Here is a 57671-nt window from a genome sequence, read left to right on the forward strand (position 1 = left end):
GCTTGAAGAGGATAAAATGGGTGAGCAATTATCGATCCCTTATCCGGGCAGCCCGTTTACGGGCCGTAAGTAACGAAGTTTGATGCAAATGTCAGATCGTATGCGCCTGTTAGGGCGCGGCTGGTAAGAGAGCCTTACAGGCGCATCTGAAAAACCTCCGGCTATGCCGGAGGATATTTATTTTTAACAAGCGCAGAAGTCGTCAGGATAATGCTACAAAATGTAAAGTTGTGTTTTTCTCGTGACTTACCGCCTGGTGATGCTTGAAAATAGCCATAAGACCCATACGATGTGGGTAATCGCATAGTGCGCTTTGTTAAATTGAGGTTAAAAGAAAATTATGATGCGAATCGCGCTCTTCCTGCTGACGAACCTGGCCGTGATGGTCGTTTTCGGGCTGGTTCTGAGCCTGACAGGGATACAGTCGAGCAGCGTGCAAGGCTTGCTGATCATGGCGCTGCTGTTTGGTTTTGGCGGTTCTTTTATTTCATTGCTGATGTCCAAATGGATGGCGTTAAAATCCGTAGGAGGGGAAGTTATTGAACAGCCTCGCAATGAAAGAGAACGCTGGTTGATGAACACCGTAGCAACGCAAGCGCGCCAGGCCGGTATCGCCATGCCGCAGGTTGCTATCTACCATGCGCCGGACATTAACGCGTTTGCGACGGGCGCACGCCGTGACGCCTCATTGGTCGCTGTGAGCACCGGTTTGTTGCAAAACATGAGCCCTGACGAAGCGGAAGCCGTCATTGCGCATGAAATCAGCCATATTGCCAATGGCGATATGGTGACGATGACGTTGATTCAGGGGGTGGTTAACACCTTCGTTATCTTTATTTCGCGCATTATCGCGCAAATTGCTGCTGGTTTTCTGGGCGGCAACCGCGATGAAGGCGAAGGAAGTAACGGTAATCCGCTAATCTATTTCGCCGTTGCGACGGTGCTGGAACTGGTCTTCGGTATTCTGGCGAGCATCATCACCATGTGGTTCTCCCGTTACCGTGAGTTTCATGCCGATGCGGGATCGGCGAAGCTGGTAGGCCGTGAAAAAATGATTGCCGCGTTGCAGCGCCTGAAAACCAGCTACGAGCCGCAAGAAGCGACCAGCATGATGGCGTTTTGTATTAACGGTAAATCGAAATCGTTAAGCGAGCTGTTTATGACGCACCCACCGCTGGATAAACGCATCGAAGCGCTGCGTAGCGGCGAGTACCTGAAATAATAAGCCCACTGGCAAGTATGAAAAGCGCGTCGAATGACGCGCTTTTTTTACGCCTGAACGCGTGGTTGCGTAATACGTAAACCGCTCACCACCGCCGCGAGAGTCGCCAGGATCGCTGCCGCGAGCAGAGAAAGATGCGTACCGCTATCGCCAAACTGGTTCAACATCAGCGCTACCAGCGCGGCGCCAGTACTTTGGCCTAACAGTCGCGCCGTGCCCAGCATCCCGCTGGCGCCACCGCTGCGCTCACGCGGCGCGGAAGTGATAATGGTGTGATTATTCGGCGACTGGAACAGGCCAAACCCTGCGCCACAAAGGATCATTGGCCAGATAATATTCAGATCGGAGGGGGAGGCTGGCAACATGACCAGCGCAAACAACCCGGCTGCCATTATCACCATTCCCAGCGCCCCCAGCAAACCGGCATGAAGACGTTCTATCAGGTATCCCGCCAGCGGCGCCATCACCATCGTTGCCAGTGGCCAGGGCGTCAATAACAGGCCGGTTTCTACTTCGCTACGGCCCAGCACGGTTTGCAGATAAAAAGGTAGCGAGACCATGGCTAACATTTGCGCGCAGAACGAGCAAATTGACGTGCCGATCGAGAGTGAAAAAAGCGGAATGCGTAACAAGTCGATGGGTAACAAAGGGACGGGCAAAGAAAGCTGGCGGCGCACGAAGAAAAACCCGACCACGACCAGAACGAGCAGCTCTGCGCCAATCAACGTTAGCGACTGTCCCTGGGCAAAGCCGCTCAATGCGGTAATCAGCAGGCCAAATGTGAGCGCATTCATTACCGCGCTCGGTAAGTCAAAGCGCGGCTTAGTGTCATGGGCGATGTTTGCTGGTAAAAAGCGTATGGCCAGAATTAACGCGATGATACCTAACGGGACATTAATCAGAAACAGCCATTTCCATGATGAGATGGACAAAATCGCCGCGGCGATCGTCGGACCCGCGGCGGAAGAGACTGCGACGATAAAAGAGTTAATTCCCATGCCTCGTCCCAGATGACGCTGGGGGTAGATAAGACGAATCAGCGCCGTGTTTACGCTCATTAGCGCCGCGCCGCCAAATCCCTGCGCGATGCGCGCCAGCGTCAGCATCTGCAGCGAGTCTGAAAGCGCGCAAAACAATGATGAAAGCAGAAATACCACTAAACCACATTTGTAGATCCGGCGATAACCAAACATGTCGCCTAAAAAAGACAGGGAAAGCAGTGAGACGACAATGGCAATTTGGTACGCATTGACAATCCAGATAGAGCTGGCAGGGGAGGCATGTAAATCAGTCGCAATGGTTGGCAGCGCGACATTAGCGATTGCGCCATCCAGAACCGCCATCGAAATACCGATAATAATCGTCAGGATAGCGCCGTATCTCTGCGGGAGGGGCAGGCCATCGGCCCGTGTTTTTTCCATAAGTATTTTGTAATAAGGGGAATTATGAGCTGAATAATAATGTTAGCATTAATACTGAGTTGTTATGTCGCAGATTTGTAACGAAGTAAGCAAAGATGGATTGCGGGCGACCTGGCGTGAAATTATAATAAAAACTCGTTCTGAATTTTATAAAACGCTCGTAATGAGGTGATAAATGGCAAACGCAGATCTGGATAAGCAGCCTGATTCTGTATCTTCTGTGCTGAAAGTTTTCGGCATTCTGCAGGCGCTGGGTGAAGAGCGTGAAATAGGGATTACCGAGCTATCGCAGCGCGTCATGATGTCGAAAAGCACCGTTTATCGCTTTTTGCAAACCATGAAAACGCTGGGCTACGTGGCTCAGGAGGGGGAGTCTGAAAAATACTCTCTGACGCTAAAGCTGTTTGAGCTGGGCGCACGAGCTTTGCAAAATGTTGATCTCATCCGCAGTGCGGACATTCAGATGCGCGAACTGTCTCGTCTGACAAAAGAAACTATCCATCTTGGCGCGCTGGATGAAGACAGCATTGTCTATATCCATAAAATTGACTCTATGTACAATCTGCGGATGTACTCACGTATTGGGCGTCGTAATCCGCTGTACAGTACGGCCATCGGTAAAGTGCTTCTGGCCTGGCGCGACCGTGATGAGGTTAAGCAGATTCTCGACGGCGTAGAGTATAAGCAAAGCACTGGACGCACGATTACCAGCACTGAAGCGTTGCTGCCGCTGTTGGATGACGTGCGTGCGCAAGGCTACGGTGAAGATAACGAAGAACAGGAAGAAGGGTTACGTTGTATCGGCGTACCGGTATTTGACCGTTTTGGCGTAGTCATCGCAGGGTTAAGCATTTCGTTTCCGACGCTGCGCTTTTCAGAAGAACGCCTACAGGAATATGTGGCTATGTTACACACCGCCGCGCGTAAAATTTCTGAACAAATGGGTTACAACGATTATCCCTTCTAAGCAACGTTATTAGCATGACGTTAAAAAAAAAGCAGCTGCGAAAAATGTAGCTGCTTTTTTTATAACATCGGGTGGGATGAAATCGTAAAAGAAGATAATATCTGTCGGCTTATTTAACGGTTATTAAAATATTATTTAACAGTACTTATGAACAACAGCCAATATAGGGGAATTATTGGTGATAGTTTCACTGTGAAATTATTTATTGCCGCTTAGCCATTATCCACCACGGTGGCGCTTTTTCTGAAAATGGGACAGTCGGAAAAGCCAATAATGCCGCTGTTGGTATGGAGATATTGCGCCGTGCTGGTGCCGCGTGCGGTCAGGTAATGGCACTGTAAACCCAGCCCCGCAGCGTTCACTTTACTTCCCACCAGGATGCCATAGCCGCTCATCAGCAGGCCTATCCACACCAGGGCAAACAATACAATTGCGCGAATGATCAAACGCATTACTACCTCTTTTCTTTTTTAGTTAGAATAAGAGTAGCGTGTACATTGATTGAAACAAGTGAATCATTCCTAAAAACATATAATGCCGCTACAGTTACTCCTGGTTTAAGTAACTCATGATAATTTAGCGACATAAGATGTAAGATCGGAGAGTGGAGTGAAAAAATTTCGATGGGTCGTTCTCGGCATCGTGGTGGTAGTATGCCTGTTGCTGTGGGCGCAGGTGTTTAATATCATGTGCGATCAGGATGTACAATTTTTCAGCGGTATTTGCGCCATCAATAAATTTATTCCCTGGTAAACGTTTTACACCAGAGATTTCCTTCCCGTGTAGCAGTGGTAGAATGACGTCTCTACATTGAGGTGGTGAAATGAACGACGTTTTAAACTCTGGTGCGTTTTCTCTTGCATCTTTAATAGTATCAATGGTGGTTCTGGTGGTGGGGCTGGCGCTCTGGTTCTTTGTCAACCGGGCAAGTTCCCGTGCCAACGAGCAGATAGAATTGCTCGAAGCGTTATTGGATCAACAGAAGCGGCAAAACGCGTTGTTACGCCGCCTTTGCGAAGCAAACGAACCAGAAAAAGAAGCGGAACCCGCAACAGCGGCAAGCGAACCAAAAGAGGATGAGGACATCATTCGTCTGGTTGCAGAACGATAATGCTTACCGGGGCGCAAATGGCGCCAGTGCCATACGCCCCATTTCCCCGTCGGATCTCTCCGCGTTGCCGTTTGCAACTGATACTACAGCATCAACACCTTACATAATATATGGCTTTATATGCAACATAGTTTTATATGTATAACAAATGGACATATGTCAATTTTGTGATACCGCTCATTCTCTATTAAAAGCGAAACGTTTCTCTCTCTTTATGGATTGTCATTGTTTGTTCATTATTTTAAGGCATTCTGTAAAGACGCAGAACATCACAAAAAGCGGTGTCGAAAATCGCTTTTCTTTTCTATTATTTTGATTAAAAGGTGTTTTTTATCATTGTGACAATTTATGCATAACTCAGCATAAAAAGTGATATGAAAAATACAGCTTTTAAATGTGATTTGATGCACTGGAAGAAGCGAAGTTATTGAGCTATGGTAGAAAAATGGCTTTTCAGCAGTGACGTTGTCAGGAGTCCGTCAGCGCGTGAGGATATATCTTTCGCAATTTTGTTGCATAAACGTGCTGTCAATTTGTGAAGGTTCTCGTAATTTGTGCGACGGATCGAGACACGTTTAAAAATGGCTTGCCATAATTAACGTTGTATGTGATAACAGGCTTTGGGTTAAACGAGGTACAGTTCTGTTTATGTGTGGCATTTTCAGTAAAGAAGTCCTGAGTAAACACGTTGACGTTGAATACCGCTTCTCTGCCGAACCTTATATTAGTGCCTCAAGCAGTAATGTCTCAGTTTTATCTATGTTATGCCTACGGGCAAAGAAAACACTCTAAGGAATTTTGCAAATGGCAAAGATTAAAGGTCAAGTTAAGTGGTTCAACGAATCCAAAGGTTTTGGCTTCATTACTCCGGCTGACGGCAGCAAAGATGTGTTCGTACACTTCTCCGCTATCCAGGGCAATGGTTTCAAAACTCTGGCTGAAGGCCAGAACGTTGAGTTCGAAATTCAGGACGGCCAGAAAGGTCCGGCTGCTGTTAACGTAACAGCTATCTGATCGACACCACTGATTTGATGCGTTTGTCGCGTCAGCCTCAGATATAAAGCCTCGCTAAAAGCGGGGCTTTTTAATTCAATATCCTTCAAAATGTGTCTGGATGCGCTCTCGTTAGCGATTTGTTGCAAAGGCGCGAGGTTATTAGCATTGTTTTTTCTGGTTTTTCCGGCCGTTTCCCGTTAAATCAATCACCTGAAAAATGATTCGGCTGGAGATCAGGTGAAAAAGAAAAGCGACGGCGATACCCGTAATTTTACGCCCATACGTTTTGCACTACTTTGCACTGCCATTCTGCTCAGTATGGCATTGTTGTTAGGGCGGGTGGCATGGCTGCAAATTGTTACGCCGTCGAAACTGGTGAAACAAGAAGATATGCGCTCGCTTCGTGAAGTGACCACAGCCTCTCCACGCGGCATGATCACCGACAGAGAAGGGCGACCCTTAGCGGTGAGCGTTCCGGTTAATGCTGTCTGGGCCGATCCGAAGACTATCATAAGCAAAGGCGGCGTTGGCTACAATGAGCGCTGGCAGGCGCTGGCCAGCGCCTTACATCTGTCGCTCAGTACGCTTGCGGAACGGGTAAACAGTAACCCGGCAGGCCGTTTTATCTACCTTGCGCGCCAGGTTTCACCCCAGCAAGCCGAATGGATAGATAAATTAAATCTACCGGGTATTAACCTGCGGGAAGAGTCGCGCCGTTTTTACCCTGCCGGACACGTAGCGGCCAATTTGATCGGCTTTACCAATATCGACGGGCAGGGAATAGAAGGTATTGAAAAAAGCTTTAACGCGCAACTGACGGGAAAACCGGGCTCCCGACTGGTGCGTAAAGATAAATTTGGTCACGTTATTGAGAACATTACGGAAGTGAATCCGGTTCCTGCTCATGAACTTCAGCTTAGCATTGATGAACGTCTGCAAACGGTTACCGAAGATGCGCTGGATAACGCCGTCATCTGGAACAAAGCGGAATCCGGCGCTGCCGTATTGATTAACATCCCAACGGGTGAAATTCTCTCGATGGCGAGCTATCCGGATTTCAACCCGAACAACCGTGAAGGCGCGCAGTTGGACGATTTTCGTAACCGCGCGATTAGCGACACTTTCGAACCCGGTTCTACTGTGAAGCCATTGGTCATTATGACTGCGTTACAGCAGGGCATCGTGCAGCCGGACAGTGTTATCGATACCCATCCTTTTACTCTCGATGGACACCGTATCCGCGACGTCGGTTACTATCCGGAACTGACATTAACCGGCATTTTGCAAAAATCCAGCGATACCGGCGTTTCTCACCTTTCTCTGGCGATGCCGGTGCAGAAATTAATGGATACTTATAAAAGCTTTGGTTTCGGCGTGCCTACCGGACTGGGTCTCACCGGAGAGAGCAGCGGGTTATTACCGAAACGCCGTTACTGGAGTGATTTAGATCGCGCTACCTTCGCTTTTGGCTATGGATTAATGGTGACGCCGCTGCAACTGGCGCATGTTTATGCCACGATTGGCAGCTTTGGTATCTACCGTCCGTTATCGATCACCAAAGTTGATCCGCCCGTGATCGGCACGCGGGTAATGCCGGAAGAACTGGTGCACGAGGTGGAACATATGATGGAGAGCGTCGCGTTGCCTGGCGGCGGCGGAACAAAAGCCGCAGTAAGAGACTACCGTATTGCGGTCAAAACCGGGACGGCGAAAAAAATTGGCGATGATGGTAAATACGTCGATAAGTATGTGGCATATACCGCAGGCGTCGCGCCGGCAAGTAACCCCAGATTTGCGCTGGTGGTGGTGATTAATAATCCGCAAAACGGGGCTTATTATGGCGGCGCGGTATCTGCGCCCGTATTCAGCCAGATCATGGGCGATGTGCTGCGGCTGGAAAATGTTGAGCCAGACGGTATGCCAGCCGATTCAGATCACCTTTTGGTGATGCATGGCAGCCACGTTGCGGTTCCGGGCTCGTAAAGGATTTTCCCGGGGCGCAATTCGCGTTACACTTGCGCCCTTTAGCGCCCCAGTCCGGAGTTGTCATGTCGTTTACCTGTCCGCTTTGCCATCAGCCGCTTACGCAGATTAATAACAGCGTTATATGTCCACAGCGCCATCAGTTTGATGTGGCGAAAGAGGGCTACATCAATCTGCTGCCGGTACAGCATAAACGTTCGCGCGATCCGGGCGACAGCGCCGAAATGATGCAGGCGAGGAGAGCGTTTCTTGATGCGGGCCATTATCAGCCGCTGCGCGATGCGGTGATTAACCTCTTGCGCGAGCGGCTGGATCAGTCGGCCACGGCGATTCTGGATATCGGCTGCGGCGAGGGGTATTACACTCATGCTTTTGCCGAGGCGTTGCCGGGAGTCACCACGTTTGGACTGGACGTTGCTAAAACGGCGATCAAAGCGGCGGCGAAACGCTATTCGCAGGTGAAGTTTTGTGTGGCGTCAAGCCATCGACTGCCCTTTGCCGATGCGTCAATGGATGCGGTGATCAGAATCTACGCCCCGTGTAAGGCGCAGGAATTGGCGCGTGTGGTGAAATCTGGTGGTTGGGTCGTTACCGCCACGCCGGGGCCGCATCATCTGATGGAACTAAAAGGGCTCATTTATGATGAGGTGCGTTTACATGCGCCGTATACCGAGCAGCTCGACGGATTCACATTGCAGCAGAGTACCCGCCTTGCTTATCACATGCAGCTCACCGCCGAAGCGGCTTTAGCACTGTTGCAAATGACGCCATTTGCCTGGCGCGCCAGGCCAGAAGTGTGGGAACAACTGGCCGCCAGCACCGGACTTAGCTGCCAGACGGATTTCAACCTTCATCTCTGGCAGCGTAACCGTTAACCGTGAAAATGCGTCCAGAGGATCTGGACGCCAATTCCTATCAGTACGACCCCGCCGAGAATTTCAGCACGCTTACCCAGCATTGGGCCGATAAAGCGACCGATCATCATTCCGAGGGTAGACATGATAAGCGTGGCGCAACCGATAGCTAATGCAGTTGCGATGATGTTTACCTGCAAAAACGCCAGACCGACGCCAACCGCCATCGCATCGAGGCTGGTTGCTATAGCCGTCGTGACTAATAGCCAAAAGCTGTGGCGGCGTAACGGTGTTTCATCTTCATCACTACCGTCGCGGATACCTTCGATGATCATGCGTCCGCCCAGAAAGATCAGCAGAACAAAGGCTATCCAGTGGTTCCATTCCAGAACGAATTTACTCGCCAATATCCCCAGCCCCCAGCCGATTAACGGGGTCAGCGTTTCAACCGCGCCAAAGATAAGACCGGTACGCAATGCTTCTGAGAATTTGGGTTTATGTAGGGTGGCGCCTTTGCCAATTGATGCCGCGAAAGCATCCATCGACATGCCGAAAGCGAGAAGAACAGTAGCAGTAAAGTGCATGACAGCGTCCTGACCGGGGTATCCATTAAACACATCACTGCCCCCAGCAAACATGCATGTCGCCATTCTGTGACGAAATACACAGCAGTTGATGCGCCTATGGTCTCGCCTGACCAGCGGCGGCTGGTCCGTACGCGCCACGTTTTGCAACGAGTATGTTGACGCGTACATTTCCGGAGTCTGGAAATCGGCTACTCCCCAATTGACGGCGCAACATTAACATATTTTTAGAATATAAAACAACAGAGATAAAAATTATTTGTCTTCTAATTGAAAACGATTTTCATTTAGATTTATTCATCAATAAAACGTTAAATTAAATAACAATTGGTCAATAGAAAATATAGCCTTAGCTATATTATGATTCGAAATAAAATTCGAAAAACATAGTTGAGGCTATATCTTAGGTTATTGATTTTCAATAAGAAGCTTATATATTTTTTCCAGATCGTCGATATTGCGTACACGGATAAGCAAGCGTCGTTGTTCTAATTGCATCACCAGTACGCCGTCCTCCGATAAATTCATCTCTTTAATACGGTTATATTCTATCCAGACATTGGCGAAGAAAAAGCCACGTTGTTTAAAGATGATCCGTGGCGTGCGGATCCAGAATATATAAAACCCCATTAACGCCAGCGCACTTAATAACCATGTGGTCATCTGCGCTCCGTGGCTGGTTACGTTGTTATAAATAAGGATGGCGACCAGCCCAACGAAGATAACGCTGTCTACGCGACCACGGCGAAGCAGGGCTATAGAAAGCAGAGTGGGGCCATTGCGACGGGGCATGATGAACTGATCGTAGAGAGCGTAAGCCAATAATGCGGCAATAAAGAGAATCAGCACCAGGTCCGTGATAGTCATTTATCCTCCAGAGAAATAAAAAAACGGGGCCGTTTGGCCCCGGTAGTGTACAACAGCCTTACTGGCCCAGCAGTCCTACGGAGTAGCCGGCGATACCAATGACGAAGAAGCCCACGATAATCCACAGCGGGTTAACTTTCTTACGCAGCAGCCACATACAGGCAAAGGTCAACAGTAGCGGAACCAGACCCGGCATCAGCTGGTCGAGAATGGTTTGCACGGTGGTAACGCGTGTCTGACCATCCTGACCGGTGATGGTGGAGACCACCAGCGGGATATTCACATGCGTCCACTTGTTAACCAATGCCCCCATGACAAACAGGCCGAGGATTGACGCCCCCTCAGTCAGTTTTTGCAGGAAGCCGCCGCCCATATCTTTAACGATATCGACGCCTTTGCGGTAGCCATAAGCCACGCCATAATAACGGGTCGCCAGACGCACCAGGTTAAACAGGATGAAAAACAGCAGCGGACCAAGCAGGCTGCCGCTCATTGCAATACCTGCGCCCAGCGCCGCGAATACCGGACGGACGGTACCCCAGAAGATAGGGTCGCCGACGCCTGCCAGCGGTCCCATCAGACCGACTTTGATACCGTTGATAGCACCATCGTCAATCTCTGCGCCGTTCGCACGCTTTTCTTCCATTGCCAGGGTCACGCCCAGTACCGGCGCCGCAACGTAAGGATGGGTGTTAAAGAACTCCAGGTGACGTTTAATCGCCTGTTTACGCGCGTCATTATTCTCCGGATACAGGCGACGAATCGCCGGCACCATAGAGAAGCAGAAGCCCAGCGCTTGCATACGTTCGAAGTTCCACGACCCCTGGAACAGGTTAGAACGAAGAAATACGCCGCGAATATCGCTCGGAGTGAGTTTTTTCTCGGTGGTAGTTTTAGTCATATCAACCATTTCGCTCACCTGTTAGTCCAGTTCGTTATCGAGATCGTTATTGCCAGCCGCCGCTGCAGGCGCGCCCGCTACACGGTTGTATTTCGGGCTCAGCTGGATGTAAAGGATAGCCATCACTGCGCCGATGACACCCAGTGCGACCAGGTTGAAGTTTGTGAAAGCCGCGGTGACGAAACCGAGGTAGAAGAACGGCATCAGGTAGCCTGCGCGCATCATGTTGATAACCATCGCATAACCAACCACGACGATCATGCCGCCGGCGATGTTCAGACCGCCTGTGACGACTTCAGGAATCGCATTCAGCATTCCCTGTACTTCGCTGGTGCCTACGGAGATGGCAACGATAACCGCTGGGATAGCGATACGCATTGCCTGCAGGAACAGAGAAGAAACGTGCAGCCAGGAGAGCGCCGTCAGGTTGCCGTTTTCAGCCGCCTTGTCCGCCGCGTGCTGGAATGCCACGGTGATGGTACGTACGATAATGGTCAGTACCTGGCCTGCCGCCGCCAGCGGAATCGCCAGCGCGATACCGGCGCCAATGCTTTGATGCCCGGCGATGACCAGAACGGTAGAGATGATGGACGCCAGTGCGGCATCAGGCGCAACGGCAGCACCGATGTTCATCCAGCCCAGAGCGATCATTTCCAGAGTACCGCCGATGATAATACCGGTTTTCATGTCCCCCAGAACGGCGCCGATTAAGGTACAGGCGATCAGCGGACGGTGGAACTGAAATTCATCAAGTACCGACTCCATACCCGCGATACATGCGACGATGAACACCAGCACAATCTGAAGAGTGGTAATCTCCATTGTACTTCTCCTATTGCTATCTTAAGTGTGAAAGCTAATTAAATGCCGGCGGTTATTTCGCCACTTTGGCAATTAAATCCATCATTTTCAGTTTCGGATCGGTGGAAACTTTACGCACCTCAAGCTCGATGCCGCGCTCGTTGAGCTTTTTAAAGGCTTCGATATCCTTTTCATCGACGGAAACGGCGTTGTTCACCTGCGTTTTACCTTGACGATAGGCCATACCGCCAATGTTCACGGAAGTGACTTTCACGCCGCCCTCAACGATGCGCTCGACGTCGGTAGGATTGGTAAACAGAAGCATCACGCGTTCGCCGGCGTATTTCGGGTTATTGTAGACGCGAATCATCTTCGCGACGTCAACCACATGCGCCGTAACGCCCGGCGGCGCAACTTGCGTCAGCAGCGTTTTACGAACGGTATCCGCCGCGACTTCATCGCTCACAACAATAATACGGCTGACATTGGTCTCTTTGGTCCAGCGGGTAGCGACCTGACCGTGAATGAGGCGGTCATCAATACGGGCAAGCCCGATAACCATATAATCACTCGGGCCCATCGGTTTTGCCGGCGCGGCCGCTTTTGGCGCGGCGGCGACTGGCGCTGGCGCGGCTTTTTCTACCGGTTTAGCTTTCAGCGCTTTTACGCCTTCACGACCGGTTTCTACCGCCAGTGCGACCAGCTCGTCAAAGCTTGGATCGTCGTCACGAGCCATAAACGTTTCGACCAGCATCGGGATGTTGACGCCGGCAATAACTTCATAGCGCTCTTTATCGACGACAATGCGGCTGGCAGCATTAAACGGACTGCCTCCCCATGTATCAACGAGAAATAGCACACCTTTACTGGTATCGAGTTTAGCCAACTGAGCGTTGTACTTTTCGATCAGCGTTTCGGCATTTTCGCCTGGAACGAAATCGATCCAGCCGACGTTTTCCTGCTCGCCTAACAGCATTTCGGCTGTTTTAAGTAACTGCTCTGCAGCCCAACCATGTGTGCCTATAACAATAGCAATGGTCACTTGCTACCTCCTTTATTATTGTCAACACATCAACTTGACAGATGTATTTTTTGAATTGTCGTCCACAATCGAATCGATTCAGATGAGGGTTACAACGAAAAACGCATGATTTTCGTGAATTATTTTAGATATCGAAAAAAATATTTTGTGTGATGGAGATCCGTAATTTTGTTTTCGATAATGAGAAATTTCGAAGTGTAAAATATCCTGGTTACATCTCTTTGCAAAGGAAGGTAAATCTTTGCCAAAAACCAGTTGTCTCTGTTATGTTTAGCTTCCGTTTAATTAGAATGGGGTATAGGGCAGCAGCCCGTTGTATGGATCGTCACCGACGTCATTTCACTCTTTGGCCGTTTTGCGCCTGTCAATCTGGCATATCTTGCCATAGCCTTACTTTGTTTATTGCGTTACCGCCTGCATCCTTTGAGATGTTGTGGGCGCCGTTTAGTCATTCCTTAAGCAGGAGCTTGTCATGGAATTATTAATGGATCCCTCAATTTGGGTGGGTTTACTCACGCTCGTCGTCCTGGAAATTGTCCTGGGTATCGATAACCTGGTCTTTATCGCGATCCTCGCCGATAAATTGCCGCCAAAGCAGCGTGACAAAGCGCGTCTTATCGGGCTCTCGCTGGCGCTGATTATGCGTCTGGCGCTGCTGTCCATTATTTCGTGGCTGGTGACCTTAACAAAGCCGCTCTTTACCGTCTGGGATTTTACCTTCTCCGGCCGCGATTTAATTATGCTGCTGGGCGGTATATTCCTGCTGTTTAAAGCGACCACCGAGCTGCATGAACGTCTGGAAAACCGCGAGCATGACACCGGACACGGTAAAGGCTATGCGAGCTTCTGGGTGGTAGTCACGCAGATTGTCATCCTGGATGCGGTCTTCTCGCTGGACGCCGTGATTACGGCGGTAGGTATGGTAAACCATCTGCCGGTTATGATGGCGGCGGTGGTGATTGCGATGGCGGTGATGCTACTGGCGTCAAAACCGCTGACCCGTTTTGTCAACCAGCATCCGACGGTGGTGGTGCTCTGTCTGAGTTTCCTGCTGATGATCGGCCTGAGTCTGGTGGCGGAAGGGTTTGGTTTCCATATTCCGAAAGGCTACCTGTACGCGGCAATTGGTTTCTCGATCGTTATCGAGGTGTTTAACCAGATTGCGCGCCGCAACTTTATTCGTCATCAGTCCACGTTGCCGCTGCGCGCGCGTACTGCGGACGCTATCCTGCGTCTGATGGGCGGTAAACGCCAGGCGAGTACACAACATGAGACGGATAGCCCGGCCGCGATATCGGTGTCGGAAGGCGCCTTCGCCGAAGAAGAACGCTACATGATTAACGGCGTACTGACTCTGGCGTCGCGCTCCCTGCGCGGCATTATGACGCCGCGAGGCGAAATTAGTTGGGTGGATGCGAATCTCAGCGTAGCTGAAATCCGTCAGCAGTTACTCTCTTCTCCGCATAGCCTGTTCCCGGTATGTCGGGGCGAGCTGGATGAAATTATCGGTATCGTTCGGGCGAAAGAGTTGCTGGTGGCGCTGGAAGAGGGCGCGGACGTTGCGGCTATCGCCGCGTCTTCCCCGGCGATAGTGGTGCCGGAAACGCTTGATCCTATCAATCTGTTAGGCGTTTTGCGTCGCGCGCGCGGCAGTTTCGTTATCGTCACTAACGAGTTCGGCGTGGTGCAGGGGCTGGTTACGCCGCTGGATGTGCTGGAAGCGATTGCCGGTGAGTTCCCGGATGCCGATGAAACGCCGGAAATCGTTGCCGATGCCGAGGGCTGGATAGTGAAGGGCGGCACCGATCTCCATGCGCTACAGCAGGCGCTGGAAGTTGACCATCTGGTGAACGAAGAGGGCGATATTGCGACGGTAGCGGGGTTAGTGATCGCCGCTAATGGCCATATTCCTCGTGTTGGCGATGTCATTGATGTTCCGCCACTGCGGATCACCATTGTCGAGGCCAACGACTACCGTGTCGATCTGGTTCGGATTGTTAAAGAACAGCCTGCCCACGACGAAGAGGAATAACGTCACACGCAGGAATCAAGTCTATAGATGCGGCATCGCGGACATAATCTGTCCGTTATGCCGGGCGGGCGGCGGCGCGCTGCCCGCCAGCCACTGTGGAAATTCGCTAATGGGCATCGGCTTCGCATAGAGATAGCCCTGTAACATTTGCACGCCATGCTGGCGCAAATGCTGTGCCTGCGTCTGGTTTTCGACCCCTTCCGCCACCAGTTCAATATTCAGTTTTTGCCCCAGCGCGATAATAATATCGGTCACCGTTGAATTGACCGCATCGGTACCGATGGCGGCGGTGAAGGATTTATCGATTTTCAAAATATCCGGCCGCAGTTTTTCCAGCCAGGAGAGCGAGCTGTTTCCTGTGCCAAAATCATCGATGGCTAACTTGACGCCTTTACGATGCAGCTCGCGCATCAGGCGGTAATCAACGTCAAGCAACGCGTCGCGTTCCGTGAGCTCCAGCACCAGTTGCTGAACAGGTTCCGCACTAAACCAGTACTGATTAAGATCCTTGAGAAGCACGCCGTGTCGGAAATGGCTTGCCGCCACATTGATGCCGATATGAAACTGATGGTTGATGGGGAAGTAGTGCCGCTGCCGAATGGTTTCCGCAATCACATAGCGGGTCAGCGGCGCTATCAGGTTATGCTCCTCGGCGATAGGAATAAAAACATCCGGTGAGATCCAGCCCTGGCGCGGGTTATTCCAGCGTAACAGGATCTCAACGCCGGTACACTGCTGCGTGCGGGCATTAAGCAACGGCTGACAAAATAGCTCAAACTCCCGTTCGGCAAGGGCCAGATTAATCTCCCAGGAAAAGCTCATTCTGCTGGCCGTCGCCAGCCAGGCGATATAACCGATCAACAGGCTAAGCAATACGGCCAGGGGTAACTGTGTCGGGAGATGTTTGAACGCCAGTACGCCTGCCGACGGCCCGCTGACGCTGATAGTAAAAGGGAAATGCCGCGATGAAAGCTGGTAACGCTCTTCATCTTTTTTTAATTCTGGAAGAGTATCGACCACGCCCCGACCATATAACAGGTGCCGTTTGCCGACCGTCAGGCTGGCGCTGGTAATTTGCGGCTGCTGTGGCTCAAGTAGCATGGTCGTCAGCAAGCCAATATTCACAATTTCCATCACGCCATCCTGACCATCGGCAGAGGCGGGATACCACTGAATGAGGATCGGACTTCCCTTGAGTAACGAGTGATCCGTGGAAAGTAGCAGCAGATCGCCGGCTGCGGGAAGATCAGGCTGAAGCTGGCGTATGGGAGTATTACGGGCGCCAAAAATGCTTGAGCAGTAGAGAATTCCTTCTTTCACCAGTCCGATAGAACGAATGGTTTGCAGGCGGGCGGCTTGCTTACGCAACGGCAAATGCGCGGTCGCGCACGGAAGCTCAAGCAAGGGTAGCAGTATGTTTCGTCCGACCAGGAGAGGATGCAGCACATTATCCAGCGCATCAACGGCATGATTCGCGAATGCAACCGTGCGATGGTGATTTAAGTTCCGCTCCGAAATAAATCGGATGCTCAGCGTAAGAATGAGCGTGACCAGTGCACAAATCGTGCAAACAATGAAACGATTACGGCGATAATGATTGATGATCCGTTGTGCTGTTTGCATGCGGGCCGCCCAATAAGCGTTGGCGACAAAAGCCAACCGCGACACAGCAAGTGTAGTGGGGAAACGTGGAGTCGACGAGGAAGAGATAAAAATTTCGCCCATCCGTAGCAGATGGGCGAAGGGAGAGGAAACGGCGTTTAATCACACTGGACTTTAATGGCCAGCCCGCCGCGCGACGTTTCGCGGTATTTTGCGTTCATGTCTTTTCCGGTCTCGTACATCGTTTCAATGACTTTATCCAACGAGACGCGCGGCGCGCTGGTTCGGCGCATGGCCATACGCGCAGCGTTGATCGCTTTAACCGAAGCAATGGCGTTACGCTCGATACACGGCACCTGCACCTGACCGGCAACCGGGTCGCAGGTCAGCCCCAGGTTATGCTCCATGCCGATTTCAGCGGCAACGCAAACCTGTTCCGGGCTGGCGCCCAACAGTTCAGCAAGGCCTGCCGCCGCCATCGAACAGGCGACCCCGACTTCACCCTGACAGCCGACTTCCGCGCCGGAAATAGACGCGTTCATCTTATACAGCGCGCCAATAGCGCCTGCTGCCAGGAAGTAGCGGGTGTAAATATCCGGGCTGACAGACTCAATAAAATGGTCGTAGTAAGCCAGTACCGCAGGAACGATGCCGCACGCGCCGTTGGTTGGCGCCGTCACGACGCGACCGCCTGCGGCGTTCTCTTCGTTCACCGCCAGAGCAAACATGTTCACCCAGTCAATGACGTTCATCGGATCGCTGGAAAGCTTATCGCTGGAAACCAGCATACGACGCAGCGCAGAGGCGCGACGCGGTACGCGCAGCGGCCCCGGCAGCACGCCTTCGGTATTCATACCGCGATCAATACAGGCCTGCATGGTCTGCCAGACGTGACCGAAATACTCTTCAATCTCTTTCTTGCTATGCAGCGCCAGTTCGTTTTGCATCACCATGCCGGAGAGTGAAAGGCCGGTACTGTTGCAATACTCCAGCATTTCTTTCGCCGATTTAAACGGATAAGGTACAGTAACCTCATTCGTCGCTTCCTGGCCGAAATGCGCTTCATCAACGATAAAGCCGCCGCCGATGGAATAGTACGTCTTGCTATAAATGACCGTGTCGTCATGCCAGGCGTGGATCTGCATCCCGTTTTCATGCAGCGGCAAATTGCCGTTGTGAAAACGCATTCCGTCATCTTTCGGGAAGTCGACTTCGTGACGTCCTTGGGCCAGTAACAGACGCTCGCGCGTTTCGACGTCGCGAATAAAACCGGGGATACTATCAATATCCACGGTAGCGGGTTCATTACCCGCCAGACCCATAATAATGGCGATATCGGTATGGTGACCTTTCCCCGTCAGCGACAGCGAGCCGTAGACATCGACAGCGACGCGGGTAACGTTATCCAGTAATCCTTTTTCGACCAGGTCATCGACGAACTGTTTACCGGCCTTCATCGGGCCAACAGTGTGGGAAGAGGAGGGACCAATCCCTACCTTAAACATGTCGAATAGGCTAATCACGATAATACTCCTGACAGGGCAACCGGGGCTTCCGGTTACGATGTTATAACTGCGCATAGTGTAAGAGGGAACGCTGGCATCAGCTTAACTATTCACATGAATTAAACTAATGAATAACCGCGTTTTTACTAATATTGCGACAGTAATCTCAAGTCGTGTCTTGCGCGCGTAAAGTTAAGTATATACACGTTGCCCTTCAGGCTGCCTCTTTGGGGGAGGCGATTGTTACCGCCTTGAGGCAACGTGAATGGCGTTGTGTACAGTCAGGGCTTTACGCCGATTTGCAGCGCCAGCTCACGAAGAATGTTTGCGGTCATGCCCCAGACGAAATAATGCTCATACCAGGAGAGCCATACGCGGTGCGAATTGCCGCGACGGTAAATATCAAGCGGATGATATCGACCCAGTTGCAACGCTTGCGCCAGCGGCATTTCAAACACCGCAGACACTTCGTCTTCACTGGCGCGCCAGGGGAGATTTGGCGGAATAATGCCGACCACCGGGGTGACCTGAAAACCGGTCACGCTGTCTACCGGCGGTAAAACGCCAATCACTTCCACAGCTTGTGGCGGGATGGCGACTTCCTCCTGCGCTTCGCGAAGCGCTGCGGCGATAAGCGAAGCATCGGTACTGTCCACGGCCCCGCCGGGAAAGGCGACCTGTCCGGCGTGTTTGCGCAAATGAATAGCCCGCTGGGTCAACAGCAGCCCCGGCTGGGGGCGGCGAACCACAGGGATCAGTACGGAGGCCTGACGTTGGTTCAACGTTTCATGAGTCATCTGCGGGCGCAAAAGCTGAAAGCGCGATAAGAAATGATCGAGCGTCAGACGGCTGGTATCCACGTATTAGTTCTCCAGTGGGGGCAGGATACGATTAACTTTATCAAAAGTTTCCTGATATTCCGCTTCTTCGTTGCTATCGGCCACGATACCGCCGCCGGCTGAGCAATAGAGTTGGCCCTGCGTTGCCGTGACGGTGCGGATAGTAATACTGGTATCCATCTTGCCGCAGAAACTCAGATAACCGATGCTACCGCACCAGGCGTTGCGTCGCTGCGGCTCCAGTTCGTCGATAATTTCCATTGCCCGCACTTTAGGCGCGCCGGTAATGGAGCCGCCGGGGAAAGCCGCGCGCAGCAGGTCGGTGGCATGAAGCGAGTCCGGTAAACGGGCAGTAATGGTGCTAACCAGATGGTGAACGGCAGGAAATGGTTCGACGACGAACAGTTCCGGCACTTTCACCGAACCTGGTACGGCGACCCGGCCAATATCGTTACGCATCAAATCGACGATCATCAAATTTTCAGCGCGATCTTTCATTGAGTTGGCCAGTTTCTGCGCCTGCTGACGATCCGCCTGCGGATCGTTAAGCCGTGGAAGCGTACCTTTGATCGGGCGCGTCTGAATATGACCGTTCTCCAGTTGGATAAAACGCTCGGGAGAAAGGCTCAATATGGCGCCGTCATGTAAACGAAGAAAGGCGCTGAACGGGGCGCGATTTGCGCGGTTAAGGCGTTCGAAAGCCTGCCACTCATCACCCTCGTAGCTCGCCTGAAAACGCTGGGAAAGATTGACCTGATAGCAGTCCCCGCTGTGCAGCCAGGCCTGCACCTGACGAAACTTCTCGCCATACTCGCAACGCGTCATATTGGATTGCCAGGCCGAGGTAAGCCTGAAGGGCGTGCGGGTCGGCGCGCGCTGGCTGGTGAGCCAGCGATATCGGGCGTCTGCATCGTGATAGCTTATCAGCGACACCACCTGTTTTTGGTGATCGACAATCAGCGCCCAGTCGTAAAGGCCAATCGCCATATCGGGTAAAGCGATATCGCGCGCGGCAGTATCGGGCAGAATTTCGAAACGCCGCCCTAAATCGTAACCAAACAGACCCAGCGCGCCGCCCTGAAAGGGTAAGTCAGGGTCAGGCTGAGGATGAAAAGGCAGCGCCTCCAGTTGAGTCTGCAAAACGTGTAACGGATCGTCGAGAGTGACGGTAGTTGTGCGCGCAGTACATACCGTGGTTTCCTGCGCGCGCGTGGTCAGCGTGGTGACAGGATCGGCGACCAGAATATCAAAACGGTTATAGGGATGAATAGCATCACCTGAATGCAGCAGCATCGCCCAGGGCAAATGGTTTACGGGCGCAAAATAGTGTTCAGCGGCGTCCGGACGCCAGGGTAAGGTGATAACAGTGGGAGATAACGTCTTCATCATTCCTGACTCGTTACAACACTACTGGCTTACCGCCGGGTAGCGTGAAATAATTAGCGCTAACAATTTAGCAGGAGTTAATCATGTTTGCAGGTTTACCTTCACTCAGTCATGAACAACAGCAAAAAGCCGTAGAACGTATCCAGGAATTGATGTCGCAAGGTATGAGCAGCGGAGAAGCGATTGCCCAGGTGGCGGGCGAACTTCGCGCCAACCATACCGGCGAACGGATAGTGGCGCGTTTTGAGGATGAAGACGAATAACCGGCTTATACCGCCGCGACAATCTTAATCTCAACTTTATATTTCGGGTTCATCAACCCGGCCTGTACGGTACAGCGTACCGGCGCATGGCCTGCGACGACCCACGCATCCCACGCCTTATTCATGGCGGCAAAATCCGCTTTATCGCTCAGGAAAATAGTGGCATCCAGAATACGTGACTTACTGGAGCCCTGTTTTTCCAGCACCGCATCAATTTGCGCCAGAGTATTCGCCGTTTGCTCAAAAGCGTCGGCGTCGAGGTTTTCCGGCACGCCGGTATACCACAGCGTATTATTGTAGATCACCACGTCTGACCAACGATCTTCGGCATCAATACGCACGATAGACATCAATTATTCCTCATTTGCTTTCCATTTGAATGGCTCAAGACTGCCACAATGTGGCGCCGCCGTCACCTCTGTAACTGGCGTAAGCCTTTCTACCCTGACATAATCCCTGTGTAAATTAACAGGGGGCAGTGTGACGGACGATTTTGCAGCAGATGGCCAACTGGCCAAAGCGATAACCGGCTTTAAACCGCGCGAACCACAGCGACAAATGGCGGTTGCCGTAACACAAGCGATTGAAAATGCGCAGCCTCTGGTTGTTGAAGCCGGCACCGGAACCGGGAAGACCTATGCTTACCTCGCTCCGGCATTGCGCGCCGGGAAAAAAGTCATTATTTCGACCGGGTCGAAAGCGTTGCAGGATCAACTCTACAGCCGCGATCTGCCGACGGTAGCAAAAGCGTTGGCGTTTACCGGTAAGACGGCCCTGCTGAAAGGACGTTCGAACTACCTCTGCCTGGAGCGGCTGGAACAACAAGCGCTGGCGGGCGGCGATTTACCGGTACAAACGTTAAGCGACGTGATATTGCTGCGCTCCTGGTCAAATCAGACGCAGGATGGCGATATCAGCACCTGCGTCAGCGTGGCGGAGGATTCCCAGGCCTGGCCGCTGGTCACCAGTACCAACGACAACTGCCTTGGCAGCGATTGCCCGCTCTACAAAGAGTGCTTTGTGGTGAAAGCGCGTAAAAAGGCGATGGACGCGGATGTGGTGATTGTAAACCACCACCTTTTTCTTGCGGATATGGTGGTTAAAGAGAGTGGGTTTGGCGAACTTATCCCTCAGGCTGAAGTAATGATCTTCGATGAAGCCCACCAACTGCCTGACATCGCCAGCCAGTATTTCGGACAATCGCTCTCCAGCCGTCAGTTGCTGGATTTAGCAAAAGACATCACCATCGCCTACCGGACGGAACTGAAAGACACTCAACAGTTGCAAAAATGCGCCGATCGCCTTGCCCAGAGCGCCCAGGATTTTCGTCTGCAACTGGGGGAGCCCGGCTACCGGGGAAATTTGCGTGAACTGTTAGCCGACTCACGTATCCAACGGGCATTTTTACTGCTGGATGATACGCTGGAGCTTTGTTACGACGTGGCGAAACTGTCGTTGGGCCGTTCGGCGCTGCTGGATGCGGCTTTTGAACGCGCCACGCTATACCGTTCACGGCTGAAACGCTTAAAAGAGATCAATCAGCCGGGATACAGCTACTGGTATGAGTGCACCTCGCGCCATTTCACCCTGGCGCTGACGCCGCTCACCGTGGCGGACAAATTCAAAGAGGTGATGGAACAGAAACCCGGTAGCTGGATTTTTACCTCGGCCACGTTATCGGTAAATGATGATCTTCACCACTTTACCGCCCGTCTGGGAATTGAACAGGCAGAATCCATGCTACTACCCAGCCCATTCGACTATACGCGCCAGGCGTTACTCTGCGTACCGCGTAACCTACCGCAAACCAACCAGCCCGGCGCGGCGCGACAGTTGGCGGCTATGCTCAGGCCGATTATTGAAGCCAATAACGGGCGATGTTTTATGCTGTGCACCTCACACGCCATGATGCGCGATCTGGCGGAGCAGTTTCGCGCCACCATGACGCTGCCGGTATTGTTGCAAGGGGAAACCAGTAAAGGCCAACTGTTACAGCAATTTGTTAGCGCCGGCAACGCGCTGCTCGTCGCTACCAGCAGCTTCTGGGAAGGGGTGGACGTGCGCGGCGATACGTTATCGTTGGTGATTATCGACAAATTGCCGTTTACCTCCCCGGACGACCCGCTGTTAAAAGCGCGAATGGAAGACTGTCGTTTGCGCGGCGGCGATCCGTTTGATGAGGTTCAACTGCCCGACGCGGTGATTACGCTGAAGCAGGGGGTGGGGCGGCTGATTCGCGATGCGGACGATCGCGGGGTGTTAGTGATTTGTGATAACCGGCTGGTGATGCGGCCCTATGGCGCCACGTTTCTCGCCAGCCTGCCTCCTGCGCCGCGCACGCGTGATATCGCCCGTGCCGTTCGCTTTCTTGCGATTCCATCCGCCGAGTAATTTGTTACGGAGTATGGTAAGATGCGCGCTATTTTATTGATCTAAGCACGAAACCTCATGCGAATTCTGGCTATCGATACCGCCACAGAGGCCTGTTCTGTCGCCCTGTGGAACAACGGTACTATCAATGCTCACTTTGAGCTTTGTCCACGAGAACACACTCAACGTATCCTGCCCATGGTGCAGGAGATTCTGGCCGCCAGCGGCGTCTCGCTCAATGAGATAGATGCGCTGGCGTTTGGGCGCGGTCCGGGCAGCTTTACCGGCGTGCGTATCGGCATTGGTATTGCGCAAGGGCTGGCGTTAGGGGCAAATCTGCCGATGATCGGTGTTTCGACGCTTGCCACGATGGCGCAGGGCGCGTGGCGTAAAACCGGCGCGACCCGCGTACTCGCTGCGATTGACGCGCGGATGGGCGAAGTGTACTGGGCGGAATACCAGCGTGATGCGCAGGGCGTCTGGCAGGGCGAGGAGACGGAAGCGGTGTTGAAACCGGAACGGGTCGGCGAGCGGTTGAAACAGCTTTCCGGCGAGTGGGCGACGGTAGGAACGGGTTGGTCCGCGTGGCCCGATCTGGCGAAGGAGTGCGGCCTGACGCTTCATGATGGGGAGGTGTCGCTCCCGGCAGCGGAAGATATGTTGCCCATCGCCAGTCAAAAGCTGGCGGCAGGAGAGACCGTTGCCGTGGAACATGCCGAGCCGGTTTATTTGCGTAACGAAGTGGCGTGGAAGAAACTTCCCGGCAAAGAATGACTCTCACTACTATTACCCCCCCATACTTTATGCTGTGGGGTGGAATAGAGGTCGAGAAAAAGGAGTCGCATCATGGCGGTTCAAAAACGGTTAATAAAAGGGGCGCTGGCGTGCGCTTTTGCGCTTATGCTGAGCGGTTGCGTGACTATCCCGGATGCCATTAAAGGTTCGAGTCCGACGCCGCAGCAGGATTTGGTGCGGGTGATGAATGCGCCGCAGCTCTATATCGGGCAAGAGGCGCGTTTTGGCGGCAAAGTTGTGGCGGTACAAAATCAGCAGGGAAAAACCCGGCTTGAAATCGCGACCGTACCGCTCGATAGCGGCGCGCGTCCTGTTCTGGGCGAAGCCTCGCGCGGCAGAATTTTTGCCGATGTGAACGGTTTTCTGGACCCGGTGGACTTCCGTGGCCAGTTAGTTACCGTTGTCGGCCCGATAACCGGCACGGTTGACGGTAAAATCGGCAATACGCCGTATAAATTTATGCTGATGCAGGCTACCGGCTATAAACGCTGGCATCTTGTTCAGCAGGTCGTCATGCCTCCACAGCCGATCGATCCGTGGTTTTACGGCGGACGCGCCTGGCCTTATGGCTATGGCGGTTGGGGATGGTATAACCCTGGACCCGCAGAGGTTCAGACGATAGTAACAGAGTAACCCTTTGTTTTATCAATAAAAGAAACAGCGGCTGGTCCGCTGTTTCTGCATTCATAGAGACATAATAAAAATAAATAGTGACGCGCTTCGCAACCTTTCAGTTGTGTAATTAATAAACTGGTACGCTGAGTTAATATAATGTTAATGACTTGTTTATTAACTGGGGTTGTGATGACGACGAACACTCATTTTAGAGGTGATGCATTGAAGAAGGTTTGGCTTAACCGTTATCCTGCTGATGTTCCGGCGGAGATCAACCCTGACCGTTATCAATCCCTGGTTGAACTGTTTGAACATGCGGCGACGCGCTATGCCGATCAGCCTGCGTTCGTCAATATGGGGGAGGTAATGACCTTCCGCAAATTAGAAGAACGTAGTCGGGCATTTGCGGCTTATTTACAACAAGGGCTGGGACTCAAAAAAGGCGACCGTGTGGCGCTGATGATGCCAAACCTGTTGCAGTATCCTGTCGCGCTATTTGGTATTTTACGCGCCGGCATGATTGTGGTGAACGTTAACCCGCTTTACACGCCGCGCGAACTTGAGCATCAGCTTAACGATAGCGGCGCGGCGGCAATCATTATTGTTTCTAACTTTGCCCATACGCTGGAAAAAGTGGTCGAGAAAACGTCGGTACAGCACGTTATTCTGACGCGGATGGGCGACCAGCTTTCTACCGCCAAAGGTACGGTTGTTAACTTTGTCGTGAAATACATCAAGCGTCTGGTGCCAAAATACCACTTGCCAGATGCGATCTCGTTTCGCAGCGCGCTACAGCATGGCTACCGTATGCAGTATGTCAAACCCGAGGTTGTCGCTGGAGATCTGGCTTTCCTGCAATATACCGGCGGTACGACGGGCGTGGCGAAAGGCGCGATGTTGACCCACCGCAATATGCTGGCGAATCTGGAGCAGGTGAAAGCGACCTATGGGCCGCTGCTGCACCCGGGGAAAGAGCTGGTAGTGACCGCGCTGCCGCTGTATCACATTTTTGCCTTAACCATGAACTGTCTGCTTTTTATCGAGCTGGGTGGGCAAAACCTGCTGATTACCAATCCGCGTGATATCCCCGGTCTGGTCAAGGAGCTGGCGAAATATCCATTTACGGCGATGACTGGCGTTAATACGCTATTCAACGCCTTGCTCAATAATAAAGAGTTTCAACAGCTGGATTTTTCTTCGCTGCATCTGTCAGCCGGCGGCGGGATGCCGGTGCAAAACGTCGTTGCGGAACGTTGGGTAAAGCTGACCGGGCAATACCTGCTGGAAGGCTACGGGCTGACCGAGTGCGCCCCGCTGGTGAGCGTCAACCCGCATGATATTGATTATCACAGCGGCAGTATCGGCCTGCCAGTACCGTCAACAGAAGCCAAACTGGTGGATGACGATGACAACGAAGTCGCGCCAGGTGAGGCCGGAGAGCTTTGCGTGAAAGGTCCGCAGGTTATGCTGGGATACTGGCAGCGTCCTGACGCGACGGATGAAATCATTAAAGATGGCTGGCTGCATACGGGCGATATTGCGGTTATGGATGAAGAGGGCTTTCTGCGGATTGTCGATCGTAAGAAAGATATGATTCTGGTTTCTGGTTTTAACGTTTATCCAAACGAAATTGAAGATGTGGTGATGCAGCATTCTGGCGTGCAGGAAGTCGCGGCGGTTGGCGTGCCTTCCGGTAGTAGCGGCGAAGCGGTGAAGCTTTTTGTGGTTAAGAAAGATCCGGCATTGACTGACGATGCGTTGATCACCTTCTGCCGTCGCCATCTGACCGGATATAAGGTGCCCAAACAGGTCGAGTTTCGCGAGGAATTACCAAAATCTAACGTTGGGAAAATTTTACGACGAGAACTGCGTGACGAAGCCCGTGGCAAAGTAGACAATAAAGCCTGAGCGTTAAGTCAGCTAACGAGAGACGCCGGTTAAGCCGGCGTTTTTTTTGGCGCGAACCAAAGAGAACACGATTTGAATTACCAAATGATTGAAACGGACGATGCGCTGGCGAGCCTGTGTGAGGCTGTCCGCGCATGTCCGGCTATTGCTTTAGATACGGAATTTGTCCGTACCCGCACCTATTACCCGCAGTTAGGATTGATCCAGTTATTTGACGGGGCAAATGTCGCCCTGATCGATCCGCTCGGCATCAGCGACTGGTCGCCGTTAAAAGCGGTGTTGCGCGATACGGGAATCACCAAATTTCTGCACGCGGGTAGCGAAGATCTGGAAGTATTTCTGAATGCGTTTGGCGAACTGCCGGAACCCCTGATTGATACGCAAATCCTGGCGGCGTTTTGCGGGCGCCCGCTGTCGTGGGGGTTTGCGTCGATGGTAGAAGAGTATACGGGCGTGGCGCTGGATAAAAGCGAATCTCGTACCGACTGGTTAGCCCGGCCTTTAAGCGAGCGTCAGTGTGAATACGCGGCGGCGGATGTCTGGTATCTGTTACCGATCGCCAAAAAGCTGATGGTTGAAACTGAAGCCGCAGGATGGCTGCCTGCCGCGCTTGATGAATGCCGATTGATGCAGCAGCGTCGTCAGGAGATTCAGGCGCCGGAAGAGGCATGGCGGGATATCACTAATGCCTGGCAACTGCGTACTCGCCAGTTAGCCTGTCTGCAACTTTTAGCTGACTGGCGGCTGCGTAAGGCGCGTGAGCGCGATATGGCGGTGAACTTTGTTGTGCGTGAAGAAAACCTGTGGGCGGTCGCGCGTTATATGCCGGGCAGTCTCGGTGAGCTGGATAGCCTGGGGCTTTCCGGCAGCGAGATTCGTTTTCACGGCAAGACGTTGATATCGCTGGTGGCGAAAGCACAGGCGTTACCGGAAGAGGCATTGCCGGAGCCCCTGTTGAATCTGATGGACATGCCGGGCTATCGCAAAGCGTTTAAGGCCATCAAAGCGCTGGTGGCGGAGGTGAGCGCGTCGCATCACGTCAGCGGCGAGCTACTGGCATCGCGTCGGCAGATTAATCAGTTGCTTAACTGGCACTGGAAATTAAAACCGCAAAATGGGCAACCGGAATTGATTTCCGGCTGGCGCGCCGAACTGATGGCGGAGAAGTTAACTCTTCTGTTGCAGGAGTACCCGCGTTAACGGCGGTAATTGCCGGGAAAACGGCCAGTGAAATAAATGTCCGTATTCGGAATAATGTAAAAAAATAAAAAAGGCAGATTCTTCTGCCTTTTTTAATCCAGGAATTTTCCCATAAAAGAGCTTATTTTGACTCTTCGGCTTCCGGCAGCGTTACGTTAAGTTCAAGGATGGAGATATCACCATCTTTTTGCTCAAGCTGGACGGTAACCATTTCCGGATCGATTTGTACGTATTTACAAATGACCTCAAGAATATCTTTACGTAACTGCGGTAAATAATGCGGTTCGGCATCGCTACGGCGACGTTCCGCGACAATGATTTGCAGCCGCTCTTTTGCAATATTAGCGGTACTCTTTTTCCGCGAGAGAAAAAAATCCAGTAATGCCATAATTTATCCTCCGAACAGGCGTTTGAGGAAACCTTTCTTCTCTTCTTCAATGAAGCGGAAAGGACGTTCTTCTCCCAACAGACGATCTACGGTATCTGCATAGGCTTTACCCGCATCCGCAGTGGCGTCAAGAATCACCGGTTCGCCCTGGTTCGATGCGCGCAGTACGGATTGATCTTCCGGGATCACCCCGACGAGTTTAATACGCAGAATCTCCAGTACATCTTCCATGCTGAGCATGTCGCCTTTATTGACGCGGCCTGGATTGTAGCGCGTCAACAGAAGATGTTCTTTAATCGGTTCTTCGCCATTTTCTGCGCGACGAGATTTCGATGCCAGAATACCCAGAATACGGTCCGAGTCACGGACAGAAGAGACTTCCGGGTTAGTCGTGATGATCGCTTCATCGGCAAAATAGAGCGCCATCAGCGCCCCGGTTTCGATACCCGCCGGCGAGTCGCAAACGATGAACTCAAAGTCCATCGCTTTCAGTGAGTCCAGTACCTTAGCGACGCCTTCGCGCGTTAGCGCGTCTTTATCCCGGGTCTGCGACGCCGGAAGAATGAAGAGATTTTCAGTACGCTTATCTTTGATCAGCGCCTGATTCAGTGTCGCATCGCCCTGAATGACGTTTACAAAATCGTAAACGACACGACGTTCGCACCCCATAATCAGATCGAGGTTACGCAGTCCGATATCAAAATCAATGACGACAGTTTTCTTTCCCTTCTGGGCCAAACCTGTAGCGATGGCCGCGCTGGAGGTGGTCTTGCCAACGCCCCCTTTACCCGAAGTAACAACAATAATGCGTGCCATAAAAATTCCTTGTTAAAAAGGGATCAATTCAACGGTTGAACTGTCAAAGCGTTGTCTGCTAAACGCAGGCGCGCCGCTTTGCCATAAAATTCTGCCGGGATTTTATCACTCAGCCAGTAAACACCTGCGATAGAGACCAGTTCTGCCGTCAGATGGGTACAAAAAATTTGCGCTTCCCGATCGCCGCTCGCTCCTGCCAGCGCGCGACCTCTCATCATGCCATAGACATGGATATTGCCGTCAGCGATAAGCTCTGCGCCAGCGCTGACGTGACTTGTAACAATCAGATCACATTGTGGAGCATAAATGCGCTGACCGGAACGAACCGGAACATCAATTAATCGCGTTTTTGTGATGGGATTAGCGTTTTGCGGCGGTTCGCTGGGCGTTGCCGGCTCAACGGGCGCAGCCCGAACCGCTTTCTCTTTACCTTCAGTCAGTAAAGGAAGACCCAGCCGATCGATTTCTACTTTCAGGCTGGCGTCTTTACAGCCGCTCACGCCGATAATGCGTAAGCCGGTTGAGGTCACGATCTTATGCAGTTCCGGCCAGTTTACCGGGCTTTCAAGACCGCTAACGTTAATAACGACAGGGGCGTGTTTTAAAAACGCAGGAGCCTGCGCTATTTTGTCTTCTAACGCCTGACGAATAACCTCTGGTTCCGCTTCATGCAAATGAACCACTGATAAGGTGAAGCTACTGCCTTTAAGCTCGATTGGCGTGTTTGACATCCTGGCCTTACTCAATTTGCTATTTATCATCTCCGATACGGAGTGATATTCCGAAGTCCAGAAGGCATGTTATAGTCAGTATTATATTGAGGCAAGTCACCATCCCGTTAATTCAGAGTAAAAGTATGTTTTGTGTGATCTATAGAAGTAGCAAGCGCGATCAAACCTATTTGTATGTCGAAAAAAAAGACGATTTTTCGCGGGTGCCTGAAGCATTGATGAAAGGATTCGGTCAGCCGCAGTTAGCGATGATGCTGCCGCTTGATGGACGTAAAAAATTAGTCAATGCTGAGCTCGAAAAAGTAAAACAGGCGTTAAGCGAGCAGGGCTATTATTTACAATTGCCGCCGCCGCCGGAAGATTTGCTGAAAAAACATCTTTCTTCGGTGGGACAAAATACGTCGCCCGCTGACCGTTAAACGGTATTCGGCGCCGCGCCTGAATTCCATCATGATCTTAGGGGAAAATATGTATCAACATCGTAACTGGCAAGGTGCCTTGCTTGATTACCCGGTAAGTAAAGTGGTCTGCGTGGGCAGTAATTACGCAAATCACATCAAGGAGATGGGCAGCGCGACGCCGGAAGAACCCGTGCTTTTTATCAAGCCGGAAACCGCATTGTGTGATATTCGCCAGCCGCTGGCGATTCCGGCGGATATGGGCACTGTTCATCATGAAGTTGAGCTTGCCGTGTTGATTGGCGCAACGCTCCGCCAGGCGACCGAAGATCATGTACGTAAAGCGATAGCCGGTTATGGCGTGGCGCTTGATTTAACCCTGCGCGATATTCAAGGGAAAATGAAAAAGGCCGGACAGCCCTGGGAAAAAGCCAAAGGTTTTGATAACGCATGTCCGATTTCAGGCTTCATCCCTGTCGCGGCCTTCTGCGGCGATCCGCAAAATACGCTTATCGGACTTAACGTTAATGGCGAGGTTCGCCAGCAAGGGTCGACCGCGGATATGATTCATCCTATTGTGCCTCTTATCGTCTATATGAGCCGCTATTTTACGCTCAAAGCCGGGGACGTGGTGCTAACCGGCACGCCGGCAGGCGTGGGGCCATTATTAAGCGGCGATGAGCTGGACATTCGTTTTAATGGCGAAACGTTGTCTACCCGCGTTCTGTAAAATCTGCTTGCCGCCTTCAGCGGCGGTAAAACTTGCATCTGCAGGCCAGACTGGTTATAAGGTGCAGCTTTAGTGCAATGGCGGATACTTTAATGAGCGATACACCTTTCTGGCAACGTAAAACCCTGGATGAAATGACCGATGCCGAGTGGGAGTCGCTGTGCGATGGCTGCGGTCAATGCTGCCTGCATAAGCTGATGGATGAAGATACAGATGAAATCTACTTCACCAACGTGGCGTGCAGGCAATTAAATATCAAAACGTGCCAGTGCCGTCATTATGAACGCCGTTTTGAATTTGAACCCGACTGTATCAAACTCACTCGCGAAAACTTGCCTGACTTTGAATGGTTGCCGATGACCTGCGCCTACCGTTTGTTGGCGGAAGGTAAGCCCTTGCCGACGTGGCATCCGCTGCTGACTGGATCGAAAGCCGCTATGCATGGCGAGCGAATTTCTGTCCGTCATATCGCGGTTAAAGAATCTGAAGTACGGGACTGGCAGGATCATATTTTAAATAAACCGTCGTGGGCAGAATAAGTCTTCGGCAAAACGGCTGATTGTTTACAATTCTTTAATTTACGCCGGGCGACCCCTGAAACCAGGAATTGCGTGCAAATTCCGTCACCTGGCGTTATCACTGCCTTCTATTCCTCCCTGACGCGCCTTGTCGCTGCGCTCGCGCACGTATGGCGGCGACTCTATACTTTCAAAGCAGTATATCGCTGCCTATCCTGAGGAGTTACCCCATGAATAACCAACCGTTGCGCGTTTCAAAGGATCAGTCCAGGAAGCCTGATAAGACACCCGAAGACGAAGGAAAAAATCCAAAGAAAAACCAAAAGTAGTGCTGTAGGGTATCTTTAATAACTATGGTTCGTTGGAGGCTTTATGTCTGAACGTCCTGATTTAGTCGATCCATTACCAGAGGATGAGCCGCTTCCTGGTGAAAATATTCCGGATACACCAGAGGGAGACGATCCTCTCGACCCGGATACCCAGAATGAGGTTGAAGATCCTCGTAGATAGCGTCTTGTGCTATTAACCAACCGCCTGATGCACCGCCTGTGCCAGGCGGTTTTTTACATCTTCTAAAGCGAAACATCCTGATAATCCTCAGAAAGATAGCCTATAATTTTTTGTACGTTAAAATAGTAGCGCGTCCATGACGACACTGTCTTATTGCGCTTAGCCGTTTGCGAGTTCAAAGGAGGAAATCAATGAACAGCGAAGAGTTGACACATAAAGCAGAAGAGGAAATCGCGGCACTCATTAGCAAAAAGGTCGCCGAACTACGGAAGAAAACCGGGCAAGAGGTTTCCGAAATAGAGTTCGTGCCGCGAGAAACGATGAAAGGGCTTGAGGGATACCACGTTAAAATTAAACTACTCTAGCGTTTAATTAGCGCCGTCAATCACCTGGCTACTGGGCGGGACGCCGCCCAGTGGTGACTGGTTTACCGATGTCAGGCTTTTTTCTGTTGATACATTTCCTCGCCCTGATGGTCTTCCTCTACCCAAAAATGAATGTTGAACCGCGCATCATCGCTCAGCTCTACCCGATGCCAGTATTGCGGCGGACTGGTGGCGAATTGCCCGGCATTAATCACCACTTTCACTTCTGGTTCTGTCGCGGTTTCATTCGCAAAACCATAGTAGGTCACGGTGCCTTCCATCACGCAGAGTTGTCCGAAAACGCCTGCCGCTGTGTTGTGATGAGAGAGCAGTGCCGCCGGAACATTTTCTTTGGTGAAAAAGGGGGTAGAGCGTTTAACTTTCCAGTTTGCCGGGATGCGTAAGTGGGACATAAGACATCTCCCTGATGTGGTGATTAAAAGATGCATTTAATATACACTTTTTAATCGCTGGCAAACAACGCTTCGGGCAAAAAAAACGCTCCAGAAGGAGCGTGTGTATCAACGACCGAACAGGTCGCGTTTTTTAGGCTTAAATGCCTGGGCTATGACGACGGCTATCGCCACCACAAGGTAAGCGGCAAAGATCCCCAACAGCCATTGTGGCATCTCCAGCGTTAAAAACGACCACTGGCGTTCGGCGCAATCACCGGATGCCACAAACACCTGCGGCAGCCATTTACCCAACGGCAACCAGTCTGGAAAGCGCGCCATAAAGTCACAGGTCATGAACGGCGAGGGATGCAACTGAATCATCGTATGTTCATACGCCAGTTGTAGACCCCGCCAGGCGCTGTAAATCCAGATAACCATCGCCACGTATCGCAGCGGCGTTTTCGGCGCTATTGCGCCGACCAGACCCGCGCCCATCACGCCAAACAGGGCGCAACGTTCGTAAATACATAGCACGCAAGGTTTAAGTAACATGACGTGCTGGAACCACAGCGCCACCATTTCCAGCGCCAGGGCGGTAAACGCCATCAGTAACCATGCGCCCCGACCCCGTGAGCACTGGTTTAAAAATCGCAACATAATAATTTCCCTGCAACATGCGTAGAGACCGCAGTGTAAACCAATTCAATTCGTGCGCCACTAGCGGGAAATGAAATAATGTGTAATTGGATAATTATCAGGCAAAAATCGGAGCCGGGCGGTGTATTGCCCGGCCAAACGTTACGAAAGCGTTGCTAACCATCCTGCCTGAGTCATCCATTCGGTGGCCGGCGCAAGAGTGAATTCGACGCACAGTAGCCCTATCAGGGTCAGTACGATAGTGTACGGTAACGCCATCCAGACCATACGGCCATAGGAGAGACGGATTAACGGCGCCAGCGCGGAGGTCAGCAGGAATAAGAATGCCGCCTGACCATTTGGCGTCGCTACCGATGGCAGGTTAGTACCGGTATTGATGGCCACAGCTAACAGCTCAAACTGTTTTAAGCTGATTGCGCCGTTTTCCATTGCCGCCTTCGCTTCGTTGATATAAATGGTGCCGACAAAGACGTTATCTGAGATGGAAGACAACAGGCCGTTAAAGAGATAGAACAGCGTTAGCTGCGCGTGTTCAGAGGCTTGCAAGACGAACTGAATAATCGGCGCGAAAAGATGTTGATCGATAATAACCGCCACAATGGAGAAGAAAACGGTTAACAGCGCAGTAAACGGCAGCGACTCGGTAAACGCTTTGCCGATGGCGTGTTCATCGGTTACACCCGTTAACGCGGTGGCCAGAATAATGACCGACAGACCAATCAGTCCCACCTCCGCGAGATGGAGGGCGAGGGCGGTAACCAGCCAGACGCCAATAACCGCCTGGACTATTAGTTTAATTTTATCCTGGCGGGTGCGCTTCTTACGGCTTTGATCGTCGAATTGCTGCAAGACGTCGCGGACTTTTTCGGGCAACGTTTCGCCATAGCCAAACCAGCGCATTTTCTCGACCAGCATACAGGTTAACAGTCCACATATCAGTACCGGGACGGTGACAGGCGACATCCGTAAAAAGAAGTCGCCGAAATGCCAGCCAGCCGCTTTAGCGATGATCAGGTTTTGCGGCTCCCCGACCATGGTCATGACGCCGCCCAGCGCCGTCCCCACGCCCGCATGCATCATCAGGCTACGCAAGAATCCGCGGAATTGCTCCAGCACCGTTTTGTAATGCGGATCGATATGGCTGTCGTCCAGCATATCGTTCTCTTCGCCGCGCGATGAGGCCACACGATGGTAAATCCCGTAAAAACCGACGGCGACGCTGATCACCACTGCGACGACGGTAAGCGCGTCAAGGAAAGCCGACAAGAACGCGGCGGCGACGCAAAAGGCCAGCGACAGAACCATCTTCGAGCGAATACTGAGTAACAGACGGGTAAAAATAAACAGCAATAACTGCTTCATAAAGTAGATGCCTGCCACCATAAACATCAGCAGCAGCAAGACTTCCAGGTTGGCGGCAACCTCTTCACGTACATGGGCGGCGCTGGTCATGCCGATGATGACGGCTTCAATGGCCAGTAACCCGCCGGGCAGCAGGGGGTAACACTTTAACGCCATCGCCAGGGTGAAGATAAACTCTGCCACCAGTAGCCAACCGGCAACAAAGGGATTAGCTAAGAAAATAAATGGGTTAACAATTAAAAAGACAAGTAGTGCCAGTTTGTACCAGTCGGGCGACTGTCCTAAAAAGTTGCGCCACATGGCGCGACCCCATGAGATCTCCATGAAATTTTTCCTTACCTAGAAAAATGAAATAGCGTTTTTATGTTTAAACACAGAGAGTAGCGAGCGCGACGAATGCAAGCAAGTCCTTAACGATATTGGCAGGCGATATCAGAAATGGTGCCTTGATCCCCTTTTTCTTCATTGCGTCCGCTATCAGGTGTTACGCCCGTCTGGTATGATGAGTACAACTATGTTTTGCTGTGTAATGGAAATCTCACTATGGTCATTAAGGCGCAGAGCCCGGCGGGTTTCGCGGAAGAGTATATTATTGAAAGTATCTGGAATAACCGCTTTCCTCCTGGCACGATCTTACCGGCAGAACGAGAACTCTCCGAACTGATCGGCGTGACGCGCACGACATTACGCGAGGTGTTACAGCGGCTGGCGCGAGATGGCTGGCTGACCATTCAGCATGGCAAACCGACAAAGGTTAATAATTTTTGGGAAACGTCAGGGCTGAATATCCTTGAAACGCTGGCCCGCCTTGATCATGAAAGCGTTCCGCAACTGATCGACAATTTGTTGTCGGTGCGTACCAATATTTCTACTATCTTTATTCGTACCGCGTTGCGTCAACACCCGGATAAGGCGCAGGAAGTGCTGGCCACAGCCCACGAAGTGGCCGACCATGCCGATGCATTCGCCGATCTGGACTATAACATCTTTCGTGGTCTGGCATTCGCCTCCGGCAATCCTATTTACGGCTTGATCCTGAACGGCATGAAAGGGTTATACACCCGCATTGGTCGCCACTATTTCGCCAATCCGGAAGCGCGCAGTCTGGCACTGGGTTTCTATCATAAATTATCGTCGTTATGCGAGCAGGGCGCGCACGACCAGGTGTATGAAACGGTGCGACGTTACGGGCATGACAGCGGCGAGATTTGGCATCGGATGCAGAAAAATCTGCCCGGCGATTTAGCGATTCAGGGACGATAATCCCGCGATGCCCGGTAAGCGCAAACACTACCGGGCAGCATCTCGATTACAGCGTGTTCATGCGCGGCGGACAACGCTCCAGCAGTTCTACGCTGCCATCCTCATTTTGTTGCTCCAGCATCACATCAAAGCCCCATAACCGATGCACATGTTTCAGCACCTCTTTGCGGCCTTTATCCAGCGGCGCGCGGTTATGCGGGATATAACGCAGCGTCAGCGATCTGTCGCCACGTAAATCCACATTCCAGACCTGAATATTCGGCTCCAGGTTGCTCAGGTTATACTGTGACGACAGTTTTGATCGAATCTCCCGATAACCTTCTTCGTTATGAATGGCGGAGATCTCCAGATAATTATGCCTGTCATCATCAAGTACCGTGAAGAAACGGAAATCACGCATCACTTTTGGCGACAGGAACTGGCTGATAAAGCTTTCATCTTTAAAATCGCGCATGGCGAAGTGCAGCGTTTCCAGCCAGTCGGAACCGGCAATATCCGGAAACCAGTATTTATCTTCATCCGTGGGCGACTGACAAATACGTTTGATATCCTGGAACATGGCAAAGCCGAGCGCATAGGGGTTAATTCCGCTATACCAGGGGCTATTATAGGGCGGCTGAAATACGACATTGGTATGGCTGTGTAAAAACTCCAGCATAAAGCGTTCCGTCACTTTGCCTTCATCATACAGATGGTTCAGGATGGTGTAGTGCCAGAAGGTCGCCCAGCCCTCGTTCATGACCTGCGTCTGTTTCTGCGGATAAAAATACTGGCTGACTTTACGCACGATGCGCAGAATTTCGCGCTGCCACGGCTCGAGCAACGGGGCGTTTTTCTCCATAAAATAGAGCAGGTTTTCCTGCGGTTCAGCGGGAAAGCGGCGTGCTTCGGCGACAGTTTTTTCTTCCTCGCGTTTTGGCAGCGTGCGCCACAGCATATTCACCTGGCTTTGTAGATACTCTTCCCGGCTTTTTTGTCGCGCTTTCTCTTCCTGCAACGAGATTTTCTGCGGGCGCTTATAGCGATCGACGCCGTAATTCATCAGCGCGTGGCAGGAGTCGAGCAGTTTTTCTACTTCATCCACTCCGTAGCGTTCTTCACAGCGGGTAATGTAATTTCGGGCGAAAATCAGGTAATCGACGATAGAGCTGGCATCCGTCCAGCTCCGGAAGAGATAATTATTTTTAAAAAAGGAGTTGTGTCCGTAACAGGCGTGCGCCATGACCAGCGCCTGCATGGTGATGGTGTTTTCTTCCATCAGGTAGGCAATGCAGGGATTAGAGTTGATCACAATTTCATAAGCCAGTCCTTGTTGACCATGCTTATACAGACGTTCCGTCTCAATGAACTTTTTGCCAAACGACCAATGCGGATAGTTGATCGGCATCCCGACGCTGGAGTAGGCGTCCATCATCTGTTCGGAAGTGATGACTTCAATTTGGTGCGGGTAAGTATCCAGTTGGTAGAGTTTCGCCACGCGGTCTATCTCTGCCAGATAGACATCCAGCAGATCAAATGTCCAGTCGGGTCCATCGCTCAAACGTGTGGTGTCCTTGTTCATGGAATCAATCGTTGCCATTCGCGCACCCTCATTGTTGGCGACGCTCTCTGTATGGAGCGCCTCCTTTCAAGCATAGAACACCATGTTAAAAAACGACTTGATCGTGAAAACTTTTCTTTGCGATTTCCTCCACATTGAACGGCAAAAAATCGGGTATTGGCATCATTTTATGCTGTATAGCCATGCCGCGTAGCAGGAGATCCCAAACCAGTGGGATCGCTTGTCTTTAGGGTATATGTGAAGCACGTCACCATAAAAAAGTCATATGTTGAATAATATTTTCATCTGGGTTATCAAGATGTAATCAGAAGATTGTTCTTTTACTATTAACGGAGTGGCTATGCGAGTTGTCATCCTGGGGAGTGGCGTAGTTGGCGTGACCAGCGCCTGGTATTTGAGTCAGGCGGGGCATGATGTCACCGTCATCGATCGCGAATCCGGCCCGGCGCAAGAAACCAGCGCGGCGAATGCCGGACAAATTTCACCGGGATATGCGGCGCCCTGGGCGGCCCCTGGCGTACCGCTGAAGGCGATAAAATGGATGTTCCAGCGCCATGCGCCGCTGGCGGTGCGTCTGGATGGCACCCCGTTTCAACTGAAGTGGATGTGGCAAATGCTGCGTAACTGCGATACCCGGCATTATATGGAAAATAAAGGCCGCATGGTGCGTCTGGCGGAATATAGTCGCGACTGTCTGAAAACGCTACGCGCCGCGACCGGTATCGAATATGAAGGCCGCCAGGGGGGAACGCTGCAACTCTTCCGCACCGCGCAACAGTATGAGAACGCCACCCGTGATATCACCGTGCTGGAAGATGCCGGGGTGCCGTATCAGCTCCTGGAAGCCAGCCGACTGGCGGAAGTTGAACCCGCTCTGGCTGAGGTTGCGCATAAATTAACCGGCGGACTGCGCTTACCGAATGATGAAACTGGGGACTGTCAGCTCTTTACCCAGCGTCTGGCGCGCATGGCGGAGCAGGCGGGCGTAACCTTTCGCTTTAATACTCCCGTGGAAAAATTACTGTACGAAAATGATCAGATTTACGGCGTGAAATGCGCCGATGAGATCATTAAAGCCGATGCGTATGTCATGGCGTTTGGATCGTATTCGACGGCGATGCTTAAAGGCATTGTTGATATCCCGGTGTATCCGCTGAAAGGCTATTCATTAACCATCCCAATCGTCGAGCCAGACGGCGCGCCGGTATCGACGATTCTTGATGAAACCTACAAAATCGCTATTACGCGTTTTGATAAGCGTATTCGCGTGGGGGGAATGGCGGAAATCGTGGGCTTTAATACCGACTTACTGCAACCGCGCCGCGAGACGCTGGAGATGGTTGTGCGCGATCTCTTTCCGCGCGGCGGTCATATTGAGCAGGCCACATTCTGGACCGGCCTGCGCCCCATGACGCCGGACGGCACGCCGGTAGTAGGACGCACCCGTTATAAAAATCTGTGGCTTAATACTGGACACGGCACGTTAGGCTGGACGATGGCCTGCGGTTCAGGCCAGTTGTTAAGCGATATCTTGTCGGGTCGTACGCCAGCGATACCCTACGACGATCTGAGCGTGGCGCGATACCGTTCCGATTTTACGCCCACCCGCCCGCAACGTTTGCATAGCGCGCATAACTGATAAAGGAAGTGAAATGACCCGCCCTATACAGGCCAGCCTTGATTTACAGGTAATGAAACAAAATTTGGCTATTGTGCGCCGGGCGGCCCCAGAGGCGCGCGTCTGGTCGGTAGTGAAAGCCAACGCCTACGGCCACGGTATTGAACGCGTCTGGAGCGCGCTGGGCGCCACAGATGGTTTCGCTATGCTCAACCTTGAAGAGGCGATTACCCTGCGTGAGCGCGGGTGGAAAGGGCCGATATTGATGCTGGAGGGGTTTTTCCATGCGCAAGACCTGGAGGCGTATGACACTTATCGGCTGACCACCTGCATCCACAGTAACTGGCAGTTGAAAGCGCTGCAAAATGCGCGGCTTAACGCGCCGCTGGATATCTATGTCAAAGTCAACAGCGGCATGAACCGACTCGGTTTTCAGCCTGAGCGGGCGCAGACCGTCTGGCAGCAATTGCGGGCAATGCGCAATGTCGGTGAAATGACCCTGATGTCACATTTTGCTCAGGCCGATCATCCGGAAGGTATCGGGGAGGCGATGAGACGTATTGCGCTGGCAACAGAAGGCCTGCAGTGTGCATACTCGTTATCAAATTCGGCAGCGACGCTGTGGCATCCCCAGGCGCATTATGACTGGGTCAGGCCAGGCATTATTTTGTACGGCGCGTCGCCGTCAGGACAGTGGCGGGATATTGCCGATACCGGACTAAAACCCGTGATGACGCTGAGTAGCGAAATTATTGGCGTGCAGACGCTGAGCGCGGGTGAAAGGGTGGGCTATGGCGGAGGGTATTCTGTGACTCAGGAACAACGCATTGGCATCGTCGCGGCGGGTTATGCCGATGGTTATCCACGCCATGCGCCGACCGGGACGCCCGTGCTGGTGGACGGTATCCGTACCAGAACAGTAGGCACCGTTTCAATGGATATGCTGGCGGTGGATTTGACGCCGTGTCCGCAGGCGGGAATCGGCACGCCGGTTGAATTATGGGGCAAAGAGATTAAGGTCGATGATGTCGCCTCTGCGGCAGGCACGCTGGGCTATGAGCTACTGTGCGCCGTAGCGCCGCGCGTGCCGTTTGTGACAACGTAACCTAACTCAGGCTAAGGCGTCGACCGGTCCACCTGGGGGCGGGTCGACGTTGTCCGGCGACCTTATTCTGCTTCGTCTTCGGCGACGCGTACCCCAATCTTGCGTACCACGTTATCTTCTTTTTCAGCTACCGTCCAAATCATGCCGCCAAACTCCACCTGATCGCCGACGACCGGCGCAGCGCCCAGCAGTTGCTGTATGATTTCACCCAGGGTTTGTTGTTTATCCCGGTATTCCGTTCCTTCTTCCAGCCCGTAGATAAGCGCCACGTCGGCGAATTTCGCATTCGCTTCGAGGATAAAATCGCCAAAGAAACGCTGATCTAACGAAACCGGCGGCGACTGGCTAAACAATTTGCCCAGCGCTGGCAGATCGCGCTCCCGGCCAATCAGGCAGAGTACGTCGCCTTCCTGCAGGCGAGTGCTACCCGTGGGGTGAAACAGTTCATTATTGCGAAATAGCGCGGCAATGCGGGTTTCGTTCGGCATATGCAGGTCGCGCAACGCCGCGCCGACGCACCATTTGTCGGCGCTCAACTGATAGATGAATTGTTCCCACGGATTATCAGGATGGATGTCAAGCCCCACGCGCGATACTGGCCAGCCAACCGGAGGCACGACCACTTTGGCTCTTTTCGCCGCCCATGACAGCGATGTTCCCTGCAGGAGCAGCGACACCAGTACCACAAAGAAAGCGACATTAAAGAACAGGCGAGCGTTTTCAAGCCCGGCCATCATCGGGAAAACGGCGAGAATAATCGGCACCGCGCCGCGCAGTCCGACCCAACTGATGAAAATGCGCTCCCGAAGATTGAAGCCGCGAAATGGCAGCAGGCCGGTGAACACCGACAGTGGGCGGGCGAAGAAAATCATCCAGATGGAGAGAATAAGCGCAGGGACGGCAATCGGCCACAGATCGGAAGGCGTCACCAGCAGCCCCAGGACCAGGAACATCGCGATCTGCGCCAGCCAGGCCAGTCCGTCAAAGTTTTGCAGGATGCCGTAACGGTTGCGAATCGGGCGGTTTCCTAACAGGAATCCGCACAGATAGACCGCGAGAATGCCGCTGCCTTCAAGCGCGGTCGTCAAGGCAAAAATCAGAATACCGCCGCTGAGCGCCAGCATCGGATACAGGCCGCTGGGCAGAGAAATACGGTTGATCATCTGCTGTAGCAGGTAACCGCCGCCCAGGCCAAAAACAATACCGAGACCGAACTGCTGGATAATATGGACGGCAAACATCCAGTCCAGGCCGGTTTCATGTTTCTGGATCATCTCAATTAATGTAATGGTCAGAAAAACGGCCATCGGGTCGTTACTTCCCGATTCGATCTCCAGCGTAGAGCCTACACGTTCGTTTAGCCCTTTACCGCCAAGCAAAGAAAAGACCGCTGCGGCGTCAGTGGAACCGACTATCGCGCCGATAAGCAGACCTTCGATAAGATCCAGATGAAACAGCCAGGCGGCCATCATACCTGTTAACCCCGACGTGATCAGCACGCCGAGCGTCGCCAGCGACAGCGCGGGGCCCAGCGCTACCCGGAAAGAGCTGGCCTGGGTGCGCATGCCGCCATCGAGTAAAATAATCGCCAGCGCCAGGTTACTGACCATATAAGCGAAAGGATAATTATCGAAAGGAATACCGCCAATGCCATCCACACCCGCTAACATCCCAATGGCGAGGAAAATGACCAGAATCGGGATACCCAGTCGCGATGAGAATGAACTTAACAGGATACTGCTGGTTACAAGGATGGAACCTAAAATAAATAGACTAATAATTGTTGCAGCATCCAACGTTTTATATCTCCTGACTCACACGACTTCGTATTATTTAACATTAACATAATAACGGCCAGGGCAGCGTTTTACTTAGCCTGTCGGGGACTTTTTTTACAATTGCAGCGTAGGATGACCAGATAAAGTGAGTTGAGTCCCCTGGCGCGTATTTTTAAGCGTCGCGTTTGCCCCGATAGGGAGCGTCACCGTACGCTGTTCATGCCCGAAGTCGAGACCGGTAATCAGCGGAACGGACAGACGAGAACGTAAAAACGCGTAGACGCTCTCCAGAGAATAGCCGGCGTCATACTCGTTGGGCGCCGCGCCGCTAAAGCTGCCGAGAACGATGGCGCTCTGGCGGTTTAAAATTCCGGCGTACTCCAGTTGCAAAAGCATACGCTCCACCCGGAAAGGATGCTCATTGACATCTTCCAGCACTAAAATTCCTTTATCGATAGTCGGCATCCAGGGCGTACCGATAAGGGAAATCAACATCGCCAGATTTCCGCCCCATAAGGTGCCTTGTACGTCGCACTGAGGGCCGTCACCTTGCCACTCTACGGTAAATTGCGCCTTGCGTAGCGCCAGCCAGAAATGTTGCTCGGTGAACGTATTCAGCGTTTCGGCACCAAAATTTGCCGCCAGCATAGGACCGCTAAAGGTGATGACATTGGCCTGCGCCAGGAGCCCAGCCTGAATCGCCGTAAAATCGCTATGACCGCAAATCAGTAAGGGATTGCGCTGTTGCCTGGAGGCGAGCGACTGCCAGTCGATACGATCCAGCAAGCGGCTGGCGCCATAGCCGCCGCGAACCGGCATGACAATCGTATCCGGCGAAGTTAGCGAGGCCAGCGAATTAACATCGGCCAGCCGTTCCGCGTCCGTACCGGCAAAACGCTGATAGCGGCGACGAATCACCTCGTCATTCTCCACCTGATGGCCCGCGTCAGTCAGGCGCTGAACGCCGCGTAACGCGGCCTGTTGGTTAATACAGTAGCCCGAGGGGGCGATTAAATGAAACAGAGACATGGTAATTCCTTGCTGACAATAGAATGCAAATGTATATCATGCCGCATATATTAGGCGATGTCCCTCGTTGTGCGACGTTTCTGGATGCGCACCAGGGAGGCAACCTAAGTACCTGGCCGGGGCGGTATGACCTCTTCGGCAGATAAGTTACGGCTATAAGGATAGATGACGTGAAATTAAGATGGTTTGCTTTTTTGGTAGTAATACTCGCTGGCTGTAGCTCAAAACAGGATTACAGGAATCCGCCGTGGAATGCCGAAGTGCCTGTAAAGCGTGCGATGCAGTGGATGCCCATCAGTGAAAAAGCCGGGGCGGCATGGGGGGTTGATCCGCATTTAATCACCGCGATTATCGCCATTGAATCCGGCGGCAACCCTAACGCGGTCAGTAAATCCAATGCGATTGGCCTGATGCAGTTAAAGGCGTCGACCTCCGGGCGCGACGTTTACCGTCGCATGGGCTGGCGTGGCGAACCGACCACCAGCGAGCTGAAAAACCCTGAGCGTAACATCTCAATGGGCGCGGCGTATCTGAGCATTCTGGAAAATGGGCCGCTGGCCGGCATCAAAGATCCGCAGGTGATGCAATATGCGCTGGTCGTCTCTTATGCTAACGGCGCAGGCGCGTTATTGCGTACTTTTTCATCCGACAGGAAGAAGGCGATAGAAAAAATTAACGATCTGGATGCGGACGAGTTTTTTGAGCATGTTGTTGATAATCATCCCGCGCCGCAGGCGCCGCGCTATATCTGGAAGCTTCAGCAGGCGCTGGACGCCATGTAGTTTAGTGTGAAGATTATTCTCGCACTTTATTCGCTCTTTCTCGGGCCTCGCGCTCAAGCGAAAAAATAATCCGCTGCAACTCCCGCTCCACCGCCGGGCTAACGTTAAGGAAACGAAAGCTCAGGCGGGGAGTGGTGATCGTTTCATTTTTCCCATCAATCACCTTACGCTCGCTGATGGCGATAAGCTGGGCGTCAACGTGAAAAATCCCCCATTGCCCCATGTTCAGTTCAACCTGCGAAAAGCGCGCGCCTTCTGTTAGCCCGTCGGGGATGGCGGATTCCAGTAGCGCGCCCATGCCGCCCAGGGAAAGATCAAACAGGCGAAAACGTAACGTACGGGTGTCCGGTAGCGTGGTGACGCCGTAATAAGGCGGATACAGCGGCGCGCCAATGCGAAAATACTCCCGGCGCTGGACAAACCACAGTGACGACGGCAGGGGCGTGATAAAGGCCGGCAGCCGCTGATATTCACCTGTAACGAGTTGCGGCAACGTGAACTCGACTTTTGCGCCCTGCGTTTCTGCGATAATGGCTACCTGCCCGGCACGTAATACGGCGCTATTTTCATATTCCTGGCTGCCGTAATCTACGATGAGTTTTTCCGGGTCTACCGCCAAAATTTTACTGATGAATTGACCATGCGCCCATGAAATACGCAGTGGAACCTGATTTTTATTTAAATCCCGTAGCACGCCTAATATCGCTAATGGATTTTTTTTCAGGAACTGCTCATTGTAACCACTCACACGAAATAACCCCTGATACGCAGACTATCGTTGGGTTATCGGCATCGGTAGAAAGAACTTAATAGCGATAAATAAATTTTTATGTCCGCGAGATAAATCAGTGTTCAGAAATGCGACGCTCGACTTTGCCTATACTTAAAACGTTTTTACTGGAAAGAGGGTTTGCAAATGGGAATTATCGCCTGGATTGTTTTTGGTTTGATTGCCGGCGTTATCGCCAAATTGCTTATGCCGGGGCGCGATGGCGGGGGATTTATCCTGACCTGTATTCTCGGTATCGTCGGGGCGGTCGTTGGCGGATGGCTGGCGACGATGTTTGGTATTGGCGGCAGTATCAGCGGCTTTAATCTGCACAGTTTCCTGGTCGCCGTGGTGGGTGCGATCGTGGTGCTGGTGATTTTCCGCCTTCTGCGACGCGGCTAACCGCTGCAAAACGTGTAAGCGTTGACCCGGTCAGCGCCGGGTCAACCTACTATAAACACGCGTTACTGTGTCGCTGCAGACGGCGTTTTTGTCGGCGTTGCGCTTAACGATGCTGGACGAGTAGACGGTACGCTATCGCACGGTTTTTCCTGCGGACAAATCAGATCGAGCATTTTCAGCGTCACGCCGTTGGTCCAGCCAAAGCCGTCCTGAAGGGGATATTCGCCGCCGCCACCGCCGGTTCCGGTACTGCTGACATCATATTTTTCGACCAGTTTTTTCTCGCGATCGTAGGTGTGCTGCACATTGGTTAAAAAGCGCCAGGTGACTTCCATTGCCACGTCATCCTGCCCATAATTTTGCAATCCTTCGGCAGCGACCCATTGTAACGGCGCCCAGCCGTTTGGCGCATCCCACTGCTGTCCGCTTTTAACCGAGGTGGTAGCCAGCCCGCCAGGCTGTAGCAGATGCGCCTGGGCCGCCGCCGCCACTTTCGCGGCGCGATCTTTCGCGGCGGCGTTTACATAGAGCGGGAACAGCGCGGCAGCGGTGAGTTGGTTGCGGATTTTATTGTTCTGCAGATCGTAGTCGGCATACCAACCCTCTTTGTTATTCCACAGATGCATTTCAATGGCTTTTTGCCGTGCGTTGGCCAGCGTGTCATATTGCGAGGCTTTGGCCCGATCGCCCGCCGCAGCGCTGGCGCGGGCGAGGGTTTTCTCCAGCTGATACAGCAGAGCGTTAAGATCGACAGGGACAATCGTGGTGGTACGAATGGTACTGAGCTGCTGCGGATTATCCATCCAGCGGGAGCTGAAATCCCAGCCGGAGGCGGCGGCAGATCGGAGGTCCCGATAGATCTCCGTTGCCGGGCGGTTGGGGTTGCTTTTGGCGGTAGCGATATCTTCAACCCAGGATTCAGGGCGGGGCGTATCCCGATCGTCCCAGTAGCGGTTGAGAACGCTGCCGTCCTCCAGTTTGACGACGCGTTGGTTTTGTTGCCCTGGCTGCAATGTCTCAACGCCCTCCATCCAATAGGCGTACTCTTTTTGCAGTTGCGGCAGGTATTCTTTCAGCGCATCGTCACCTTCATGTTGCGCCAGTAACTCAACCATAAACGCAAAGAAAGGCGGCTGCGAACGACTCAGGTAGTAGGTACGGTTGCCGTTAGGAATATGCCCCCAGGCGTCAATTTCGTAACCAAAGTTCGCCACCATATCCGCCACCTTATCCCAGTGCCCGCTTTCCGCCAGCCCCAGCATCGTAAAGTAGCTGTCCCAGTAGTAAATCTCTCTGAATCGCCCACCCGGGACGACATAGGATTCAGGCAACGGCAAGAGCGAGTCCCACTTTTCGACGTTTTTAGTTGAACGGGTCAGCACCGGCCACAGGCCATCAATATGTTCACGCAATGATTGTCCGGCAGGCGGGACATATTTTTCACCCGCTTTCGGCAGGGTGAAGTTAACATCAACAAAATGACGCAAATCGAAGCCGGACTGGTTCCGCTGCATACGATAATCCGCAAGAATCATGAGCGGATCGCTATTAGGTATGGCGTCAGCAAAGGTTTTCTGATCGGGGAAGAGTTTTGCATTCTGGACATCATTAAAGAGCGGGCCAAGCAAAATATCCGGCGGCTGCGGAGTTTCAGTGTCGGAAGACGGGTCTGCGGCAGTCGCCGAAAACGATGCAAACGTCAGCAGCGTCCCTGCCAGCGCCAGTTTTATGGCTTTCTGCAGTAGAACAGAACGGCGAATCTCTGGGGGTATCATCAAGTTATCTCCTTAGCGGTGAGCCAAAGCCAACGGCATTTACCATGACAAAACCTTAGTCTACGATGACCAGATACGCGTGATTGAACCGCTATTTTGCGAACAAACAGACATTTTATTGAGACAGAATTTATCGGCGCGCGCGTGGAAAACGGGGGATACAGACAAAAAATCCACGCCGGGACGTGGATTTTAGCGTAATGATTTGTCGCCTTAACCCGGATAGATACCGCGATCTTTACGGGCCAGCAGAATGCGCTCACAGGCGACAATATAGGCTGCGGTGCGCAGAGAACAGGATTTCTCAGCCGCTTTCTCCCAGACATGGACGATAGCGTCGGTCATGATTTTGTCCATGCGCGCGTTGATCTCTTCTTCGCTCCAGAAGAAGCTGGCCATATCTTGGACCCATTCGAAGTAGCTGACGGTTACGCCGCCTGCGTTACAGACCACGTCAGGCACCACAAGGATACCACGGCTGGCCAGAACATCATCAGCATCCGGATAGGTCGGGCCGTTAGCCCCTTCCAGCACCAGCTTACACGTCAGGGCTTCCGCGCGCTGACGAGTTATCTGGCCTTCAAGCGCCGCCGGGATCAGAATATCCATCTCCAGACGCCAGAACGCATCGCTGGCGATAGTTTCCGCGCCCGGGAAACCGGCTATCTGTTTGTGTTCTGTCTGCCATGCCGTGAGCGCTTTCATGTCAATACCGGTGGCGTTAAACAGCGTTGCGGTATGATCCTGAATCGCCACGACACGGGCGCCAGCGCCTGCAAACAGACGCGCGGCTTCGCTGCCGACGTTACCAAAACCCTGAACCGCAACGCGAGCGCCTTCAACGGCGATATTCGCCCGACGCGCGGCCTCCAGCCCGCTGACGAAAACGCCGCGCCCCGTCGCTTTTTCACGACCCAGCGAACCGCCAAGATGGATAGGCTTACCGGTGACGACGCCAGTGACCGTCGTGCCATGATTCATGGAATACGTATCCATCATCCAGGCCATCACTTTACCGTTGGTGCCGACATCCGGCGCAGGAATATCTTTCTGCGGCCCGATGATAATGCCGATCTCGCTGGTATAGCGGCGGGTCAAACGCTCCAGTTCACCTTCCGACAGCGAGAACGGATCGACGCGGATGCCGCCTTTGGCGCCGCCGTACGGCAGATTCAGCGCGGCACATTTGATGGTCATCCATGCTGACAGGGCCATCACTTCATTGAGATCAACGTCAGGATGGTAGCGAACACCGCCTTTACCCGGACCTCGGGAGAGGTTGTGCTGCACGCGATATCCTTCGAAATGACGAATAGTGCCATCATCCATTTGTACCGGAATATCGACGATCAGAGCGCGTTTTGGGTGGCGCAGAGTATCCACCCAGGGGGATAACTCGCCCAGATAAGGGGCCACACGCTCGATTTGTTGCAGGTAGGTATTCCAGGCAGATGTGCTGCTATCTGAAGCGTAAGATAACTTATCCATGATAAACCTTAGTGATAAAAGTAATATGTTCTTTAATTGACCGTGGTACATAGTAGATCACACCATGTAGCGATAAATTTAACACTTTTTTAAACAATTAACTCAGATCAAAAACGGCAGGCAGTTGGATTTTCGTTATGATTTTGGATGGGAAGTGGTTAACTATCCGCTGTAAGAGGTGATATATCGCTAATTATGCAATTATTTGCTTAAATATGCGTAATATGTGCAAGGCGGCTATTTGTCATAATTATGACGCACCTCTAAAAGTAAACATTATGATAACGACATGTATCAATGTTATGTCGTCCTGTCGGCGGGGAAACGTCTCCGCCAGGCGCGTAAAAAGATAAAAATAACCGGAGTCAGACGGCGCTGGCCCCGGTTTACCTCTTTATTGTTGACGCGACTCAAGCCATACCAGCGCCAGCGTCGACAGTGAGCACATCAGCAGAATGCCGACAAACCACAGTAAATACCACATCGCTCCCGCTCCCTAATAAAGTTCATGATCGTTGCGGCGGAGGGTCTCCAGGTTGATACGCCCCAACATTTTGTAATAGCTCCATAGCGTATAGAGCAGTACGATCGGCAGAAAAATCAGCACAATCACCAGCATGATTTCGAGCGTCATCTGGCTGGAGGTGCTGTCCCACACCGTCAGGCTGGAGAGAGGACTAACACTCGACGGCATCACAAAAGGAAATAGCGTTATGCCGGCGGTAAAGATGACGCAGGCCTGGGTCAGGGAAGCGAACAGAAATCCACGAATAGTCTGACCGCGAAGGCAGGCATAGAAAGCCAGAATCGGCAGGATCATACCGAGCAACGGGATGATGAGCAGTAGCGGCGAGCCTATAAAGTGGTTCATCCATGCGCCAGGGAGTATCGCCACGCCTTTTAAGAGCGGGTTGGAAGGGCCGTTGGCATCTTGCGTGAGTAAGACAAAGCCATCAACGCCGGCCCACAGCCAGTAACCGGCCAGCAGGAAGCAGATCACGATCAGCAGCGCGCTGTGGCGGGTGGCCGACAGAGCCCGTTGACGAATAACGCCCTCCGTTTTCAACTGTAACCAGACGCCTCCTTGCATAATCACCAACGACAGGCTCAATAATCCACACAGTAGGGCAAAGGGCGAGAGTAACTGCCAGAAGGTACCAAAATAGTCAACATGAAGCTGCGGCGTGAAGGCAAACGGCACGCCTAAAAACAGGTTGCCGAACGCGATGCCGAATACAACTGGGGGAACCAGGCTGCCGATAACCAGACCGGTATCCCACAGCGCGCGCCAGCGGGCATTGGCGATTTTACCCCGATAATCAAAGGCCAGCGGGCGAAAGAAGAGGGCACACAGCACCAGGATCATCGCCACATAAAAACCGGAAAACGCGGCGGCATAGACCCGTGGCCAGGCGGCGAATAATGCCCCGCCCGCGAGAATCAACCATACCTGGTTTCCTTCCCAGTGGGCGCCCACGCTATTGATCAATACCCGGCGTTCGTCATCGTTGCGCGCTATCAGCGGGAGCAGGCAACCGACACCCATATCAAATCCGTCAGTTACCATAAATGCCACCAGGATGACGCCGATCAGCAGCCACCAAATGAACCGCAACGTTTCATAATCCAACATGATTGTCTCCTTTATCCCTGTTGTTGCGCTTGTTGTTGATGTTGCATGGCGCTCGGCCCAAGACGCGCGTACTTCTGCATCAGATAGACTTCCGCGATTAAAAACAGGGTGTAAAGTCCGAGGATAAGCCCCATTGAGAAGGCCAACTGGCCCGGCGTCAGCGCGGAGTGAGCGTACCAGGTCGGCAGAATGTCCTGAATCGCCCAGGGCTGACGGCCAAACTCCGTCATAAACCAACCGGCTTCAATGGCAATCCACGGTAACGGCAGGCTCCACAGCGTCATACGCAATACCCAGCGATGCTGGTCGATACGCATTCGCAGCGTCTGTATCAACGCAATCAACATCACCACTAACAGCAGCGAACCGCAGCCGACCATAATACGGAAACTCCAGAACACCGGCGCCACCTGAGGAATAGCGCCACGCTGGGCCGCACGATACTGCTCCGGCGTCACATGGTTCATATCCGGGGCATATTTCGCCAGCAGAATGCCGTACCCCAGATCGCCCTCAACGGCGTGAAACGCATTCAGTACCTGCGGCGAGCGATTGCCTTGCGCTATCTCCTGCATGAGTAGCCAGGCCTCCCGGCCACGCTTCAGGCGCGGCAGAGCGTCGTCCATCAGGTTTTTTAACCCCGGAACTGGCGTATCCAGCGAATGGGTGGCCAGAATACCCAGCAGAGCAGGGATCTTCACGGCAAACGCATTACGCTCCTGTTCCTGCTGCGGCCAGGCAATCAGATGAAACGGCGCGGGCGCGGGTTCGGTTTGCCATTCGCCTTCCATCGCCGCCAGTTTCACCGGCTGAATTTGGGCGACCTCGTAGGCCGAACTGTCGCCCAGTTGCAGGGTTCCCAGAATGGCCAGGGTGCCGAATACTGAGCCGATAGCAAACGAGCGCAAGGCCACCTCACGCTCGCGGCCACGTAGCAGATACCAGGCGCTGATGGACATAATAAACATGGCGCCGGTGACATAACCGGACATGACGGTATGGACGAATTTCACCTGGCTCACCGGGTTAAAGACCAGATCGCTGAAGCTGCTCATTTCCATCCGTAACGTATCGATGTTGAAATGAGCGCCGGTAGGATACTGCATCCAGCCATTGGCATTCAGAATCCATAATGCTGAAATATTGGAGCCGAAGGCCACCAGCCAGGTGACCAGCAGGTGTTGGTATTTATTCAGCCGCTGCCAGCCGAAAAAGAACAGACCGACAAAAGTGGATTCGAGAAAGAAGGCCAGTAACGCTTCCATCGCCAGCGGCGCGCCGAAAATATCGCCCACATAGTTGGAATAGAGCGACCAGTTAGTCCCGAACTGAAACTCCATGGTCAGGCCGGTAGCCACACCGAGAGCAAAATTGATCCCGAAGAGCTTGCCCCAGAAACGCGTCATATCGCGGTAGACGGTTTTCCCCGTCACCACATAGATCGTCTCCATGACGGCCAGCAAAAAAATCAGCCCAAGCGTAAGAGGAACAAATAAAAAGTGATACAGCGCGGTCAGCGCAAACTGCCAGCGCGATAAGTCAATGACATCCCACATGCTAACTCCTGTAGGCAGAAAGAGAGTAAAAAGCTAATCAGTACCGGACACCGGTGACGTTCCTGTTGAGAGCCCTAGCGCGTCTCCAGCCATCGGCAGACTTCATCCAGGCGCTGGCGCGAATCGGCCAGATCTTCCGGGGCCGCCAGTACCAGCTCCGGCAAAGGACAAATCTCATAGCTATCGAGCAACGGCCCTTTAAGGGCGTCCAGACAGCGCACATGCCAGAGATGGCGCAATGCTGTGGCGTTGATTTGGCTTTCGCCATACCCGGAGATGCGAATCTGGATGTTCCCGTGTCCGCATAAACGCGCCAGAAAAAGACGATCGGCCTCGCTGAGCGGCAGTTGGGTCAAATTGATGCTGTGAGGTTGCAACGCCGGATCGCGTACGTGCGCCAATAACTCATGGGCCAGCGGCAGTCCATTCATCAGGCCAGCGACAGGCGGAGGCAGCAGAGAGTCGTCAGGCAGCGTATCGGCGGTAGCCGCTTGCCATAATGTCAGGGGCGCGCTACCCGCTTCCAGACGATCCGTCAGCAGACGTCGGTTATGCAGATGGCGTACCCGCCACAGGCCGCAGAAGATGGTCTCCTGGATCTCGCTTTCACTCCCGTCCGGATGCTGAATGCGTACCGAGACTTCGCCTTCGCCCAATAACGTATTGAGGAATGAGAGATCATCGGCATTCAGGGGAGATAACTCCCATCCCAGCACGTCGCCGACTTCCGGAATGCGCCGGGCAAGCTGACCTCGCAGATCGGTCAACAATGCCATCACCGCCGGGCTGTGAGCGCAGTGCTCCAGCGCCACCATACTTGGGTCGCCATTGACCTGACAGGTGAGCGGTAGGGGATTCATCGAGAAACTGGCGTCATCAGGCTGCGTACCTGGCCCCAGCAGATGAAAAAAGGCGTTGCTCATTGTGCTGTCTCCTGCGCTGCGGGAGTGTCAACCATCGAACGCATCAGCGTGAGCAGTTCAGCCCAGGGATGAATGCCGCTGAGAGCGCCGCGTAGCTCGCCGTCTGTAAAAACTAACGTCGCCGGAAACCGACGAACATTAAAGCGATCGCCGATAGCTTCGCTTTGTTCAAGGTCGGCCACCGCCACCTGCCAGTCAAACTGCGGGAACTCACGCAGGAGTTCGGCGATCATCACCGGGTTATCGCTGACTTCCGGCGTACGCCGCGGATCGCTACTTAACAGGATGACGCCATCTCCAACCAGTTTGATCCAGTCGTCTACCGTGGAAGCCTCTACCGGTTGCCATCCACGGGTTAACAGGCGTTGCCATAGCGCAGAGAACGGGGTGTCATTCGCCACTTCTTTTGCCCTCCAGACGTGTCTGATACTGACGTATGCGCACTCCCTCATAATTTTCCATCGACAGGCATTTATAGTTCAGGCAGCGTGCGACCTCGTTTGCCTGCGGTACGATCCCCCAGGTGGCCAGTTGCGCCAGGGCGGCCTGTTCCGCCGCCGGTAGCTGGCCGCGAGCTATTTCGCTCAGGCTACCGCCATAGTCGTCCAGTTGCGCCGGTTGCAGACCGACCAGCGCTATGTGACAGGGCAGATGCCCGCGGATGTCGGCCAGCGCCAGAACTTCGGAAAAACTGTTTTGATGCAGACTCATTTTTTTGGCGCTGAGATACGCGGGGATTTTCTCGCCGGCATAGGTTCGCAGGCTGCCCGGCGCCAGGCCGTAATCGATCGCGTCAAGGAGCAGGAGATGGCTGGCTTGCTCTACATAACCTAACAGGTTTAGCCCTTGCGTACCGCCGTCCACAATTTCTACCTCTTCAGGCCAGTGATATCGGGCATACAAACGCTCCGCGACCCGGATACCGAATCCTTCATCGGCCCACAGCAGGTTTCCTAACCCCATCACCACTACGCGTTGCGCATTCATGAGGTCTCCTTGTCGTGTGGTTTGGGGAATTTGTGGCTGCGATAGCCATTGATCATGGTGGAGATCACCGTATCGTCGGACATAATGTCTTCCCGGATAGCGAGGTAAACGTGCCCGACGATGAAGGCGGCGATTAGCCACATGCCCAGTCGGTGCCAACTGTGAATATCGATGGAGTTGCCGCCGGTCCAGTAGAAAAATTCAACTACATAGCGGAACGGCGCAAAGATGGCGTACTGGCTATGCTCGCCAAACAGAGCGAAACCGGTGAGGATCATAAATACCGACAACAGGAAATAGCCGAACATCGCGGCCTGCGCGACAGGGTTATGTCCGATGTCGCTCCCCGGTTTTTTCTCCAGAAACAGATACCAGCGGACCACGGAGAAAGCGCCTTGCCACCAACTGCGACGCCAGACCGGGACGATAAACAGCTCTCGCGAATAGCGGTTGCCGACACAGGCCCAATAAATCCGCCCCAGCAGTAACACGGTAAAGATCATCGCGGCGGCAAAGTGGATCAGCCGGATATAGCCCATGTAAAACAGATAGGTCGCCTCGCCACTCACCGACGGCAGCGGTCGGCCAATGAAGTAGCCTGTTACCATCAGTACCAACATGCAGGCCACCGTTAGCCAGTGCCACAGGCGTACCGGCGCTTCAAACACATAGTGGCTGACGGCAGTATCACGCGCCTCCCCGACGCGTGGAGATAGCTTTCCAGTCATCGTTCTTTTCCTTAACGCTTAGCGTACCTGGACGGCAATCAGTTCGCTGCCGTCGTCGCCGAGCACGTGGGTTGAACAGGCGAGGCAGGGGTCGAAGCTGTGCAGCGTCCTCAGGATTTCTAACGGTTGGTCGGGAATCGCCATTTGCGTTCCCATCAATGCCGCTTCATAGGCGCCGATCTGTTTTTTAGGATCGCGCGGGCTGGCGTTCCAGGTGGTGGGAACCACGCACTGATAGAGTTCAATCTTCTGATCGCGTATTGACGCCCAGTGTCCCAACGCTCCGCGAGGCGCTTCGGTAAAACCGATGCCGCGGCAGTGCTGCGGCCAACTGGCCGGTTCCCATTTCTCGGTATTGGCGGTGGCCAGGTCGCCGTTTTTCAGGTTGGTCATAAGCCTGTCGAAAAAATACTGCAGCTTACCGACGGCCCATTGCGCTTCGTGCGCGCGGCATAAAATACGGCCAAGCGTAGACTGGATACCGGAGAGCGGCAGTTTAAGGGCGGACATCATGCGATCTACCGACTCTATGGTGGCGGCGTCCCCTTTGTGGTACGCGATAAGTGTTCGGGCAAGCGGGCCGACTTCCATGGCATGACCCCGCCAGCGCGGCGCTTTAATCCAGGAGTAACGTTCCTGCTCGTTGAGCTGCTGGATATGCGTATCGCTGCCTTTGACATCACCCGGGTTGTACCAGGGATCGGTAATGCCGTCAAAAGGATGACGCCCCAGCCGATCGTCCGGATAGCGGTACCATGCGTGATCCACAAACTCCTGTATCTGCTGCGGATCGGCCAAATCTACCGGCATGACATTTTTAAAATCGCCATTGACCACCGCGCCGCCCGGCATTAACAGGCTTTGCTGGCTGAAGTCGTTGGCAATGTCCGGAAATGCGCCGTAACTCAGCACGCATTTATCCGACAGACCGGTGCCAATTTGACTCCATGCTTTATTGAACTGGCCGATAGCCAGCGCGTCCGGAACCATCACGTTGTTAATGAAGTCGGCGGTGCGGGTGATGATCGACTGCACCAGGTTGAGGCGCTCCATATTGATAGCCCCGACCGCGCCGCTTTGATCGAGATTGATCGCGCACGGCATCCCGCCGACGATCCAGTTAGGATGGGGGTTCTTACCGCCAAATATGGTATGGATTTTGACGATCTCGCGCTGGAAGTCGAGGGCTTCAAGATAGTGGGCAAAACCCATCAGATTAGCCTCTGGCGACAGTTTGTACTGTGGATGTCCCCAATAGCCGTTACGGAATATCCCAAGCTGGCCGCCATCGACAAATTTCTTCAATCGATTTTGTACGTCAAAGAAGTAGCCCGGCGATGACATCGGCCAGGAGGAAAGGCTTTGTGCCAACTGCGAGGTGGCGCGCGGATCGGCTTTCAGCGCATTCAGGACATCAATCCAGTCCATGCCGGCTAACTGATAAAAATGGACCAGATGATCGTGGCACCACAACGTAGCCAGCATGATGTTACGTATAATATTGGCGTTATCCGGTACCTGGATACCAATCGCATCTTCGATAGCGTACACCGATGCCAGAGCATGTACCCCGGTACAGACACCACAAATACGTTCAACAAACGCCCAGGCGTCACGCGGGTCACGGCCTTGCAGAATGATCTCCAGCCCGCGGAACATCGTGCCGCAGGAAACGGCATTGGTAATGACGTTTTGCTCATCAATGTTCACTTCGCAGCGCATATGCCCTTCGATGCGGGTAATCGGGTCCACGATCAGACGACGGCCGGCGTCGTTAACGGTATAACCCTGGGTTTGATACTGGTTACTCATGCCTGTTTATCCTCATTGTCCGGCTGTTGTTCGGCTTGCGCTAACTGTTGTTTGTGGCGTTTACGTTGGTTGAGCGCGCTGGCGACAGCGTGACCGCCAACGCCCGCCGCGACCACGCCCAGCGCGGTCAGCCCCACCGTATCGGCGGTTGAATGGGTACCCATCTGGGGAATATCCACCACGCGGCTATAAAACGAGCCGCGATCCCAGAAACCATTTTCTGAACATCCCAGACATCCGTGACCGGACTGGATAGGAAAGGAGACGCCGTCATTCCAGCGTGTGGAGGAGCAGGCGTTATAGGTGGTTGGTCCTTTACAGCCCATCTTGTACAGGCAGTATCCCTTGCGGGCGGCGTCATCATCCCAGCTCTCGACAAATTCACCGGCGTCAAAATGGGCGCGGCGGTAGCATTTATCGTGGATACGTTGACCGTAGAACATTAGTGGACGGCCCATGCGATCGAGCTCCGGCAGACGATCAAACGTCACCATATAGGTGATAATGGCGCTCATGACATCCGGGATTGGCGGACATCCAGGGACCTTCACGATCGGCTTGTCGGTGATCACTTTATCGATAGGCGTTGCCTGGGTCGGATTGGGGCGGGCGGCCTGGACGCAACCCCAGGAGGCGCAGTTTCCCCAGGCAATAATAGCGCTGGCACCCGCGGCGGCTTTCTTCAGTTTTTCAATAAACGGGCGGCCGCCGCTGATACAGAACATTCCTTGCTCTCCTAACGGCGGATTGCCTTCCACCGCCAGAATGTATTTCCCGGCGTAGCGAGTGGTGATATCGTCAAAGACTTCTTCGGCCTGTGCGCCGGCGGCGGCCATCAGGGTGTCGTCATAATCGAGGGAAATCAGCGAGAGGATCACATCTTTGGCTAGCGGGTGCGAGGAACGGATAAAGGATTCGGTACAGCAGGTGCATTCCAGTCCATGAATCCAGACCACCGGAATCCGCGGTTTATTCTCCAGCGCCCAGGCGATCTTTGGCGTCATTCCGGCGCCCAGTCCCAGCGATGTGGCGGCAAGGCTACAGAATTTGAGAAAGCTGCGTCGGGTCACTCCCTTACGACGCATGGCTTGATAAAAGGTCTCCTCGTTATTCATAACGCGTATTTTTTCTCCTTTTTGCACCACGCTCCGCCAGGGGCATAAGGCGCTTTTGCGGGTCCGTTGACGTTCCGCCAGCAAGGCAAATCATTGTGTTACGCGCGAGCGCGGAAACGAGCCAGATTCACTTTGCACCGGCGTATATCGCCAGAAATAATGTGAAAAAAGCGTATCGGATTAACGATAAGAAACAATGTGAAGTGTGTGGGTATAGCTTATAGCGGTATATTTATACCCATTATCGGTTTTTCGGCGAAAGGGCCGTGGCGGGGAAGGACGGTTGAGCTTGTTCCAGGATGAGGTTTCAGCGAGTGACCTCGGGTAGATTTAGCCTGGTCTCGCCATTTCAGGATACGTAAGTTGACGCAAAAGGAGGGAGGATTTGATGTCATCGTTAAAAGAAGCATACTTCGTGAAGATTTTTATATAAAATAGTGATGCTGGTTTTAAAGGAATGCAAAAAAGAGACCGTTTGAAAGAGGGCGTCCCATGAAAAATAACATCAGATTTGACTTGTCCGATTATTTGATTCATTTTTTTCGGGACGTTGATTTAGAGACCGGTAGCCATATTTATTTGCCTGAACACTGTGGTTTTAATAATCAGCACCACGCCTGTTTCATTGATGCTAAATATTTACTTCGATTATCTTTACGCAGTCATAAAATTTTCTCGTCCTGGTCATACCGAAATGGGCAACGAACCGTATATGGTGACTCCCCGGTGGTATGCTTTACAGATATGCCGATTGCGGCTTATTTAGAAACTGGTGTTCGCCGATTAGAACGAAATGAAAAAATCGGTTTATATGCAATCGTTTTACCTAAAGAGCAAATGTTTAATTATGGGGCAAGGCCAGTCATATATGGGTTGGATGAGCATAACAATGCTCGATGCTCGCAAGGCAGAAACGGGGAACGTATTCTTGATGAAACGGCTCTTCCTTTGATTGAACAATATAGATATGTTACTTATGTTCCAGGTAAGGTTGACTGGACGCATGAACGCGAATGGCGATGGCCATATCGTGGCGATATTAAAAATTTCCTTAATCATATTAAAGAGTATGGTATTCCAGAAAACATTGAAAGTACCCCAGGGTTTGATTTTAAATCAAGCGAAATAAGTGGTGCGGGAATAATCGTCCCGTTTGCAGAAGATATCCCTACCGTAGCTCACGATATTTTAACTTTAATTGACCGGGGTGTAA

The 57671-nt window shown here is 52.7% G+C and carries 59 protein-coding genes, 3 pseudogenes and 1 riboswitch (1 of these 63 running past the window's edge); of the genes and pseudogenes, 29 read left to right on the plus strand and 33 right to left on the minus strand.

Annotated elements, in window-relative coordinates:
* A pseudogene (locus tag NAZ64_RS00005) lies at positions 1–73 on the plus strand (IS200/IS605 family transposase); the annotation flags it as partial.
* 267 nt (positions 74–340) lie between these two features.
* Entirely contained in the window at positions 341–1222 is an 882-nt protein-coding gene (gene htpX, locus NAZ64_RS00010; protein ID WP_000984498.1) for a protease HtpX, read from the plus strand.
* Positions 1223–1269: 47 nt separating this feature from the next.
* On the opposite strand, the gene NAZ64_RS00015 is transcribed toward htpX, so the two are convergent.
* Positions 1270–2643 carry an MFS transporter gene (locus NAZ64_RS00015; RefSeq protein ID WP_000416139.1) on the minus strand — a complete coding sequence of 458 codons (1374 nt, stop codon included), beginning with the start codon at positions 2641–2643 and terminating at the stop codon, positions 1270–1272.
* A gap of 175 nt (positions 2644–2818) precedes the next feature.
* Here NAZ64_RS00015 and kdgR point away from each other — a divergent pair, with 175 nt between their 5' ends.
* Complete coding sequence (gene kdgR, locus NAZ64_RS00020) at positions 2819–3610, plus strand: DNA-binding transcriptional regulator KdgR (protein ID WP_134944741.1); 792 nt, start codon at positions 2819–2821, stop codon at positions 3608–3610.
* Between the two features lie 212 nt (positions 3611–3822).
* Here the strand turns inward: kdgR and yobH are convergent, their stop codons facing one another.
* The gene (gene yobH, locus NAZ64_RS00025) at positions 3823–4062 is read right to left on the minus strand and encodes an invasion protein YobH (protein WP_001236778.1); all 240 of its coding nucleotides are present in this window, start codon (positions 4060–4062) and stop codon (positions 3823–3825) included.
* A gap of 157 nt (positions 4063–4219) precedes the next feature.
* Between yobH and mgrB the strand changes: the two genes are divergently transcribed.
* The 6 genes from mgrB to rlmA all read left to right on the plus strand — a co-directional run bounded on the left by mgrB (position 4220) and on the right by rlmA (position 8575).
* Positions 4220–4363 carry a PhoP/PhoQ regulatory lipoprotein MgrB gene (gene mgrB, locus NAZ64_RS00030; protein WP_000714547.1) on the plus strand — a complete coding sequence of 48 codons (144 nt, stop codon included), beginning with the start codon at positions 4220–4222 and terminating at the stop codon, positions 4361–4363.
* A gap of 70 nt (positions 4364–4433) precedes the next feature.
* Entirely contained in the window at positions 4434–4721 is a 288-nt protein-coding gene (locus NAZ64_RS00035; RefSeq protein ID WP_001000660.1) for a YebO family protein, read from the plus strand.
* Between the two features lie 648 nt (positions 4722–5369).
* A complete protein-coding gene (locus NAZ64_RS00040; RefSeq protein ID WP_001537930.1) occupies positions 5370–5513 on the plus strand; it encodes a DUF2627 domain-containing protein in 144 nt (47 codons plus the stop codon).
* A gap of 12 nt (positions 5514–5525) precedes the next feature.
* A complete protein-coding gene (cspE, locus tag NAZ64_RS00045; RefSeq protein WP_001062678.1) occupies positions 5526–5735 on the plus strand; it encodes a transcription antiterminator/RNA stability regulator CspE in 210 nt (69 codons plus the stop codon).
* A 219-nt stretch (positions 5736–5954) separates the two neighbouring features.
* Positions 5955–7700: a peptidoglycan glycosyltransferase FtsI gene (gene ftsI / locus NAZ64_RS00050; RefSeq protein ID WP_000730322.1), complete on the plus strand. Its 1746-nt coding sequence runs from the start codon at positions 5955–5957 to the stop codon at positions 7698–7700.
* Positions 7701–7765: 65 nt separating this feature from the next.
* Complete coding sequence (gene rlmA, locus NAZ64_RS00055) at positions 7766–8575, plus strand: 23S rRNA (guanine(745)-N(1))-methyltransferase (RefSeq protein ID WP_220569839.1); 810 nt, start codon at positions 7766–7768, stop codon at positions 8573–8575.
* Here the strand turns inward: rlmA and mntP are convergent.
* From mntP to manX, 5 genes are all read right to left on the minus strand, one after another.
* Entirely contained in the window at positions 8572–9138 is a 567-nt protein-coding gene (mntP, locus tag NAZ64_RS00060; protein WP_220569841.1) for a manganese efflux pump MntP, read from the minus strand. The two genes, rlmA and mntP, sit on opposite strands and share 4 nt — an antisense overlap.
* A gap of 111 nt (positions 9139–9249) precedes the next feature.
* Positions 9250–9351: riboswitch (yybP-ykoY riboswitch) on the minus strand.
* A gap of 195 nt (positions 9352–9546) precedes the next feature.
* Complete coding sequence (locus tag NAZ64_RS00065; protein ID WP_000156280.1) at positions 9547–10005, minus strand: DUF986 family protein; 459 nt, start codon at positions 10003–10005, stop codon at positions 9547–9549.
* A 58-nt stretch (positions 10006–10063) separates the two neighbouring features.
* Complete coding sequence (locus NAZ64_RS00070; protein WP_001518647.1) at positions 10064–10915, minus strand: PTS mannose transporter subunit IID; 852 nt, start codon at positions 10913–10915, stop codon at positions 10064–10066.
* Between the two features lie 12 nt (positions 10916–10927).
* Positions 10928–11728: a PTS mannose transporter subunit IIC gene (gene manY / locus NAZ64_RS00075; protein ID WP_000406918.1), complete on the minus strand. Its 801-nt coding sequence runs from the start codon at positions 11726–11728 to the stop codon at positions 10928–10930.
* A gap of 52 nt (positions 11729–11780) precedes the next feature.
* On the minus strand, positions 11781–12749 hold the full coding sequence (gene manX, locus NAZ64_RS00080) for a PTS mannose transporter subunit IIAB (protein WP_076935325.1): 969 nt from the start codon (positions 12747–12749) through the stop codon (positions 11781–11783).
* A 317-nt stretch (positions 12750–13066) separates the two neighbouring features.
* On the opposite strand from manX, the gene NAZ64_RS00085 reads away from it, so the two are divergent.
* Together NAZ64_RS00085 and yoaE are read left to right on the plus strand one after the other, a co-directional pair.
* Positions 13067–13234, plus strand: coding sequence for a protein YoaL (locus NAZ64_RS00085; RefSeq protein WP_370739650.1), 168 nt, complete (start codon positions 13067–13069; stop codon positions 13232–13234).
* The gene (gene yoaE / locus NAZ64_RS00090; RefSeq protein ID WP_000421815.1) at positions 13222–14781 is read left to right on the plus strand and encodes a CNNM family cation transport protein YoaE; all 1560 of its coding nucleotides are present in this window, start codon (positions 13222–13224) and stop codon (positions 14779–14781) included. Before NAZ64_RS00085 ends, yoaE begins: the two co-directional genes overlap by 13 nt.
* Before the next feature lie 21 nt (positions 14782–14802).
* Here the strand turns inward: yoaE and NAZ64_RS00095 are convergent, their stop codons facing one another.
* The 4 genes from NAZ64_RS00095 to pabB form a co-directional block, all read right to left on the minus strand.
* Positions 14803–16404: an EAL domain-containing protein gene (locus tag NAZ64_RS00095; RefSeq protein ID WP_076935323.1), complete on the minus strand. Its 1602-nt coding sequence runs from the start codon at positions 16402–16404 to the stop codon at positions 14803–14805.
* 137 nt (positions 16405–16541) lie between these two features.
* On the minus strand, positions 16542–17906 hold the full coding sequence (gene sdaA, locus NAZ64_RS00100; protein ID WP_000624274.1) for an L-serine ammonia-lyase: 1365 nt from the start codon (positions 17904–17906) through the stop codon (positions 16542–16544).
* A gap of 263 nt (positions 17907–18169) precedes the next feature.
* Positions 18170–18748 carry a CoA pyrophosphatase gene (locus tag NAZ64_RS00105; RefSeq protein WP_220569842.1) on the minus strand — a complete coding sequence of 193 codons (579 nt, stop codon included), beginning with the start codon at positions 18746–18748 and terminating at the stop codon, positions 18170–18172.
* Between the two features lie 3 nt (positions 18749–18751).
* Positions 18752–20116 (minus strand): aminodeoxychorismate synthase component 1, encoded by a 1365-nt coding sequence (pabB, locus tag NAZ64_RS00110; protein ID WP_079986559.1) that lies wholly within the window; start codon positions 20114–20116, stop codon positions 18752–18754.
* Between the two features lie 80 nt (positions 20117–20196).
* Between pabB and NAZ64_RS00115 the strand changes: the two genes are divergently transcribed.
* A complete protein-coding gene (locus tag NAZ64_RS00115) occupies positions 20197–20376 on the plus strand; it encodes a YoaH family protein (protein WP_000457328.1) in 180 nt (59 codons plus the stop codon).
* A 5-nt stretch (positions 20377–20381) separates the two neighbouring features.
* Here the strand turns inward: NAZ64_RS00115 and NAZ64_RS00120 are convergent, their stop codons facing one another.
* Complete coding sequence (locus tag NAZ64_RS00120; RefSeq protein WP_000029550.1) at positions 20382–20726, minus strand: RidA family protein; 345 nt, start codon at positions 20724–20726, stop codon at positions 20382–20384.
* 130 nt (positions 20727–20856) lie between these two features.
* Here NAZ64_RS00120 and yoaA point away from each other — a divergent pair, with 130 nt between their 5' ends.
* From yoaA to rnd, 5 genes are all read left to right on the plus strand, one after another.
* The gene (yoaA, locus tag NAZ64_RS00125; protein ID WP_023209838.1) at positions 20857–22767 is read left to right on the plus strand and encodes a DNA repair helicase YoaA; all 1911 of its coding nucleotides are present in this window, start codon (positions 20857–20859) and stop codon (positions 22765–22767) included.
* Between the two features lie 57 nt (positions 22768–22824).
* Positions 22825–23520 (plus strand): tRNA (adenosine(37)-N6)-threonylcarbamoyltransferase complex dimerization subunit type 1 TsaB, encoded by a 696-nt coding sequence (gene tsaB / locus NAZ64_RS00130; protein WP_001221017.1) that lies wholly within the window; start codon positions 22825–22827, stop codon positions 23518–23520.
* Positions 23521–23592: 72 nt separating this feature from the next.
* Positions 23593–24174 (plus strand): Slp family lipoprotein, encoded by a 582-nt coding sequence (locus tag NAZ64_RS00135; RefSeq protein WP_000290594.1) that lies wholly within the window; start codon positions 23593–23595, stop codon positions 24172–24174.
* Positions 24175–24378: 204 nt separating this feature from the next.
* Complete coding sequence (gene fadD, locus NAZ64_RS00140; RefSeq protein WP_001529322.1) at positions 24379–26064, plus strand: long-chain-fatty-acid--CoA ligase FadD; 1686 nt, start codon at positions 24379–24381, stop codon at positions 26062–26064.
* A 72-nt stretch (positions 26065–26136) separates the two neighbouring features.
* Positions 26137–27264, plus strand: a complete 1128-nt coding sequence (gene rnd / locus NAZ64_RS00145) for a ribonuclease D (protein ID WP_115285953.1) — start codon at positions 26137–26139, stop codon at positions 27262–27264.
* Positions 27265–27385: 121 nt separating this feature from the next.
* Here rnd and minE read toward each other — a convergent pair whose 3' ends face one another.
* The 3 genes from minE to minC are packed head-to-tail and all read right to left on the minus strand — an operon-like array spanning position 27386 to position 29199.
* On the minus strand, positions 27386–27652 hold the full coding sequence (gene minE, locus NAZ64_RS00150; protein WP_001185666.1) for a cell division topological specificity factor MinE: 267 nt from the start codon (positions 27650–27652) through the stop codon (positions 27386–27388).
* A gap of 3 nt (positions 27653–27655) precedes the next feature.
* Positions 27656–28468 (minus strand): septum site-determining protein MinD, encoded by an 813-nt coding sequence (minD, locus tag NAZ64_RS00155; protein ID WP_000101047.1) that lies wholly within the window; start codon positions 28466–28468, stop codon positions 27656–27658.
* A 23-nt stretch (positions 28469–28491) separates the two neighbouring features.
* Entirely contained in the window at positions 28492–29199 is a 708-nt protein-coding gene (minC, locus tag NAZ64_RS00160; protein WP_220569843.1) for a septum site-determining protein MinC, read from the minus strand.
* A 125-nt stretch (positions 29200–29324) separates the two neighbouring features.
* Here minC and NAZ64_RS00165 point away from each other — a divergent pair, with 125 nt between their 5' ends.
* From NAZ64_RS00165 to NAZ64_RS00185, 5 genes are all read left to right on the plus strand, one after another.
* Positions 29325–29618, plus strand: a complete 294-nt coding sequence (locus NAZ64_RS00165) for a YcgL domain-containing protein (protein WP_001628266.1) — start codon at positions 29325–29327, stop codon at positions 29616–29618.
* Positions 29619–29667: 49 nt separating this feature from the next.
* Positions 29668–30327 carry a fumarylacetoacetate hydrolase family protein gene (locus NAZ64_RS00170; RefSeq protein WP_483640838.1) on the plus strand — a complete coding sequence of 220 codons (660 nt, stop codon included), beginning with the start codon at positions 29668–29670 and terminating at the stop codon, positions 30325–30327.
* Between the two features lie 92 nt (positions 30328–30419).
* Positions 30420–30866 (plus strand): YcgN family cysteine cluster protein, encoded by a 447-nt coding sequence (locus NAZ64_RS00175; protein WP_001285703.1) that lies wholly within the window; start codon positions 30420–30422, stop codon positions 30864–30866.
* Between the two features lie 351 nt (positions 30867–31217).
* Positions 31218–31355: a hypothetical protein gene (locus tag NAZ64_RS00180; protein ID WP_001519337.1), complete on the plus strand. Its 138-nt coding sequence runs from the start codon at positions 31218–31220 to the stop codon at positions 31353–31355.
* A 191-nt stretch (positions 31356–31546) separates the two neighbouring features.
* Positions 31547–31720 (plus strand): GnsA/GnsB family addiction module toxin, encoded by a 174-nt coding sequence (locus NAZ64_RS00185; protein ID WP_001083583.1) that lies wholly within the window; start codon positions 31547–31549, stop codon positions 31718–31720.
* Positions 31721–31791: 71 nt separating this feature from the next.
* On the opposite strand, the gene NAZ64_RS00190 is transcribed toward NAZ64_RS00185, so the two are convergent.
* The 3 genes from NAZ64_RS00190 to nhaB form a co-directional block, all read right to left on the minus strand.
* Positions 31792–32133 carry a TehB family protein gene (locus tag NAZ64_RS00190; RefSeq protein WP_000018967.1) on the minus strand — a complete coding sequence of 114 codons (342 nt, stop codon included), beginning with the start codon at positions 32131–32133 and terminating at the stop codon, positions 31792–31794.
* Positions 32134–32241: 108 nt separating this feature from the next.
* On the minus strand, positions 32242–32772 hold the full coding sequence (gene dsbB / locus NAZ64_RS00195) for a disulfide bond formation protein DsbB (RefSeq protein ID WP_000943475.1): 531 nt from the start codon (positions 32770–32772) through the stop codon (positions 32242–32244).
* A gap of 141 nt (positions 32773–32913) precedes the next feature.
* Positions 32914–34458, minus strand: coding sequence for a Na(+)/H(+) antiporter NhaB (nhaB, locus tag NAZ64_RS00200; protein WP_020898840.1), 1545 nt, complete (start codon positions 34456–34458; stop codon positions 32914–32916).
* A gap of 219 nt (positions 34459–34677) precedes the next feature.
* Between nhaB and fadR the strand changes: the two genes are divergently transcribed.
* Positions 34678–35397, plus strand: coding sequence for a fatty acid metabolism transcriptional regulator FadR (gene fadR, locus NAZ64_RS00205; RefSeq protein ID WP_000234826.1), 720 nt, complete (start codon positions 34678–34680; stop codon positions 35395–35397).
* 46 nt (positions 35398–35443) lie between these two features.
* Here fadR and NAZ64_RS00210 read toward each other — a convergent pair whose 3' ends face one another.
* Positions 35444–36976, minus strand: a complete 1533-nt coding sequence (locus NAZ64_RS00210; RefSeq protein WP_000190832.1) for a SpoVR family protein — start codon at positions 36974–36976, stop codon at positions 35444–35446.
* A 322-nt stretch (positions 36977–37298) separates the two neighbouring features.
* On the opposite strand from NAZ64_RS00210, the gene NAZ64_RS00215 reads away from it, so the two are divergent.
* From NAZ64_RS00215 to NAZ64_RS00225, 3 genes and pseudogenes are all read left to right on the plus strand, one after another.
* The gene (locus NAZ64_RS00215) at positions 37299–38597 is read left to right on the plus strand and encodes a D-amino acid dehydrogenase (protein ID WP_080250811.1); all 1299 of its coding nucleotides are present in this window, start codon (positions 37299–37301) and stop codon (positions 38595–38597) included.
* A gap of 13 nt (positions 38598–38610) precedes the next feature.
* A complete protein-coding gene (dadX, locus tag NAZ64_RS00220; RefSeq protein WP_000197903.1) occupies positions 38611–39681 on the plus strand; it encodes a catabolic alanine racemase DadX in 1071 nt (356 codons plus the stop codon).
* Between the two features lie 32 nt (positions 39682–39713).
* A pseudogene (locus NAZ64_RS00225) lies at positions 39714–39806 on the plus strand (hypothetical protein); the annotation flags it as partial.
* Here the strand turns inward: NAZ64_RS00225 and NAZ64_RS00230 are convergent.
* Positions 39762–41477 (minus strand): annotated as a pseudogene (locus NAZ64_RS00230) (potassium/proton antiporter); the annotation flags it as partial. The pseudogenes NAZ64_RS00225 and NAZ64_RS00230 overlap by 45 nt on opposite strands.
* Positions 41478–41573: 96 nt before the next feature.
* Positions 41574–42488, minus strand: a complete 915-nt coding sequence (ldcA, locus tag NAZ64_RS00235; RefSeq protein WP_023242519.1) for a muramoyltetrapeptide carboxypeptidase — start codon at positions 42486–42488, stop codon at positions 41574–41576.
* A gap of 170 nt (positions 42489–42658) precedes the next feature.
* Here ldcA and emtA point away from each other — a divergent pair, with 170 nt between their 5' ends.
* Positions 42659–43270 (plus strand): membrane-bound lytic murein transglycosylase EmtA, encoded by a 612-nt coding sequence (gene emtA / locus NAZ64_RS00240; protein ID WP_000776974.1) that lies wholly within the window; start codon positions 42659–42661, stop codon positions 43268–43270.
* 13 nt (positions 43271–43283) lie between these two features.
* Here emtA and ycgR read toward each other — a convergent pair whose 3' ends face one another.
* Positions 43284–44018: a flagellar brake protein YcgR gene (ycgR, locus tag NAZ64_RS00245; RefSeq protein WP_000017423.1), complete on the minus strand. Its 735-nt coding sequence runs from the start codon at positions 44016–44018 to the stop codon at positions 43284–43286.
* A gap of 168 nt (positions 44019–44186) precedes the next feature.
* Here ycgR and NAZ64_RS00250 point away from each other — a divergent pair, with 168 nt between their 5' ends.
* Positions 44187–44441: a GlsB/YeaQ/YmgE family stress response membrane protein gene (locus NAZ64_RS00250; RefSeq protein WP_000511323.1), complete on the plus strand. Its 255-nt coding sequence runs from the start codon at positions 44187–44189 to the stop codon at positions 44439–44441.
* Positions 44442–44503: 62 nt separating this feature from the next.
* On the opposite strand, the gene NAZ64_RS00255 is transcribed toward NAZ64_RS00250, so the two are convergent.
* The 11 genes from NAZ64_RS00255 to hyaA form a co-directional block, all read right to left on the minus strand.
* Positions 44504–46216, minus strand: coding sequence for an alpha,alpha-trehalase (locus NAZ64_RS00255; RefSeq protein ID WP_061380254.1), 1713 nt, complete (start codon positions 46214–46216; stop codon positions 44504–44506).
* A gap of 213 nt (positions 46217–46429) precedes the next feature.
* Positions 46430–47704, minus strand: a complete 1275-nt coding sequence (locus tag NAZ64_RS00260; protein WP_001526439.1) for a Glu/Leu/Phe/Val family dehydrogenase — start codon at positions 47702–47704, stop codon at positions 46430–46432.
* A 394-nt stretch (positions 47705–48098) separates the two neighbouring features.
* Positions 48099–48188 carry a cytochrome bd-II oxidase subunit CbdX gene (gene cbdX / locus NAZ64_RS00265; RefSeq protein ID WP_000270301.1) on the minus strand — a complete coding sequence of 30 codons (90 nt, stop codon included), beginning with the start codon at positions 48186–48188 and terminating at the stop codon, positions 48099–48101.
* Between the two features lie 12 nt (positions 48189–48200).
* Complete coding sequence (appB, locus tag NAZ64_RS00270) at positions 48201–49337, minus strand: cytochrome d ubiquinol oxidase subunit II (protein ID WP_000888108.1); 1137 nt, start codon at positions 49335–49337, stop codon at positions 48201–48203.
* A gap of 11 nt (positions 49338–49348) precedes the next feature.
* Positions 49349–50893, minus strand: coding sequence for a cytochrome bd-II oxidase subunit 1 (appC, locus tag NAZ64_RS00275; protein WP_000263613.1), 1545 nt, complete (start codon positions 50891–50893; stop codon positions 49349–49351).
* 74 nt (positions 50894–50967) lie between these two features.
* Positions 50968–51816, minus strand: a complete 849-nt coding sequence (locus tag NAZ64_RS00280; protein WP_483640839.1) for a hydrogenase expression/formation protein — start codon at positions 51814–51816, stop codon at positions 50968–50970.
* Positions 51813–52217 carry a hydrogenase-1 operon protein HyaE gene (hyaE, locus tag NAZ64_RS00285; protein ID WP_001262570.1) on the minus strand — a complete coding sequence of 135 codons (405 nt, stop codon included), beginning with the start codon at positions 52215–52217 and terminating at the stop codon, positions 51813–51815. The genes NAZ64_RS00280 and hyaE overlap by 4 nt, the downstream gene beginning before the upstream one ends.
* A complete protein-coding gene (gene hyaD / locus NAZ64_RS00290; protein ID WP_080167234.1) occupies positions 52207–52803 on the minus strand; it encodes a hydrogenase 1 maturation protease in 597 nt (198 codons plus the stop codon). The genes hyaE and hyaD overlap by 11 nt, the downstream gene beginning before the upstream one ends.
* Positions 52800–53531, minus strand: a complete 732-nt coding sequence (gene hyaC, locus NAZ64_RS00295) for a Ni/Fe-hydrogenase b-type cytochrome subunit (protein WP_220569845.1) — start codon at positions 53529–53531, stop codon at positions 52800–52802. Before hyaC ends, hyaD begins: the two co-directional genes overlap by 4 nt.
* A gap of 18 nt (positions 53532–53549) precedes the next feature.
* Positions 53550–55343, minus strand: a complete 1794-nt coding sequence (hyaB, locus tag NAZ64_RS00300; RefSeq protein WP_220569846.1) for a Ni/Fe-hydrogenase large subunit — start codon at positions 55341–55343, stop codon at positions 53550–53552.
* Complete coding sequence (gene hyaA, locus NAZ64_RS00305; RefSeq protein ID WP_001058312.1) at positions 55340–56458, minus strand: hydrogenase 1 small subunit; 1119 nt, start codon at positions 56456–56458, stop codon at positions 55340–55342. Before hyaA ends, hyaB begins: the two co-directional genes overlap by 4 nt.
* Positions 56459–56950: 492 nt before the next feature.
* On the opposite strand from hyaA, the gene NAZ64_RS00310 reads away from it, so the two are divergent.
* Positions 56951–57671 carry the 5' portion of a DUF4427 domain-containing protein gene (locus NAZ64_RS00310; RefSeq protein WP_220569847.1) on the plus strand. The gene runs 545 nt beyond the window's last position, so the window shows 721 of its 1266 coding nt (coding positions 1–721); it begins with the start codon at positions 56951–56953; its stop codon lies beyond the right edge, outside the window.

Source organism: Salmonella sp. A1325, assembly GCF_056991255.1.

Coding starts and splice junctions, on each gene's coding strand:
- dadX (WP_000197903.1), top strand. CDS start 38,611: ATGACCCGCCCTATACAGGCCAGCCTTGATTTACAGGTAATGAAACAA.
- fadR (WP_000234826.1), top strand. CDS start 34,678: ATGGTCATTAAGGCGCAGAGCCCGGCGGGTTTCGCGGAAGAGTATATT.
- NAZ64_RS00015 (WP_000416139.1), bottom strand. CDS start 2,643: ATGGAAAAAACACGGGCCGATGGCCTGCCCCTCCCGCAGAGATACGGC.
- ldcA (WP_023242519.1), bottom strand. CDS start 42,488: ATGTCTCTGTTTCATTTAATCGCCCCCTCGGGCTACTGTATTAACCAA.
- NAZ64_RS00040 (WP_001537930.1), top strand. CDS start 5,370: ATGTGTGGCATTTTCAGTAAAGAAGTCCTGAGTAAACACGTTGACGTT.
- pabB (WP_079986559.1), bottom strand. CDS start 20,116: ATGATGAAGACGTTATCTCCCACTGTTATCACCTTACCCTGGCGTCCG.
- NAZ64_RS00210 (WP_000190832.1), bottom strand. CDS start 36,976: ATGGCAACGATTGATTCCATGAACAAGGACACCACACGTTTGAGCGAT.
- tsaB (WP_001221017.1), top strand. CDS start 22,825: ATGCGAATTCTGGCTATCGATACCGCCACAGAGGCCTGTTCTGTCGCC.
- htpX (WP_000984498.1), top strand. CDS start 341: ATGATGCGAATCGCGCTCTTCCTGCTGACGAACCTGGCCGTGATGGTC.
- hyaC (WP_220569845.1), bottom strand. CDS start 53,531: ATGACTGGAAAGCTATCTCCACGCGTCGGGGAGGCGCGTGATACTGCC.
- NAZ64_RS00115 (WP_000457328.1), top strand. CDS start 20,197: ATGTTTGCAGGTTTACCTTCACTCAGTCATGAACAACAGCAAAAAGCC.
- manY (WP_000406918.1), bottom strand. CDS start 11,728: ATGGAGATTACCACTCTTCAGATTGTGCTGGTGTTCATCGTCGCATGT.
- NAZ64_RS00095 (WP_076935323.1), bottom strand. CDS start 16,404: ATGCAAACAGCACAACGGATCATCAATCATTATCGCCGTAATCGTTTC.
- NAZ64_RS00120 (WP_000029550.1), bottom strand. CDS start 20,726: ATGTCTATCGTGCGTATTGATGCCGAAGATCGTTGGTCAGACGTGGTG.
- NAZ64_RS00085 (WP_370739650.1), top strand. CDS start 13,067: ATGGATCGTCACCGACGTCATTTCACTCTTTGGCCGTTTTGCGCCTGT.
- NAZ64_RS00255 (WP_061380254.1), bottom strand. CDS start 46,216: ATGATACCCCCAGAGATTCGCCGTTCTGTTCTACTGCAGAAAGCCATA.
- mntP (WP_220569841.1), bottom strand. CDS start 9,138: ATGCACTTTACTGCTACTGTTCTTCTCGCTTTCGGCATGTCGATGGAT.
- NAZ64_RS00215 (WP_080250811.1), top strand. CDS start 37,299: ATGCGAGTTGTCATCCTGGGGAGTGGCGTAGTTGGCGTGACCAGCGCC.
- hyaD (WP_080167234.1), bottom strand. CDS start 52,803: ATGAATGCGCAACGCGTAGTGGTGATGGGGTTAGGAAACCTGCTGTGG.
- minE (WP_001185666.1), bottom strand. CDS start 27,652: ATGGCATTACTGGATTTTTTTCTCTCGCGGAAAAAGAGTACCGCTAAT.
- dsbB (WP_000943475.1), bottom strand. CDS start 32,772: ATGTTGCGATTTTTAAACCAGTGCTCACGGGGTCGGGGCGCATGGTTA.
- NAZ64_RS00135 (WP_000290594.1), top strand. CDS start 23,593: ATGGCGGTTCAAAAACGGTTAATAAAAGGGGCGCTGGCGTGCGCTTTT.
- appC (WP_000263613.1), bottom strand. CDS start 50,893: ATGTGGGATGTCATTGACTTATCGCGCTGGCAGTTTGCGCTGACCGCG.
- NAZ64_RS00170 (WP_483640838.1), top strand. CDS start 29,668: ATGTATCAACATCGTAACTGGCAAGGTGCCTTGCTTGATTACCCGGTA.
- minC (WP_220569843.1), bottom strand. CDS start 29,199: ATGTCAAACACGCCAATCGAGCTTAAAGGCAGTAGCTTCACCTTATCA.
- rlmA (WP_220569839.1), top strand. CDS start 7,766: ATGTCGTTTACCTGTCCGCTTTGCCATCAGCCGCTTACGCAGATTAAT.
- kdgR (WP_134944741.1), top strand. CDS start 2,819: ATGGCAAACGCAGATCTGGATAAGCAGCCTGATTCTGTATCTTCTGTG.
- minD (WP_000101047.1), bottom strand. CDS start 28,468: ATGGCACGCATTATTGTTGTTACTTCGGGTAAAGGGGGCGTTGGCAAG.
- hyaA (WP_001058312.1), bottom strand. CDS start 56,458: ATGAATAACGAGGAGACCTTTTATCAAGCCATGCGTCGTAAGGGAGTG.
- hyaB (WP_220569846.1), bottom strand. CDS start 55,343: ATGAGTAACCAGTATCAAACCCAGGGTTATACCGTTAACGACGCCGGC.
- NAZ64_RS00180 (WP_001519337.1), top strand. CDS start 31,218: ATGTCTGAACGTCCTGATTTAGTCGATCCATTACCAGAGGATGAGCCG.
- NAZ64_RS00165 (WP_001628266.1), top strand. CDS start 29,325: ATGTTTTGTGTGATCTATAGAAGTAGCAAGCGCGATCAAACCTATTTG.
- NAZ64_RS00280 (WP_483640839.1), bottom strand. CDS start 51,816: ATGAGCAACGCCTTTTTTCATCTGCTGGGGCCAGGTACGCAGCCTGAT.
- yobH (WP_001236778.1), bottom strand. CDS start 4,062: ATGCGTTTGATCATTCGCGCAATTGTATTGTTTGCCCTGGTGTGGATA.
- NAZ64_RS00070 (WP_001518647.1), bottom strand. CDS start 10,915: ATGGTTGATATGACTAAAACTACCACCGAGAAAAAACTCACTCCGAGC.
- yoaE (WP_000421815.1), top strand. CDS start 13,222: ATGGAATTATTAATGGATCCCTCAATTTGGGTGGGTTTACTCACGCTC.
- NAZ64_RS00190 (WP_000018967.1), bottom strand. CDS start 32,133: ATGTCCCACTTACGCATCCCGGCAAACTGGAAAGTTAAACGCTCTACC.
- cbdX (WP_000270301.1), bottom strand. CDS start 48,188: ATGTGGTATTTACTGTGGTTTGTCGGCATTCTGCTGATGTGCTCACTG.
- NAZ64_RS00185 (WP_001083583.1), top strand. CDS start 31,547: ATGAACAGCGAAGAGTTGACACATAAAGCAGAAGAGGAAATCGCGGCA.
- NAZ64_RS00250 (WP_000511323.1), top strand. CDS start 44,187: ATGGGAATTATCGCCTGGATTGTTTTTGGTTTGATTGCCGGCGTTATC.
- NAZ64_RS00035 (WP_001000660.1), top strand. CDS start 4,434: ATGAACGACGTTTTAAACTCTGGTGCGTTTTCTCTTGCATCTTTAATA.
- cspE (WP_001062678.1), top strand. CDS start 5,526: ATGGCAAAGATTAAAGGTCAAGTTAAGTGGTTCAACGAATCCAAAGGT.
- appB (WP_000888108.1), bottom strand. CDS start 49,337: ATGTTGGATTATGAAACGTTGCGGTTCATTTGGTGGCTGCTGATCGGC.
- nhaB (WP_020898840.1), bottom strand. CDS start 34,458: ATGGAGATCTCATGGGGTCGCGCCATGTGGCGCAACTTTTTAGGACAG.
- NAZ64_RS00260 (WP_001526439.1), bottom strand. CDS start 47,704: ATGGATAAGTTATCTTACGCTTCAGATAGCAGCACATCTGCCTGGAAT.
- NAZ64_RS00065 (WP_000156280.1), bottom strand. CDS start 10,005: ATGACTATCACGGACCTGGTGCTGATTCTCTTTATTGCCGCATTATTG.
- NAZ64_RS00175 (WP_001285703.1), top strand. CDS start 30,420: ATGAGCGATACACCTTTCTGGCAACGTAAAACCCTGGATGAAATGACC.